This is a genomic window from Pseudomonas sp. LAMO17WK12:I10 (genome assembly GCF_900215185.1).
Lineage (GTDB): Bacteria > Pseudomonadota > Gammaproteobacteria > Pseudomonadales > Pseudomonadaceae > Aquipseudomonas > Aquipseudomonas chlororaphis.
This window is the reverse complement of the sequence record NZ_OBDX01000001.1, coordinates 204,821-261,349: the sequence shown is the minus strand read 5'-3', so window position 1 is coordinate 261,349 and position 56,529 is coordinate 204,821. Positions and strand designations below refer to the sequence as shown.

Here is a 56,529-nt window from a genome sequence, read left to right as displayed (position 1 = left end):
GGCTGCCAGTCCGCCATTTGCGAACGCGCGATGAAGGCCAGCAGGAACAGCAGGAACAGCGAGGTCACCACCACCAGGAACATGCGCAGGCCCACTTTTGCGGCTTTCACCCTGTCCAGGCCTGCCGGTCCCCGAGAGTGCTCGGGGGGCTGGCTCCAACGGCCGCCGGCGCCGGCGCTTTCGGTGTTTTTCAATAGCGGCCCGTTCATGGTCTTTCGCCTGCGATCCTGGCTTCTGCGCTGTGCTGCCTCATCTGCTCCAGCTCCTGGGCAGAAACCGTCTGTGGCACGAAGTCCTGCTCTATCCCGGGCACGCTGTAGTCATAGGCCCAACGGTGCACCACCGGCAGCTCCGGCCCCCAGTTGCCATGGACGGGCGGGGTGTCCGGCGTCTGCCATTCCAGGCTGGCCGCCCCCCATGGGTTCGGGCCCGCCGGCTTGCCTTTGAAGGCACTCCAGGCCAGGTTGAAGAGGAACAGCAGCTGGCATACCCCGACCGTCAGCGCGACAACGGTGATGAACGCATTCAGCTGCTGCGCCGATTGCGGGATGAAGTCGTAGTTCTGCCAGGCGTAATAGCGCCGAGGCATGCCCAGCAGCCCCAGGTAATGCATGGGGAAGTAGATGCAGTAGGTACCGAGGAAAGTTATCCAGAAATGCAGCTTGCCCAGGGTGTCGTTCATCAGGCGCCCGGTGATCTTCGGAAACCAGTGATAGATGGCGCCAAATATCACCAGGATCGGCGCCACCCCCATGACCATATGGAAGTGGGCCACCACGAAGTAGGTGTCCGACAGCGGAATATCCACAATCACGTTGCCGAGAAACAACCCGGTAAGGCCACCGACCAGGAAGGTGACGATAAAGGCCAGGGCGAACAGCATCGGCACCGTCAGGTGGATGTCGCCATGCCACAGGGTCAGCACCCAGTTGTAGACTTTCAGCGCGGTCGGCACGGCGATGATCAAGGTGGTGGCGGCGAAAAAGAAGCCGAAGTACGGGTTCATCCCGCTGACGTACATATGGTGCGCCCAGACCACAAAGCTCAACACGCCGATGGCAATGATGGCCCAGACCATCATGCGGTAACCGAAGATGTTCTTGCGCGCATGGGTGCTGATCAGGTCGGAGACCAGGCCGAACGCCGGCAGGGCGACGATGTAGACCTCCGGATGGCCGAAGAACCAGAACAGGTGCTGGAACAGGATCGGGCTGCCGCCCTGATGCGCGAGCTGCTGCCCCATGGAGATCACCGCCGGCATGAAGAAGCTTGTGCCCAGCAGCCTGTCGAACAGCATCATCACCGCGCTGACGAACAAGGCCGGAAAGGCCAGCAGGGCCAGGATCGAGGCCATGAAGATGCCCCAGACGGACAGCGGCATGCGAAACAGCGTCATGCCGCGCGTACGGGCCTGCAGCACCGTGGTCACGTAGTTCAGCCCGCCCATGGTGGCGGCAACGATGAAGATCGCCAGCGACACCAGCATCAACACGATGCCCCATTCGGTCCCCGGGGTGCCCTGGGTGATCGATTGCGGCGGATAGAGTGTCCAGCCCGCCCCGGTGGGCCCGCCCGGGACGAAGAAGCTGGAAAGCAGCACCAGGACCGAGAGCAGGTAGAACCAGAAGCTCAGCATGTTGACGTAGGGGAAGACCATGTCCCGGGCGCCAATCATCAGCGGAATCAGATAATTGCCGAAGCCGCCCAGGAACAGGGCCGTCAGCAGGTAGATGACCATGATCATGCCGTGCAGGGTCATCGCCTGGTAATAGGTGCTGGCGTCCATGAACTCGAGGCTGCCGGGAAAGCCGATCTGTATGCGCATCAGGCCGGACAGCACCAGGGCGACGAGCCCCACGGAGATCGCCGTCAAGGAATACTGGATGGCGATGACCTTGTGGTCCTGGCTCCAGATATAGCGCGTGAAGAAGCTCTTCGGTTCGTGCAGGACTTCTGTTTCTGCATGCTCGACATAAGCCATCAGGTCATCCTCCGGTAAGTTTCGGAGCATTTCCGGCGAGTTACGGCGACTTGCCCGATTCCACCTTGCCGGCATCCGCGTCGACAGCAGCTTTCGACTTGATGAAGGCGATCAGGGCGTCCAGTTCCTTGTCATTGGGGGTAAAGGTCGGCATCACCGCGGCGTAACCCTTGACGATCGCAGCACCAGGATGGCGCACGGAGTCCTTCAGGTAGCCCTCATCGACCTTGATCTGGGAACCATCGGCCAGGGTTTCCGTCTTGCCGTACAAACCCTGCCAGCCCGGGCCGATACCCTGGCTGCCATCGACACTGTGGCAGGCCAGGCAACCCAGCGATTCGGCCATCCGCTGTCCCTGCGCCGCCAACTCATCCTGTGCGTCTGCAGGGCCTTGCTCGTTCTGCCCCGCGGCACTCAGCGACTTGATGAAAGCCACCACGGCGGCCAGTTCATCCTGACTGAAAGTATAGGCCACCATGACCGGCGGATAGCCCTGGACCAGCCTGGCCTGCGGCTCGAGAATCGACTCCTTGAGGTAGGCTTCGTCGACCTGGACGCGGGTGCCATCGGCCAGCTGCTCCGAGCGGCCGTACAGGTCCTTCCAGCCCGGGCCCAGGCTGGTGCTGCCGTCCTGGCTATGGCAGGCGCGGCAGCCATGGCTTTCCACCAGTTGGCGACCTTTTTCCAGCAGGCTGTCCCGGCTTGGCGTGGCGACATTGGTCAGGGTCTGGGCAAAGGTCGGCTGGCTGGCGAACCATTGGTCGAAAGCGCCCTGCTCCTCGACGACCAGATGGCCGCGCATGTTGTAGTGGCCCAAGCCACAGTACTCGGCGCACAGCACTTCAAACTTGCCGAGCCGGGTCGGGGTGAACCAGAAGTGGGACACCATGCCCGGCACCATATCCATCTTCGCGCGCATCTGCGGAATATAGAAATCGTGCAGTACATCCTTTGCCCGCAGCAGGACTTTTACCGGCCGGTCGATGGGCAGGCGCACTTCATTGTTCATGATCAGCACATCGTCCTGCCCGGCAGGGTCATTGCGATCAAGACCGAAGGGATTGCCGGGATCGATCCATTTGACATCCGCCTTGCCGAGTTTTCCGTCCTGTCCGGGAAAGCGAAACGCCCACTGCCACTGCTGGGCAATCACTTCGAGCTGAGTAGCCTCTTGCGGCACCTGGACAAAATCGTTGTAGACCACAAGGCCAGGCGCGAGCATGCCGATGATGCCCAATGAGGTGAGGATGACCAGCCACCCTTCCAGCTTCCGGCTTTCCGGCTGGTAGTGCGCCCGGGCACCTTCGCGATGACGGAAGCGAATCACGGCGATGGCCATGAACAGCGTGATGGCGATGAAAAAGATGCCGGTGATGACCAGGGTGATCAGCAGCGTGGTGTCTATCGACCCCCAGTTGGAGGCAGCCGGCGTCATGTGCCAGGGAGCAAGCAAGTGAAACAGCACCGAAGCGACAACGACTAGAAGCAGGATGATTGCTATCGCCATTTTCTGGTCTTCCTGTGCCGGTTGTTCTGTGGCCATGCAAACGCAACGTCGCCCAACCGCAGCGCCACACCGATACCTAACCCTCCTCCCAAGCCTGCTGGAACATTGCCTCTATCCCCGGGGCAAATCTTCTGAAAAGTATAGTGCGCCCCGGCGGACGTGCGCCGCCGGGCCACATATAGGACGGGCGGGTCAGGGGCTGTTTTCGACTCAGAAAAAAGCCCTCGCGGCGATGCGAGGGCTTCGTTGTTTCCGGGCCACGCTCTGTCTTGATTTGAATCCTCACCACACCCTTCATGATAAAGCAGCGGGCTGCTGCCTGATCATCAATAGTGGCGCATGCAGCCAAGCTATTTGAGCCACCCCATGTGTTTACCAATCCCCCAAAGAACAAACAGCAGCGTTCCCCCAAAAAGTGCAGCCACGTACGAGAGCGTTATCATTCGACGCAGCGGGCCTGGGAAATTTTTGTAGTCCTCGGCATCCAGATCACCGCCTTTCAGCGAACGCTTGTAGAAGGTCAGCATGCCGCCGACACTGATCAGTATGAAGAAGCGAGTAAAGGGATCTGTCCCCATGACAGAGCGTCGCGACTGGATCCCCCGTGAGTTGCTCAAGCTGCTGAGTATTTCGTTCATCCGGAAATAGGCGAAGTACAGTTGCGTTCCAATGAATAAAAACGCCAATGCAAAACTCGCAATCACAAAGATGAAAAAAACATCTTCAGCATCAAACATCCCTATTCACTCCACTCATACACTTTCTCTCCCGCTCCCTCTCCAAGGCTCTCGCCAACAGCACCTCCGGCAACAGAGCCCAAACCTACCATGACCACGCCACACAGCAAGCCACCAATACCAGTGGCGCTGAGGGCAACACATACAGCACCGCCTATCGGACTACCAACAGCGCCGCCAGCGAGCCTGCCGGAGAATTTCCCACCCTCGATAAACCGAACCTTGCGGCAGTCCTGCTCCCTGCCAATTTGACATGCCTCTCGTACTTTCAGTGCCGAAGCAGATGCCCCAAGCCCAATACCAACCCAGCCCCCGACTTTGATGTATTTGCTGGCCTTGGCTACGCCATTAATGTGGGTCGCATAACCCGGAATATTTCCAGGCACTCCGGCTTTGCTCCAGTGATGGACCAGACTACGACTGGATATCCCTAGGGCATTTTTCAGTTTTGGGTGCTCAGGTATACCTACGCCTTTACGCACAAGCGGGCCCAGGCTGTTATCCAGCTGAGACATCAAACGCTTTCGTTCTGCAAAAAACTCCGGGGTCTGCAACCTGCCGTGTTGCTGGAACGTACGCTGGTGCAACTGCTCCAGTTGCCCCAAGGTGCTTTTCACGTTTTCCAGATGCTTGGAGAACATGACTTCGCCGATGCCGATCGCCCCCGAACCTTCGGTCAAGAATGATTCGATTTCCGCTCGATGACGGACCATAAAGGTCGCCTCATCATCGCTCATCGATCCAAGCACGCTGTTCACCTTATTGGCAGCTTCCATCAGCAATGCTTCTTCTCGGGTGCACTGATGGTTCTTTGGGTCGCTCAAGACAATCAGTTGCCCCGGTTTTGCGTAGCTCGACAGCTGAGGGTTCAAGGTGCGGAACTTGTTAAGCACAGCGGCACTTGGCTGTTCGAACAGGAGCGCTTCAAGCTCTGAGCGAGGGATAACGCTTTGCACAATATGAAACCCAGGCTCGACACCCTGAAGCGTTGTCGGCGCAGCTGACAACGGCTCAGCACTGGTCAACCCGGTCAGTCCTTGACTTGGAATATCCCGAGTGAATTCGCTTTTGTAAGAACCATCGCTGATTGCCTGTGCCCAGGCATGCGTGGCCGCCTGCGCCTTTGCTGCAAACTCAGGAGCGATGGTCACGCTACCTTCCTCGGCAGCTATTACCGTACTTTGAGTGGCGATCAGCCGATTGCTGCCAGGAGGGCATCCGCATTGCACAGCATGGCCATGGGTCGCTACTGCAACACCCTCGACGATAAAAGTCGGATTGCCTTCGGCGATAAACCCCATGCTGTTGCATTGAGGACACCACACCGGATCGCTGATTCTCGCGGCCTTACGGTTCTCCACAACCGTAGTCGTCGACCCTACGAGAACCCGACCTCCCGTCGTGGTCGGGTCTCCCTCCCTGATCACAAAAGTCATGGCTATTTCCTGCAAGCGGAATGAGCCTGAATGCTAACGACCGGGGTATTCAGAAGGATTTAAGGCATTTCTCAAAACACCGGGCGAAATGGCTTCAGCAACCAATCTTTCCTCGGACTCGTAACCCCCCTTTTCCCGAAAGGCCGCCCGCCATGCTCAAATAGCCCCCCCGCTTTTGCCACCTGCCACATCCGATCCGGAGCCGAACATGAAAAACACCTTTGCCCTGACCTTGGCCCTGATGCTCAGCCTGCCGTCGCTCCACGCCCAGGCAGAAGCAGTGGGCGATGCCGAAGCCGGTGGCAAGCTGTTCAAGCGCATCTGCGGCGGCTGCCACAATATCGGGCCTTCGGTGCGCAGCTCTTTCGGGCCGCAGCTCAATGGCATTTTCGGGCGCACCGCGGGGAGCGTGGCGGACTATCACTACTCCGACGCGATGAAGTCCTCCGGCATCGTCTGGACCCGCGACAAGCTGGTGGCTTATCTGGAAGATCCAAAGGCCGTGGTGCCCGGTACGCGGATGATCTTCTGGGGGCTGAGCGATCAGGAGAAGATCGATAATCTGCTGGCTTATCTGCAGAGCTTTCAGGCGCAACAGCCCTGAGTGACCTGACAAATCAAAGCGGCCCCAAATCCTCAACGGGCGCTTCGCGCCCGATCGCAGCCTGGCGGCAGCGGCTACAGGGAACCGCGGTGCTGGACGGGGCAACACCCACAAAAAAGCCCCGAACCAGTCGGGGCTTTTTCTATTGCCGGCCCAGTATCAGGCCGCGATCAGGCGTTTATCAGAACACGTTGATCGGGTAGTCGACGAACACACGCAGTTCGTTACCGCTGTCGTTGTAGCCACTGGATTTCTGCGATACGCGCAGGATCGAGCTACGCACCTTGACGCTCAGGTCCTTGGCCGGGCCGCTCTGGACCACGTACTTGAACTGGTTGAAGATTTCGCGCTCGGTGCCGCCAGTGGTGGTCTGGCCATCGCTGTTGGTGGAGGTGATGTTGTCACCACGTACATAGGCCAGGTTGTAGGTCAGGCCCGGTACGCCGAAGGCGCCGAAGTCCAAGCCGTAGCCCAGCTGCCAGCTGCGTTCGTCTTCGGCGTTGAAGTCAGACCAGTAGGAGTTGGCCAGGTAGATGGTGTTGCCGCCATCGCCCACGCGGTTCTGACCACGCTGATAGCCGCCGTAGGCGTAGCCCAGGTTGCTGTCGCCGGTGCTGCGCTGGTGCGCCAGGGTGAACGAGTGCGGGCCGGTGGCGTAAGTGGCTGCCAGGCTCCAGATCTTGTTGTCCTGGCCGCCCGCGTTGACGTCTTCTGCGTAGGACTTGTCCAGCTTGGTGCGGTAGCCGTTGAAGTCGAAGGTCAGGGACTGATCGGTGGCCAGCGGGAACACGTAGTTCAGGTTCACGTACTGCTTCTTCAGCACGTCTTCGACGTCGGAAGCGTACAGCGAGCCCTTGAACTGTTCGGTGAACTGGTAGCTGCCGCCCAATACGTTGATCGACTTCAGGCCACCGCTGTCACGGCCTTCGGCGCTTTTACGCGATTCGGCAGTGAAACGACCGGCGTTCAGCTCCAGGCCCTTGATCTCTTTGGAGGTGATCAGGGTACCGGTGTAGCTTTCCGGCAGCAGACGACCATTGTCGTAGCTCAGCACCGGCAGGGCCGGCATCTGGTCACCGTAGGTCAGGACGGTGTTGGACAGGCGGAACTTGACCGCGGCGCCGGCCTTGGCCAGGTCGCCAGCCGGAGTTTTGTTGCCGCTTTCGCTGCGTTTGAAGAAGTCGATGCCCTGGCCGCCGCTGTGGCTGCCTTTATCCAGGCGCAGGCCGTACAGGCCGAAGGCATCGACGCCCACGCCCACGGTGCCTTGGGTGAAGCCCGACGAGAAGGTACCGATGGCCGCTTGACCCCACTCGCGCTGGTCATCGTTACCGTTTTTCTTGTCGCGATTGATGTAGGCGTTGCGCAGCAGGATTTTCAGGCTGCTGTCTTCGACAAACCCCTTGGACTCAGCCTGGTCGTTAGCCATAACTTGAGTACTGCTCAGAATCCCCAGTGCGATCAGACCGATCCGCTTGTTCAACATTTTATTTTCCTTATTACGGGTTGATGACGCGCTGTGGTGCTCCTTGGAAACGGCGCTTAAGCGCTCTTTTTTCAGGCCAGAACAAAAAGACCCACCCACGAAAAATCGCGGTGGGCCTTTTATTATTGGAAGGTCATGGCCGTTGGCCACAGGCGTTGGCGCGAATCCTATCCGCGCCCTGAACAGTGTGTCAATTTCAAGAATCGTCTGAAAATAGGCAAAAATCGTCTAAGAACTTAACGATCCTTGATGGCCAGTTGCACGGTATGGCTGTCGACGAACTGTTCGAAGTGCGTGACCTTGCCATCCTTCAACGTCCACAAATGGGCCACACGGGCATTCAGCGGCTTGCCCGTGGCTTTATAGACGCCGCTGTAGTTGCCGTAGGCGAACACCTTGTCGCCCTGGGCCACATAGTTCTCGACGGTGAAGGCAAACCCTTCCCACTCGGTGGCGAGGCGCTTGAAGACATTTTCCAGCACGGCATCGAAACCGACGTAGGTGCCGGCATAGGGAAAACCTGCCGCTTCGGTCCAGCGCGCATCCGCAGCCAGGGCGGCGGCGGTGTTTTTCGCGTTCTCCTGGGAGTTGGCGCCTTCGTAGGTGCTTTTGATCAGTGCCAGGTTATCCATGGGCGACTCCGCAAATTAAGGGGGGGTTCAAAGGGCGCAACCGTTCAGGCCACAGGCCTGCAGGCTAGGTGAAAGCTCGACCTCGGGCGAACCGAAGGCTTCGCTCAGCCAGGCGGCGAACGCCTGCGGCTTGCCCAGCCAGGGGCTGATATCGAGCAGCCTGAACTGACCGTCCTGCTCCAGCACCAAGGTGGGAAAACCCTGGCCACCGACCCGGGCCAACAAGGCACGGCTGGCCTTGATGTGCTCGTTCAGGCTATTCGCCGCGGCGTACTCGAAGGCTTCCTCGAACTCGCCGCGCTCAAAGCCCAGGCCTTCGGCGAGTTCCAACAGAACATCGACATCGGCGATGCGGCGCCCTTCGACGTAGTGAGCCGTCTGCAAGCGCCCGAGCAACTCCAGGCCGCGCCCGGCGAGCGCCTGCGCCGCCAGTACCGCGGCAATCGGCGGGGCCGAATCGAACAGCGCCGAATAGTCGCGCAGCAAACCTTCGAAGTAAGCCTCGCCGAACGGCTGCCCGGTGTATTCGGCAATGCGCCGGTCATGGGGCATGACGTAGTCGCGCAGTTGCGGCGAAACCTGCTGGCAGTTGCGCCCGGTCATCATGCCGCCGCCATGGGCCACCACCGGCAGCACGGCCTGGGCCGCCTGCACCAGCGGTTTGGCGCCGTAGCACCAACCGCACAAAGGATCGTAGATGTAATGAAGGGTCGCTGCCGACATGCAAGGCTCCGGGACAAAGGCCGATAAATTCGATGGCGGCAGACTATGCCTGTGGCCCACGGCGAAAAACGCTGGAATGGCTTTTAGTCTGTTTCGGGAATCGGTCGAATCGGCCGTGTATCCACTGCATTTCAATCAAGACATAAATTGAAACAATCCGCCCGGGGAACTTTTCAAGAATAATTAACGAAAGTAAATAGCAAGCATTACCATTCGCGCCAACTGTTTCCTTTCCCCTTCTGGATGCGTTTTTCCATGCCTGCCCCCTTCCGCCTGACTCCCCTCACCCTTGGCTTTTGCGCCTCGCTGACGGCCGGTTTCACCTGCGCCGCCCCGACCACCCTGCCGGCCACCGCCATCAGCGCAGAAGTCGATGCCGACGACCCACGGGTCAAGGAAGTCAGCACTGCGACCCGCACCGCCACGCCGGTGCGCTACGTGCCGCAAGCCATCGACTCGGTGAAGACCAGCAACGTGCTGGACTACGGCATCAACGACCTGGGCACGGCCTTGAGCGGCATTCCCAACGTCAGCAGCGGCGCCGACACCCGCTTCGACAGCCTGCGCATTCGCGGCTTCGACGCCAGCAACGACTTCTACCTCGACGGCGTCCGTGACGACAGCCAGTACGTGCGCGACCTGCACAACATCGAGCGTATCGAGGTGCTCAAGGGCCCGGCGGCGGTGCTTTACGGCCGTGGCAGCCAGGGCGGGATCGTCAACCGGGTGAGCAAGCTGCCGCAGTTCGGCCGCCACTCCAGCGTCGAAGTCAAAGGCGGCAGCGAAGACCTGCGCAGCCTGTATGCCGACCTCAGCGCCGACCCCAGCGAGAACATCAGCCTGCGCCTGAACATGGGCAACCAGGACAACAACAGCTTCCGCGATGGCGTCAGTGGCAATCGCCAGCTGTTCGCGCCGTCCATGAGCTGGCAACTGACGCCGGACCTGAACTGGCTGGTGCAGTACGAGTACAGCCGCTACAACCGCACGCCGGACCGCGGCATCCCGGGGATCGACGGGCGCCCGGCGGACGTAAGTCGCGACACCACCTACGGCGACCAGCGCGACTACATCGACGACAAGTCCCAGTCGCTGCGCTCCAAGCTCAGCTACGAGCTGAACGACAACTGGCAACTGCGCCATACCCTGAGCCTGTTCAAGCTCAACAGCGATTTCGACAACACCTACCAGACCGGCTACGACAGCCGCACCAAACGGGTGAACCGCCAGCGCTGGCAGCAGGACCTGAACACCCGCAACCTCTACAACAACCTCGAAGTCGAAGGCACCTTCGATACCTTCGGCCTCGAGCACCGGGTGCTGACGGGTGTCGAGCTGGGCAGCCAGCGACGCGATCCGAAGCTCTATACCGCAGCGGCGGTCAGCGCCGGTGGCCAGGCCGTGCCGTCCCTGGACCCGTTCAACCCGGATAAAAACATGCGGCATACCGGGAAAATGGTGGCGTCCAGCTACAACCACAGCGAGGTGGAAAGCCGCGCCGTGTATGTCCAGGACCAGCTGCGCCTGAACGATCAGTGGCAAGTGCTCGCGGGCCTGCGCTACGACAACTTCAACGTCGAGACCCACAACAAACTGCTGGATATCAAGGACGACCGCGACAGCCACAGCACCAGCCCGCGCCTGGGCGTGGTCTGGACTCCGCTGGAGAACCATTCCTTCTACGCCTCCTGGAGCAAAAGCTTCTCCCCCGTCGGCGGTGGCCTGATCGGCATCACCCCCAATGCCAACGGCAACAGCAACGACCTGAGCCCCGAGCGCACCCGGCAGAAGGAAATCGGGGTCAAGAGCGACTGGCTCGACGACCGCTTCAGCACCACGCTCGCGGTCTATGAGCTGGAGCTCTACAACCGTCGCAGCCGCAGTGTGGAAGACCCGAACGTGATCCTGCTGACCGGCCTGCAGCGCTCCCGCGGCGTGGAACTGACCGCCGCCGGCAAGATCGTCGGCAACTGGTCGATCCGCGGCGGCATCGGTCTGCAGGACGCGACGGTGGTCAAGAGCAATAACGGTGACGAAGGCAACCGGGTGAACAACGTGGCCAAGCGCAATGGCAGCCTATTCGTGACCTGGAAGCCGGAAATGGGCTGGTACGCCGAGACCGGCCTAACCCTGGTGGGCGATCGTTATGCCGATAACGCCAACACCGTGATGCTTCCGGGCTACGGCCGCTGGGACGCCCTGGCCGGCTTCCGGCAGAAGGACTGGGACCTGCGGGCCGCGCTGAACAACATCAGCGACCGCACGTATTACTCCTCGGCCACCAGCGCCGGGCAGATCCAGTTCGGCGATCCACGCAGCCTGGTGGTAACCGGCACCTACAGCTTCTAAAAAGCAGCCATGGATATAGCCGCCATCGCCTGAGCGCGGTGGCCGGCCTTGCGTCCGCTGCGCGGCCGATCGCAGCCTTCGGCAGCGGCTACAAAAACCCTCGACCTTGCACCCTGCGCGCTCCCTGTAGCCGCTGGCGCAGCCTGCGATCGACGGCGCAGCCGGCGCAAAACCTGGGTACACCCTTCCTGCTGACGGACCTCGTTGGCAAATTCACGTCCGCTGCGCGGCCGATCGCAGCCTTCGGCAGCGGCTACAAAAACCCTCGACCTTGCGCGCTCCCTGTAGCCGCTGGCGCAGCCTGCGATCGACGGCGCAGCCGGCGCAAAACCCGGCTACACCCTTCCTACTGACGGACCGTGGTGGCAGATTCGCGTCCGCTGCGCGGCCGATCACAGCCTTCGGCAGCGGCTACATTCGCGCAAAAAAAAGCGCTGCCATCCGGGCAGCGCTTTTACCAATCCGTTGTTTGCTTATCCTTCCAACACATCCCACAACGCTTCGAGTTCCGCCTCGCTGAACAAACCAGCAGGGTAACGATCGAGGATCATCCGGCGCGGGTCGGTTTCCCGGACCTGTCGCGTTCCATTGCACTTCAACCATTGCGCCAGAACCTGAAGCGACTCGCTATTTATTGCGGAAGTCCGCTCGCTGACCCTATTCATTTCCAGCGTTCTCTCCCGGTTTGTGAGCGGCTAACTTATCCAAGGTTTATGACAGAACATCGCAGTTCCACCGGCCTCGGATTGACCTCGCGAGAGATACAAGAGCTATGCCAAGACTCCACAATTGCCAGCTTCCGGATCCAAAAAAACCCGCAGTCCATGAGGGCTGCGGGCTTGCCGGGCGACGCCGGATTGGATCCATGTAACCGCCCGTCAATCAGGCGTCATGGGCTGTTACAACAACACTCAAACCTTGTGCGGCGCCGGTTGCTGTTGGGTAAGGCAATGGATATTTCCGCCCCCCAGTAACAACTCGCGACCCGGCACCATCACCACTTCGTGTTGCGGGAACAGGTTCTGCAGGATTTCCTTGGCCTGGGCATCCAGGGGATCGTCGAAACTCGGGGCAATGATGCCGCCGTTGACGATCAGGAAGTTCACATAGGAACCGGCCAGGCGCACCGACGGATTACGCTCCTGGGTGCCATCCACCGGGTCGACGCCCGCGCACTCTTCTTCGGTGGCGTACAGCGGTCCGGGAATCGGCATCTTGTGCACCGTGAACGGGCGCCCCTTGGCGTCGGTGCTGTCTTGCAGCACTTTCAGCGCCGCCTGGCAGCGCGGGTAGTTCGGGTCCTGCGGGTCGTCGGTCCAGGCCAGCAATACTTCGCCCGGGCGCACGTAGCAGCAGAAGTTATCCACATGGCCGTCGGTTTCGTCGTTGTACAGGCCATCCGGCAGCCAGATGACTTTATCCACAGCCAGGTTGGCGCTGAGCACCGCTTCGATCTCGGCACGATTCATGTGCGGGTTGCGATTGCGGTTGAGCAGGCATTCCTCGGTGGTGATCACCGTGCCTTCGCCGTCGACGTGAATCGAGCCGCCTTCGAGCACGAAGCCCTCGGTGCGGTAACGCGGGCTGCGCTCGATCTCGAGGATCTTGCCGCCCACCTGCGAATCACGGTTCCACGGCGCATACAGGCCGCCGTCGAAACCGCCCCAGGCGTTGAAATCCCAGTTCACGCCACGGACTTCGCCCTGGTCGTTGATGACGAAGGTCGGGCCGGTATCGCGGACCCAGGCGTCGTCGCTGGACATCTCCACCAGGCGGATATTCGGCACGTCCAGGCGGGCCCGGGCGTTTTCATACTGGCCCGCGGAGACCGCCACGGTCACCGGTTCGAAGCGGGCGATGGCCTTGGCCACCGCTACGTGCGCGGCTTGTGCCGGCTTGCCGCCCAGGCGCCAGTTGTCCGGGCGCTCGGGCCAGATCATCCAGGTCTGGGTCTGCGTCGCCCACTCGGCTGGCATGTAGAAGCCGTCGGCGCGAGGGGTGCTGTGCAAAGTGGTCATGGGTTCAGGACTCCAGGGAACCGTCGAGGGTTTTGATCGCGCTGTACAGGTTCGGCCGACGGTCGCGGAACGAACCCCAGGCGCTGCGAATGTGTTCCAGCTCGTCGAGGTCGAAACTGTGGACAAGAATACCTTCTTCAGTCTCGTTCAGTTCTTCAACCTTCTCGCCGAACTGGTTGGCGATGAACGACGAGCCATAGAAGGTGATGTCGTAGCCGTCCTGCTCTTCGTTGCCGATGCGGTTGCTGGCGATCAGCGGCATCAGGTTGGCGCCGGCGTGGCCTTGTTGCACGCGCTGCCAATGGTCGCGGGACGAGATGCTCTTGTCGTGGGGCTCGCTGCCGATGGCGGTCGGGTAGAACAGAATCTCTGCGCCTTGCAGGGCCATGCTGCGAGCGCACTCGGGGAACCACTGGTCCCAGCAGATACCCACGCCGATTTTCGCGTAGCGGGTGTTCCACACCTTGAAGCCGGTGTCGCCCGGATTGAAGTAGTACTTCTCGTGATAGCCGGGGCCGTCCGGGATGTGGCTTTTACGATAAATCCCGAGGTTGCTGCCGTCGGCGTCGATGATCGCGATGCTGTTGAAACGCGCCCGCCCGGCCAGTTCATAAAAGCTGATCGGCAGCACCACCTGCAGCTCCTTGGCGACTTTCTGGAAGTGCGCGATGGCCGCATTGCTTTCCACCGGAGTCGCCAGCTGCAGGTAGTCCGGGTTCGGCTTCTGGCAGAAGTACGGGGCCTCGAACAGTTCCTGGATCAGGATGATCTGCGCGCCTTTGGCGGCGGCCTCGCGGACCAGTTTTTCCGCGGTCTCGATATTGGCCTCGAGGTCCCAGGAACAGGCCATCTGGGTTGCGGCGACGGTAACGATACGGCTCATGGATCATCTCCTGGGCAGCACAAAGGACCGAGGGTGGCATCGGTCGATGACAGAAAAAGGGCAAGGCCGAGGCGGTTTGATCATGGCCTGGGCCGAGGCAACTTATATCCGATAAAAATCGACTTTAACAGTGTAAAAAACAAATGATCCAAAAATAAACCTCTATACACATCGATTGTTATCGATATTTATAGAGGTTTAAAGGTGTCAGTACCGACGCTATCGCGAGCAAGCTCGCTCCTGCAGGGCATGCCTTTCTATGTAGGAGCGAGCTTGCTCGCGATCCGGATGCAGGGCATTGGAGTGGGGCCTAGAGCCCCTCGTCCAGCACCTTGGCCAACATGTCGACAAAGAAGTCGACGCTCTGACGCGTGGTGACCATCGGCGGCTTGATCTTGAGAATGTTCAGGTCATCGCCGGTGGGCTGCATGAAGATCCCCAGCTCGCGCAGGCGATCGCACAACAGGGCGGTCTCCTGTGTGGCCGGCTCCAGGGTCTGGCGATCGCGGATCAGCTCCAGGCCCAGGTAGAACCCCGAGCCATGCACCGCGCCCACCAGTGGATAACGCTCGATCAGGGCTTCGAGGCGCTGCTTGAAGTGGCCACCGACCACCTGGGCGTTTTCCCAGAGTTTTTCTTCCTGCATCACGTCCAGCACCGCCATGCCGATCCGGCAACTCACCGGACTGCCGCCGGCCGAGGAGAAGAAATAACCCTCGGCCTCCAGCGCTTCGGCGATCTCCCGGCGGGTGATCACCGCCCCCAGAGGCTGGCCATTGCCCATGCCTTTGGCCATGGTGATGATGTCCGGCACCACGCCCTGCTCTTCGAAGCCCCAGAAGAACTTGCCCATGCGCCCGTAACCGACCTGCACCTCGTCGGCGATGCACACCCCGCCCTGGGCGCGGACCAGCGCATAGACCTGCTTCAGGTAACCCGGCGGCAGGGCGATGCCGCCGGCGTTGCCATACACCGGCTCGCAGATGAAACCGGCCAATTGGCGATTCTGCTCCGCCAGTTTGGCCAGGTTGTGTTCGACGCTGCGCACATAATCCGCGGTGCTGTCCTGGCCGCGGAACTCGCCGCGATAGGTATTGGGCGCGGTCACCGGATGCACCCAGTCCGGGCGACTGCTCAGGGCCTGGGGGTTGTCGGCGATCGAGGTGGACACCGCATCCGCGCCCACCGTCCAGCCGTGATAGGCCTCCAGCACGCTGAGCAGGTCGCGCCCGCCGCTGTAGGCCCAGGCCAGGCGGATCGCCAGATCGTTGGCCTCGCTGCCGCTGTTGACCAGGAACACCCGGTCCATGGAGTCCGGCGCCAGCTCCAGCAAGCGCTCGGAGAACTCGGCAATCGCCGCGTAGTGGAAACGCGAGTTGGTGTTGAGCAGCGACCATTGGCGCGCGGCCTCGGCGGCCATCCGTGGATGTCCGTGGCCGAGCACCGCGACGTTGTTGAGCATGTCCAGGTAGGAACGGCCCTGCATGTCGATCAGGTGGTTGCGCCAGCCGCGCTCGATGCGTGGCGGGTCGACGTAATAGTGCTTCTGCGAACGGGCGAAACTGGCATCGCGGCGCGCCAGCAAAGCGTGCGAGTCGAGCTCCGGCTCGGCGTCGCAGGCCAGGCCCAGCAGCGCCGCCGGCGACGGGCACAGCGCCTGCCATGCCGCGGCCCGCGAGGGTGTGCAGAACAGCGGCGGATCGAGCTGCGCGCCACGGCACAGCTGGACCTTGAGCTCGCCATCCACCGCCCCCAGCACCTGGCCTTTGACCAGCGCCGCGCCGGCATGCACCGAGGGCGTGACGCCCCACAGCCGCACACTCAATTGCGGGCCATCGAGGCGCAACACACCGTCGGCGGCGCGGTGCAGCACCCCGGCAAAAGGCGCTTCGACCGCCGTGCCCGACGGTACTTGCAACTGCACATGCAGCGGGAAGGTGTCCGGCTCGACGGCGCTGTCCGGGCAGGTCCGGGACAGGCGGTACTGCCCATAACGACTGGCCGCCAATCCATGGGCCGCCGCGGCCTGCTGCAACAGCCGGGTATCGATCTCCGGCTGCTCCCAGTTGCCGGCCTCGAAATGCGGGCTGAGCACGCCCAGATCGATCAGGGCGAACTCGCGCCCCACCAGGCCCGGCAGCAAGGGGGCGAAACCTTCGCTGGCGATGGCCGGCAGAGACTGGCCGACCGCCGCGAGGATCGCCGCTTCCATCAACTCGAACGGCACCGAGGTGGCGACACGGAAGATCTCCCATTCGTGGCTCAGGTTGTCACGGCTGTACTGGTTGCCCGGGTCGATGCTCACCTGCTGTTCGCCACTGAGTACCAGCACCGCGGCGCGGGCCACGATCAGCGGCCACAGCGCCAGCAACTCGGCCTGCTGCAGTGGATTGACCGCGTGATAGGCACGGACCGCCGGCAGGATGCAGAACGGATCGCCCTCGGCATGGTGCAGCAGCGCCGCGCAGGTCACCGACAGGTCAGTGATACGCCAGGCGCGGATCAGGTCGCCGAAATCGATCACCCCCTGTACCTGCCAGTGGCGCTGGGCGTCACGCTGCCAGACCACGTTGTCGTCGGTGATGTCCAGGTGGATCGCCTGCACCGGCAACTGCTCGGCCAGGCGCTGCACACGGCGCTCGGCCTGCTCGGCCACTTCGGCGATCAGGCGGCGTTGCTGTTCGTCGGCGATCACCGGCAACAGGTGATTGATCAGGCTATGGGCGTGGCGCGCGTCCCATTGCAGGGTGCGTTCCAGGCCCGGGTGCTGGAAGTCCGCCAGGGCCAGGTCCATCTGCCCGCACAACCGGCCGAAGCCGGCCGCCAGCTCCGGGCCCAGGTGCTTGAGGTGGGTCAGGGGCTGGCCTTCGATGTAGTCGAGCAGGCGCACATGCAGCGCCTGGCCAGCGACCTCCAGGGACAGCAGGTCGGCGCCATTCTTCGCCGGGAGCACCCGGGGTACGTGCAGTTCGGGGTGGCTGCCCAGGTGCTTGAGCGCCGCATGTTGCGCCTGCAGTTCCAGGGCGGCGTAGTCGCCACGGCAGATCTTCAGGACAAAACGCCCCCGGGGACTGTCGAGCCGGTAGTTAAGATCCTGCTGGCTGCCCAACGATTGCAGCGTGCCGCCAAGGCCGTAGTGCACTTCGAGCAGGTCCAGCGCCTGCTGCGGGGTGACTTGCGGACCGGGCAGACTGGCGCGGTGAATCAACGTGGCGAGCAACATGGAACGACCCCTGGAATTATTGTCAGATGCGTATATCGCCACTGCGCCAGGCGTTACGCAACCCCCTGGCCCGGGCAGGCGACAAGGGCTGCACCGCCGCCGGGAAGCTAAACAGGATGCCAATACCCGGGCCAGACATCGGCGGCCCTTGCAGCGGCCGCTGGCTGCCGACAAGCTATGCTCCATTCGCGACTCCATGTCTTAGGGAAGAAGGCCTACCCATATGCGCATTCTCGTTACCGGCGGTGCCGGCTTTATTGGATCGGCGCTGATTCGCCACCTGATCCGCAACACCGAACACGAGGTGCTCAACCTCGACAAGCTGACCTACGCAGGCAACCTGGAGTCGCTTTCGAGTATCGCCGCCGACACCCGCTACGAGTTCGTCCAGGCCGATATCGTCGACCAGGCCAGCGTCAGCGCCGTGCTCGAGCGTTTCCAGCCCCAGGCGATCATGCACCTGGCCGCCGAGTCCCACGTCGACCGCTCCATCGACGGTCCGTCGGACTTCATCCAGACCAACATCGTCGGCACCTACAGCCTGCTGGAAGCCGCCCGCGCCTACTGGCAGGCCCTGCCGCCGACGGAAAAAAGCACCTTCCGTTTCCACCACATTTCCACGGACGAGGTGTACGGCGACCTGCACGGCGTCGACGACCTGTTCACCGAAACCACGCCCTACGCCCCCAGCTCGCCCTACTCCGCCAGCAAGGCCGCGTCCGACCACCTGGTCCGCGCCTGGCAGCGTACCTACGGCCTGCCGGTACTGGTCACCAACTGCTCGAACAACTACGGGCCGTTCCACTTCCCGGAAAAACTCATCCCGCTGGTGATCCTCAACGCCCTGGCCGGAAAACCGCTGCCGGTGTACGGCAACGGCCTGCAAGTGCGCGACTGGCTGTTCGTCGAAGACCACGCCCGCGCCCTGCTCAAGGTGGTGACCGAAGGCGTGGTCGGCGAGACCTACAACATCGGCGGCCACAACGAACAGACAAACATCGACGTGGTGCGCGGCATCTGCCAACTGCTGGAAGAACTGGCGCCACGCAAGCCCGAAGGCGTGCAGCACTACGCCGACCTGATCACCTTCGTCCAGGACCGCCCCGGCCACGACCTGCGCTACGCCATCGACGCCGGCAAGATCGAGCGCGAACTGGGCTGGGTGCCGCAAGAAACCTTCGCCAGCGGCCTGCGCAAGACCGTGCAGTGGTACCTGGACAACCAGGAATGGTGCCAGCACGTGCAGGACGGCAGCTATCAAGGGCAACGCCTCGGCTTCACTGACTTCAAGGATCTGATCGCATGATGAAAGGTATCGTTCTGGCGGGTGGCTCGGGCACCCGCCTGCACCCGATCACCCTGGGTGTGTCCAAGCAACTGCTGCCGGTCTACGACAAACCGATGATCTATTACCCGATCTCGGTGCTGATGCTGGCCGGTATCAAGGACATCCTGCTGATCTCCACCCCCCAGGACCTGCCGCAGTACCGCAACCTGCTGGGCGACGGCAGCCAGTTCGGGGTGCGCTTCAGCTACGCCGAACAACCATCGCCGGACGGCCTGGCGCAGGCGTTCCTGATCGGCGAGGAATTCATTGGCGACGACCCTGTGTGCCTGATCCTCGGCGACAACATCTTCCACGGCCAGCATTTCACCGAGAAGCTGCAGAACGCCGCGGCGAAACCCTCCGGAGCGACGGTCTTCGGCTACTGGGTCAAGGACCCGCAGCGCTTTGGCGTGATCGACTTCGACGCACAGGGCAACGCCCTTTCGATCGAGGAAAAGCCTCTGCACCCCAAGTCCAGCTATGCCGTGACCGGGCTGTATTTCTACGACAACTCAGTGGTCGAGATCGCCAAGGCGGTCAAGCCTTCGGCACGCGGTGAACTGGAAATCACCGACGTCAACAATGCCTACCTGCAACGCGGCGACCTCAGTGTCGAACGTTTCGGCCGCGGCTTCGCCTGGCTCGACACCGGCACCCACGACAGCCTGCTGGAAGCCTCGCAGTACGTGCAGACCATCGAGCACCGCCAGGGCCTGAAAGTCGCCTGCCTCGAGGAAATCGCCTACAACCAGGGCTGGATCGACCGCGAGCATCTGCTCGAACACGCCAAGTATTTCGGCAAGACCGGCTACGGCCAATACCTCTACAGCCTGGCGGGAGAAACCCAATGAAGGTCCTGGCCACCGAACTGCCCGGCGTGCTGATCATCGAACCCAAGGTCTTTGGCGACGAACGCGGTTTTTTCTACGAGAGCTTCAATGCCAAGGCGTTCGAAGAAGCAACCGGCGTGCGCACCCAGTTCGTCCAGGACAACCATTCGCGCTCGCAAAAGGGCGTGCTGCGTGGCCTGCACTACCAGATCGAAAACACCCAGGGAAAACTGGTGCGGGTAGTCGCCGGCGAAGTGCTCGACGTGACGGTGGATATCCGTCGCAGCTCGCCGCACTTCGGTAAGTGGGTCGGGGTGCGGCTGTCCGCGGACAACCATCGCCAGCTGTGGGTACCGGAAGGCTTCGCCCATGGTTTCGTGGTGCTGAGCGAGTACGCCGAGTTCCTCTACAAGACCACCGACTACTACACCCCGGCGTCCGAACGCTGCATTCGCTGGGACGATCCGACCCTGGCCATCGACTGGCAACTCACAGGCCCGGCGCAGCTCTCGGCCAAGGATCAGGCCGGCAAATTGCTCAGCGAAGCCGAGCTGTTCCCATGAGTGGCCGCTTGAAGATCCTGATCAGCGGCCAGCACGGCCAGGTCTCCCAGGCCCTGCAACAGCGCCTGGGAAACCAGCATGAATTGATCGTGCCCGGGCGCGGCCTGCTCGACCTGACAAACCCGGACGCCATTCGCCAGCAAGTGCGCAGCCTGCGCCCGCAGTTGATCATCAACGCGGCCGCCCACACCGCCGTCGATCAGGCCCAGAGCGAGCCGGAGCTGGCCTTTGCGATCAATGCCAGCGCCCCCGGCGTGTTCGCCGAGGAAGCACGGGAACTGGGTATCCCACTGATTCACTACTCCACCGATTACGTCTTCGATGGCAGCAAGCAGGCCCCCTACACCGAAGACGATGAACCCAACCCGCTGAGCGTCTACGGCCAGAGCAAACTCGCCGGCGAACGGGCCATCGGCGCGGCCGGTGGTGAACACCTGATCCTGCGCACCAGTTGGGTGTATTCGAACACCGGCAAGAACTTCCTGCTGACCATGCAACGCCTGCTGCAGGAAAAACCGCACTTGCGCGTGGTCGCCGACCAGATCGGCGCGCCTACCTGGGCCGGCACCATCGCCGCCAGCACTGCCGCCCTGATCGAGCGCTGGCAGGCCGGCCAGCCAGGAGCCTGGGGGACCTACCACCTGACCGCTGCTGGCGAGACCTCCTGGTTCGGCTTCGCCCAAGCCATTGGCGAGCACCTGCTGGCCCAAGGCAAAGCCTGCGCGACCCTGGAGGCGATCCCCTCCAGCGCCTATCCGACACCCGCGCCACGGCCGCTGAACTCGCGCCTCGATTGCCGCCGCCTGGAGCGCGAGTGGGGCGTGCGCCAGCCTGAGTGGCGCAGCGCATTGCACGAGTGTCTTGCCGGGCAGGGCTAGGTTCTGTACGGAAAGTCGCCGAGCGGCGATCAGGCAAGGCAAAAACAGGCGAGGAAGCGGAGTGTAGGGGCCTACATGAGCATTCCGAGCCTGTTTTTAACGCGGCATGATCGTCGCGCAGGCAGTTTACGTATAGAACCTAGGCATAATGCGCCTGTACCCACAGGCGCATCGTCCCCATGACTCCACCTCTCCCCCGACGCCCCCGCTGGCGTAGCCTGGCTTTGCTGGCCCTGTGCCTGGCGCCGCTGCTGTGGCCGCTGGAGCACCTGGCCGAGCGTTATTACCGCAGCGAACTGGCGGGCCAGAACCGCCAGACCCTCGACCTCTACGTCGCCAACCTGCTGGGCACCCTGCACCGCTATGAGGTGCTGCCGCAGATTCTCGGCGAGCTGCCGGCGTTGCGTGCGGTCCTCGGTGCGCCGGATGACGGTGTGACCCAGGGCAACGCCAACCGCCTGCTGAAAAACATCAGCGCCCAGACCGGGGCCGAAGTGATGTACCTGATGGACACCTCCGGCAACACCCTGGCGGCATCCAACTGGGACAAGCACGACAGTTTCGTCGGCCGCAATTTCTCCTTCCGCCCCTATTTCAGCGAAGCCATGGCCGGGCGCCTGGGGCGTTTCTTCGGCCTGGGCACCACCTCGGCCAAGCGCGGTTATTTCTTCGCCGCCGCCGTGCGCAACGGCGAGAAAATCATCGGCGTGCTGGTGGTCAAGGTCGACCTGGACCACACCGAAAGTCTCTGGGGCAAGACCCCCGAGCAACTGGTGGTCACCGATCACAATGGCGTGGTGATCCTCACTTCGCGCGCGGAATGGCGTTTCCGCTCGACCCGCCCGCTGACTGAAGACGAAAGCCAGGCCATCGTCGCCATCCAGCCCTACCCGACCCGTGATCCACGGCCGTTGAACCTCGACTCCAACGCCTGGCTGACCCAGACCCGGCAGATCGACGAAACCGGCTGGAGCGTGAGCATCCTCGCCCCGCGCACCCTGATCGACCGCCCGGTACGCACGGTGGTGGCGGTGGGCGGCGCTACGCTGCTGGTCTTGATGCTGCTGCTCGGCTTGATGATGCAGCGTCGTCGCCACTACCTGGAACGCATCGCCTTCGAAGCCAAGGCCCGGCGCGAACTGGAAATGCGCGTGGCCGAACGCACCAGCGACCTGGAAGGCCTGAACCGCCGCCTCAGGCAGGAAGTGCTGGAGCGCGAACACGCCCAGCAGGAACTGGTGCGCGCCCAGGACGACCTGGTGCAGGCCGGCAAGCTCTCGGCCCTGGGCACCATGTCGGCGAGCATCAGCCATGAGCTCAACCAGCCGCTGGCGGCGATCCGCAGCTACGCGGAAAACGCCGAGGTGCTGCTGGACCACCAGCGCACCGAGGACGCCCGCGGCAACCTCAAGCTGATCAGCGAGCTGACCGGGCGCATGGCCTCGATCATCGCCCACCTGCGCGCCTTTGCCCGCCGCGACCGCCACGCGCCGGAAAGCGTCGCCCTGCAACCGGCGCTGGACGACGCCCTGGCGCTGCTGGCCAAGCGCCGACGGGCGATGGAAGTGGAGCTGATCCGCGACCTGCCGGCGGCCACCCTGTGGGTCGAGGCCGGGGAGACGCGGCTGCGCCAGGTGCTCGGCAACCTGCTGGCCAACGCCCTGGACGCGCTGACCGAAAAAGGCCCGCCGCGCAAACTCTGGCTGAGTGCCGAATCCACCGCCACGGGCGTCAATCTGTACATTCGCGACAACGGCCCGGGCTTCTGCATGGAGGCCCTGGGCCGCGCCGGCGAGCCTTTCTACACCACCAAGACCCGCACCCAGGGCCTTGGCCTGGGCCTGGCGATCTGCGACACCCTGATGCGCGCCTTTGGCGGTGAACTGTCGTTCTCCAACCACCGCGAAGGCGGCGCCCTGATTACCCTGCGGCTGCGCGCCGGCGCGCCGGGAGTGAGCCTGCAACCGTCCGAGGACCGCAGCGTATGAGTACACCGATCACCAGTGACGTGCAGGTGGTGTTGATCGACGACGATCCGCACCTGCGCCAGGCCCTGAGCCAGACCCTGGACCTGGCCGGGCTGAAGATCCTGCCGCTGGGCGAAGCCCAGGGCCTGGCCGCACGCCTGGAGCGCGACTGGCCGGGGGTAGTGGTCAGCGACATCCGCATGCCCGGCATGGACGGCCTCGAACTGCTCGGCGAACTGCACGGCCAGGACCCTGAGCTGCCGGTGCTGCTGATCACCGGCCACGGCGATGTGCCGCTGGCGGTGCAGGCGATGCGCGCCGGGGCCTATGACTTCCTGGAGAAGCCCTTCGCCAGCGATGCCCTGCTCGACAGCGTGCGCCGCGCCCTGGCCCTGCGCCGCCTGGTGCTGGACAACCGCAGCCTGCGCCTGGCCCTGAGCGATCGCCAGGAGCTCAGCGCGCGGCTGGTCGGGCTGTCGGCGCCAATGCTGCGTCTGCGCGAGCAGATCGGCGCCCTGGCGGCGACCAAGGCCGACGTGCTGATCCTCGGCGAGACCGGCGCCGGCAAGGAAGTGGTGGCGCGGGCGCTGCACGACCTGTCGAGCCGGCGCAACGGCCCGTTCGTGGCGATCAACGCCGGCGCCCTGGCCGAATCGGTGGTGGAAAGCGAACTGTTCGGCCACGAGCCGGGGGCCTTTACCGGCGCGCAGAAACGCCGCATCGGCAAGTTCGAATTCGCCAACGGCGGCACGCTGTTCCTCGATGAAATCGAAAGCATGAGCCTGGACGTGCAGGTCAAGCTGCTGCGCATGCTGCAGGAGAGGGTGGTGGAGCGCCTGGGCGGCAATCAACTGATCCCGCTGGACATCCGCATCATCGCCGCGACCAAGGAAGACCTGCGCCAGGCGGCCGACCAGGGGCGCTTTCGCGCCGACCTGTATTACCGCCTGAATGTCGCGCCACTGCGTATTCCTCCGTTGCGCGAGCGTGGCGAAGACGCCCTGCTGCTGTTCCAGCATTTCGCCGACGAGGCCAGCGCCCGCCACGGCCTGCCGCCCCACGAACTGCAACCGGGGCAGCGCGCCCTGCTGCTGCGCCACAGCTGGCCGGGCAACGTGCGCGAACTGCAGAACGCCGCCGAACGTTTCGCCCTCGGCCTGGAGCTGGCCCTGGACAACAGCGCGGCGGATGGCAGCCCACAACCGGCGCCGGCGGTGGTCGAGGGCGGCCTGAGCGAGCAGGTGGAGAACTTCGAAAAGAGCCTGATCGCCGCCGAACTGGCCCGCTCCCACAACTCACTGCGCAGCCTCGCCGAAGCCCTGGGTATTCCACGCAAGACCCTGCATGACAAACTGCGCAAACACGGCCTGAGCTTCGGCGACAGCGGCGCCAGTTCGGGCGGCGACGATAGCGAGTGAGCGATGCCGACTAATCTTGTTAATGCACCATTTCACCACCGAGGCCCTGCATGAACCGCGACAGTCGTCACCTGGAATCCATCCTCCATCACGACATTCCCCTGACGCGGAACATGGGCCTGAAAGTGCTCGACTGGCACGCACATGAGCTGCGCCTGCAACTGCCGCTGGAAGCCAACGTCAATCACAAGAGCACCATGTTCGGCGGCAGCCTGTATTGCGGCGCGGTGCTGGCCGGCTGGGGCTGGCTGCACCTGCGACTGAAAGAAGCGGGGATCGACGACGGGCACATCGTGATTCAGGAAGGGCAGATCAATTACCCGCTACCGGTGACCAGCGACGCCACGGCCATCTGCGCCGCGCCGAGCGAAGAGGTGTGGCACAGGTTCCTGACCATGTATGAGCGCTACGGCCGCGCGCGGCTGATTCTGCACACCCGGGTGGTGAATGCCGACAGCGATGAAGATGCGGTGCGTTTCACCGGGCAGTACGTGTTGCACCGCTGAACCTGTAGCCGCTGGCGCAGCCTGCGATCGGCTGCGCAGCAGTCGTAAACGGCCAGCGCGGTGTGTCAGACGGAATATCGCCAGTCGATCCACAGCCGCTTCGCGCGCAGGCTGCGCCAGCGGCTACAAGGATCAGCCGCGCGCCAGCTCCAGCAAGCGCCCACGCCATGCGGCCTTGGCCGGTAGCGCCAGGAAGAAGCCATTGAGCAGCGACTCCCGCGCCGGGTAGCAGAACGGCGCGCCACTCAAATCCAGCACCTCGCCTCCAGCGCCCTCCAGCACGCCTTGGGCCGCCGCGGTGTCCCACTGCGAGGTCGGCGCCAGTCGCGGATAACAATCCGCCGCGCCTTCGGCCAGCAGGCAGAACTTCAACGAGCTGCCGATGTTCGCCAGCTGCAACTCGCCCAGGGTCGCGCTCAACCCGGCCAGCAGACGCTCCTGCTCGGGGCTGGTATGCCGACGACTGGCGACCACGGTGAAGGCTTCGCCCGCCGTCAGGCTGTCACGCACGTGGATCGCCACCGGCGCCTGGCCCTTGTCCGCGCGCCAGGCCCCAAGGCCGGCGCCGCCGAAATAGCAGCGACCGCTGGTCGGCATCGATACCACGCCGAACACCACCCGGCCGTCCTCGATCAGGGCGATATTGACGGTGAACTCTTCGCTGCCGGAGATGAACTCCTTGGTGCCGTCCAGCGGGTCCACCAGCCACCAGCGCTGCCAGCCGGCACGCACGTCCCGGGGAATGTCGGCGTCTTCTTCGGAGAGCACCGGGATGCTCGGGTCCAGCGCGGTCAGGCCTTGCACGATCAGGTGGTGGGCCGCCAGGTCGGCGGCGGTCACCGGCGACTCGTCGGCCTTGCTGGTGACGGCGACGTTGGCACGCCAGAACGGCAGGATCGCTTCGCCCGCCTGCAAGGCCAGGTCGATCACCGGCGCCAGCAACGGATGGGGAAAATTCATCGATGGTTCACTCATGCTTGGAAGGCGCCGCGCTGGGTCAGCAGGTCGCGGGCCAGATACAGCGCGGCCAGGGCGCGGCCCTCGGTGAATTGCGGGTTCTGCGCCAGGCTCGACAGCTCGCGCAGGTTGATCTTGTCCACGCGCATCGGCTCGGGCTCGTCGCCCTCCAGCCGCTCCTCGTAGAGGTCGGTGGCCAGCACCACCTGGATCTTCTGGCTCATGTAGCCGGGGGACAACGACAGCTCGGTCAGGTGTTCCAGTTGCCGCGCGCCAAAACCGGCCTCCTCCTTGAGCTCACGCTCGGCGGCGGCCAGCACATCCTCGCCAGGCTCGATCAGGCCCTTGGGCAGGGACAGCTCATAGGCATCGGTGCCGCCGCAATATTCCTCGACCAACACCGCGTGATCGGCATCGAGCATCGCCACGATCATCACCGCGCCATAGCCCGCGCCCTTGCCCACCAGGCGCTCGTAGGTGCGCTCCACACCGTTGGAAAAGCGCAACTGCACCGCTTCGACGCAAAACAGACGGCTGGTGGCGACGATCTCGCGGGCGAGTACGGTGGGTTTCTGGCGCATAAAAGGCTCCTTGGCGTGAACGCGCTACTATAACGCGGCTTTCCCGATTGTTTGTGTCGGATATCTTTCTACCGTTCGAGACGTTTTCCATGCCTTCACTGCCCTGGCGCGACATCGATACCGTTCTGCTGGATATGGACGGTACCTTGCTGGACCTGCACTACGACAACCACTTCTGGATGGAGCACCTGCCCCAGCGCTATGCCGAGCTGCATGGCGTCAGCCGCGCCATGGCGGAAATGGAATTGCAGCCGCTGTTCGAGCGTAACGCCGGACAGTTGCAGTGGTATTGCCTGGACTTCTGGAGCGCCGAACTGAAATTGCCGGTGCGCGAACTGAAGCTGGAAACCGCCCACCTGATCGCCCTGCGCCCGGACGCCGATACCTTTCTCGCGGCGATCAGGCAGGCTGGCAAACGCGTGGTGCTGATCACCAATGCGCACCGCGATTCGTTGTCATTGAAGTTGGAAAAAGTCGAGCTGGCGCCCTATTTCGAACGCTTGATCAGCTCTCACGATTACGGCTTCGCCAAGGAGAACCCGCAGTTCTGGGATGCGTTGCAAGCGGATATCGGCTTCGATCCGGCACGTAGCCTGTTTATCGACGACACCCTGCCAATCCTGCGCAGCGCGCGGGATTTCGGCGTGGCTCATCTATTGGCGGTGAGTGAACCGGACAGCCGCAAGGGGCCGAAGGACACGGCGGAGTTTGCCGCGGTGGGGGATTATCGAGCATTGATCGAGGGGTTGTAGAGCAATCCTGTAGCCGCTGCCCCAGGCTGCGATCGACCGTGAAACGGTCGTAGCGATGTTGATCGCCAAAGGTCCTTCGGACCTTATCGCAGCCTTCGGCAGCGGCTACAGACCGAGCATTACTCGGGAATGCGCAGTACCTGGCCCGGATAGATCTTGTCCGGGTGCGACAGCAGCGGCTTGTTGGCCTCGAAGATCTTGTTGTACTTGTTGGCGTCGCCGTACACGGCCTTGGAAATGGCGCTGAGGGTGTCGCCTTTTTTCACGGTGACGAAACGCGCGGCAGCCGCCACAGGACCGGTGACGGTGATCTGATCGTCGACGCTGCCGACACCTTCGATGTTGCCCACGGCCAGCAGAATCTTTTCCTTCTCTTCCTGGCTGGCCACTTCACCGGTCACGATGACCTTGTCGCCTTCCACGGTAGCCTGGACGTTGGGGTTACCCAGGCCAACCTTGGCGATGTGCTCCTTCAGCTGTTCGCTCGCATTGGCGTTACCCGGCGTCAACAAATCAATAAGCTTTTCGCCCGCTTCTTTCACAAAGCTAAAAATACTCATGGTGCACACTCCTTGGGTTTAATAGGTCCAGACGCGAAAGACTAGACCAGCCTTGAGAGACGAGGTTCAAAATCGACCAATGACGCTGTGCACGGCAAGCACGCTAGAATCGCCTCCCCCCGCGCCCAGGAAGCGAAGATGGACATCAAGCAGCTGAAATTCCTCATCGCTCTCGACGAAACCCGCCACTTTGGCCAGGCCGCCGCGCGCTGCCACATCACCCAGCCGACCCTGTCCATGCGCCTGCGCAACCTCGAGGAAGAACTCGAGCTGTCGCTGGTCAACCGCGGCCAGCGTTTCGAGGGCTTCACCGCCCCCGGGGAACGGGTGCTGGCCTGGGCCCGCAGCGTGCTGGCCGCCTACGACGGGTTGCAGGCCGAGGCGGCCGCTTGTCGCGGCAATCTGGTCGGTACCCTGCGCCTGGGGGTGGTGCCGCTGTCGAGCTTCGACCCGCTGCCACTGATGCAGCGCCTGCACCAGGCTCACCCGAATGTGCGCTTCGAGTTGTCGGCGCTCAGTTCCGAGCAGATCCTCGAACAGCTGGCGAGCAATCGCCTGGATATCGGCGTTTCCTACCTGGAGCGCCTGGACAGCGAACGCTTCGAAGCCCTGGCCCTGGGCGAAACCCGCATGGGCCTGCTCTATGACCAACGCTTCTTCAGCTTCGGTGAGCAGCCCCTGAGCTGGGAGGCCGTGATCGAACTGCCGCTGGGCATGCTGACCAGCGGCATGCATTTTCGCCAGTCCATCGACCATAACTTCCACAGTCGTGGCCTCACCCCACAACCGCTGCTGCAGACCGATGCCGTGCATCAATTGCTGCAAGCCGTACATGGCGGCCTGTGCTGCGCGATCATGCCGCTGGACGGCGGCCTGGAAGCCCTCACCGAGCACCTGCGCCTGCAGCCCATAGCAGACGCCAACACCCTGGCGCACCTGGGCCTGATCATGCGCCGCAGCGCACCGCGCTCGGCCCTGGCCGAGGCATGCTTCGCCCTGCAGCAGAAATCACCGAGCGAGTCTTGATCGACGCCATCTATCGGCACATCAGTACTAGCAATTAGACGCGACACTTTGACGCGCTTAGTCTTAGGGCTGGATATTCCGCCGGTGATGCCCCATGAAACCCCAGCGCCCGGCTTGCGCGACGCCTTCTGCGAAAACGCCCGCGCCCGCCGCCAGTCAGAACTACCGCTACAGCAACCTCGACCACACGGAATCGGCCAGCACCGCGCTCGCCGAGGAAGTCGCGCTGGCGATCGCCTATAACGGCATCAGCCAGGCCGTGATGCTGGTCACCCCCAGCGACCTGGAAGACTTCATCGTCGGCTTCAGCCTCGGCAGCGGCATCATCGGCGACGCCTCGGACATCTACGACCTGCAACTGAGCGGCAGCGGTTCGGCCCAGTACGCCCAGGTGCAGATCTCCAGCCGCGCCTTCTGGAACCTCAAGCAGCAACGCCGGCAACTGGCGGGTACCAGCGGGTGCGGCCTGTGCGGCGTGGAAGCCGTGGAACAGGCCCTGCCGGACCTCAAGGTGCTGCCCGGCGCGCCGTTGCCGCCCGCCCAGTGGCTCGATGGCCTGCGCCAGCGCATCAGCGCCTTCCAGCCCCTGGGCCAGCACTCCGGCGCGGTGCATGCGGCGGTGTTCATGAACGCCCAGGGCGAGCTGCTGCTGGGGCGCGAAGATATCGGCCGGCACAACGCCCTGGACAAGCTGATTGGCGCGTTGATCCGCCAGAACATAACCACTGCCGGCGGCGTGGCCATCGTCACCAGCCGGTGCAGCCTGGAACTGATCCAGAAAGTCCTGCGTGCCGGCATCCAGACCCTGGTCAGTCTGTCGGCGCCCACCGGCCTGGCCCTGCAATGGGCACGCCGGCACAACCTCAATCTCATTCACCTGCCGCAAAAAAGTGCGCCACGGGTCTATAGCCCTGCGATGGAGAAACAAGCGTGACCACTCATCACCAAGCCGACCAGACACCTACCCCGCGCTACAAGCCCTACAAAGGCCCGGCCGGCGGCTGGGGCGCGCTCATCAGCGTCGCCCAGGCCTGGCTGACGAGTGACAACGCCCTGAAAAACCTGCGCATGATGCTCAAGACCAACCAGAACGGCGGTTTCGACTGCCCGGGCTGCGCCTGGGGCGACTCGCCGGAAAGCGGCATGGTCAAGTTCTGCGAGAACGGCGCCAAGGCGGTGAACTGGGAGGCCACCAAACGCCGCGTGGACGGCAAGTTCTTCGCCAAGCACAGCGTTAGCTCGCTGCTGGAACAGAGCGACTACTGGCTCGAATACCAGGGCCGCCTGACCGAGCCCCTGAGCTACGACGCCGAAACCGACCGCTACAAGCCCATCAGTTGGGAAGCCGCCTTCGCCCTGATCGGCAAGCACCTGCGGGCACTGCCCAGCCCGGACATGGCCGAGTTCTACACCTCGGGCCGCGCCAGCAACGAAGCGGCGTACCTGTACCAGTTGTTCGTGCGCGCCTATGGCACCAACAACTTCCCCGACTGCTCGAACATGTGCCACGAAGCCAGCGGCGTGGCCCTGGCGCAAAGCGTCGGCGTCGGCAAAGGCACCGTGACCTTCGACGACTTCGAACATGCCGATGCGATTTTCGTCTGGGGCCAGAACCCCGGCACCAACCACCCTCGGATGCTCGAGCCGCTGCGCGAAGCAGTGAAACGCGGGGCCCAGGTGGTGTGCATCAACCCGCTGAAAGAACGCGGCCTGGAACGCTTCCAGCATCCGCAGCACCCGATCGAAATGCTCACCAATGGCAACAAGCCGACCAACACCGCCTACTTCCGCCCGGCCCTGGGCGGCGACATGGCGGTGGTGCGCGGCATGGCCAAGTTCCTCCTGCAATGGGAACGCGACGCCCAGAAGACTGGCGCGCCGGCGGTGTTCGATCACGACTTCCTCAACGAACACACCGCCGCCGTGCTGGATTACCTGAGCGTCATCGACGACACCCCATGGGACGACATCGTCGAGCAGTCCGGCCTGACCCTGGTGGAGATCGAGCGCGCGGCGCGCATGTACGCCAAGGGCAAGAACGTGATCATGTGCTGGGCCATGGGCATCACCCAGCATCGCCACTCGGTGCCGACCATCCAGGAAATCGCCAACCTGATGCTGCTGCGCGGCAACATCGGCCGTCCGGGCGCCGGCCTGTGCCCGGTGCGCGGCCACAGCAACGTGCAGGGCGACCGCACCATGGGCATCAACGAACAGCCGCCGGTGGCCTTCCTCGACGCCCTGGAGCGGCGCTTCCAGTTCAAGGTGCCGCGCGAGAACGGCCATAACGTGGTCGAGGCGATCCACGCCATGCTCGAAGGCCGTTCGACAGTCTTCATCGGCCTGGGCGGCAACTTCGCCCAGGCTACCCCGGACAGCCCGCGGACCTTCCAGGCCCTGCGCAACTGCGATCTGACCGTGCAGATCAGCACCAAGCTCAACCGCAGCCACCTGGCCCATGGCAAGGAAGCGCTGATCCTGCCGTGCCTGGGCCGCACCGACATCGACCTGCAGAGCGAAGGCGCGCAAGCGGTGACCGTGGAAGACTCCTTCAGCATGGTCCACGCCTCCAACGGCCAGTTGCAACCGCTGTCGCCACAGATGCGCTCAGAACCGTCGATCCTCGCCGGCATCGCCGCCGCTACCCTGGGCAGCCACCCGGTGGACTGGAACTGGCTGGTGGCCGACTACAGCCGTATCCGCGACCTGATCGCCGACACCATTCCCGGCTTCAAGGACTTCAACCAGCGGGTAAAAAACCCTGGTGGCTTCTACCTCGGCAACTCGGCCGGCGCGCGGCGCTGGAACACCCCGTCGGGCCGCGCCAATTTCCTCCCGAACCTGCTGCCAAAGGATCTGGTGCACGAACGCACCCGCGCCACCGGGCAGCTGCCGGACCTGATCATGCAGTCGATGCGCTCCCACGATCAGTACAACACCACTATCTACGGCCTGGACGACCGCTACCGTGGCGTGAAGGGCCAGCGCGACGTGCTGTTCGTCAACGAAGCCGACATCATCCGCCTGGGCTTCAAGCCGGGGCAGAAAGCCGACATCGTGTCGTTGTGGGATGACGGCCGCGAGCGTCGGGTCAAGGGTTTCACCCTGCTGGCCTTCGATATTCCGGCTGGGCAGGCCGCGGCCTATTACCCCGAGGTGAACCCGCTGGTGCCGCTGGAAAGTATCGGGGACGGCAGCTACACCCCGACCTCGAAGTTCGTCGCGATCCGCCTGGAAGCGGCCAGCGACAGCGGCTTGATCATGGCCCGGTCGGCCTGATCGACGAAATCGCTGGCCCTGTAGCCGCTGCCGCAGGCTGCGATAAGGCGCGCAGCGCCTTCCAGGGCCCTCAAGAGCAACGTCTCCTACGGAGCCGATCGCAGCCTGCGGCAGCGGCTACAGTCAGGAGGTTCCAGCGGCGGCGAAATCGCAGGCACAAAAAAGGCCGCTTCCATCCAGAAGCGGCCTTTTCCAAGTAGCTACAGACTCGCGAAAACGGGATAAGTTCCCTACTAAAAACAATAAGTTACGAGATTGTGTACAACTCGTGCTATTCGTCGGATTTCGATTGTAAGCGCCTCAACACAGCCTCAGGATCGCGCCGTCATCCCTTTGAGGCTCCTCTATGAAGTTCTCCTCGATTCTCTTGTTGTCCCTTGGCCTGGTCAGCGGCGTCGCCTCTGCCGGCGGCACCACAGAAGCAGGTGTGGGCGGCGCATTGGGCGGGGTTCTAGGCTCGGTCGTCGGTCAGTCGATTGGTGGCAACACCGGTTCCACCATCGGTGCCGCACTGGGCGGCGCGGGCGGCAGTGCCGTGGGTGCCGACAGACGCAGCCGTGGCGAAGCCGCTATCGGTGGCGCGCTAGGCGCAGCCGGCGGTAACGTGGTCGGCCGCAGCGTGGGGGGCACCACTGGCAGCCTGATCGGCGCAGCCGCGGGCGGTGGCGTCGGCGGCGCACTGGGTAACCACATGGGCAACTCCAGCGATCGTGACGATCGCCGTTACCGCGATCGCGACTACGACGACCGTCGCTACTACCGCGACGGCCATCCAGGTCGTGGCCATGCCTACGGGCATCGCAAGCACAAACGTCACTGGCGCGACTAAGACCTGAAACGGTCGCACCCCGCTGACACAAAGACCGCAGCCTGACGGCAGCTCCTGCCAGACAGGGTTCATCACCCCCGGGATGAACCCCAAGGAGCTGCCCGAAGCAGGCTGCGGTCTTTTTTGTGCCTTACACCAGCAAGCGTTCCAGCGCTCCACGCAGCCCGGCGGGAATCCCTACCGGCTGATTCGATGCCCGATCGACGAACACATGCACGAAGCGCCCCGCCGCGCAGGCATCGGTTTCCCCCGCCTTGAACACCGCCAGCTCGTACTGCACCGAACTGTTGCCCAGCTTGCCGACGCGCAGGCCGATCTCGATGCGCTCGGGGAAAGCGATCGAGGCAAAGTAATCGCAGGCCGAACTCACCACGAAGCCCACCACCTCGCCGTCATGGATATCCAGGCCGCCCTCCTCGATCAGGTAGGTGTTCACCGCCGTGTCGAAGAAGCTGTAGTAGGTGACGTTATTCACATGACCGTACACATCGTTGTCGTGCCAGCGCGTGATGATGGGCTGGAAGTGGCGGTAGTCGGTGCGTTGCGGCATACGGTCGGTCATTGGCGGGTTCTCGAAGGCGAGGTGTCTGGAAGGCGACCATGATGTAGTCGATCAGGCGACGCCTATTTCAACCGATGGCCCGGTGATCGGCAAACCCTTTGCCAGCCTGTGCCAGCTCGTCAATCAACCGCGCCGGCTTCCAGTGCGCGCCCGACTCGGCTTGCAGCCGCAGCAGCCCCTGCTGGATGGACACCAGCCCCTGTCGGTCCGCCCAGCTCATCGGCCCGCCCTTGTCTGCCGGGAAGCCATAACCGTTGAGGTACACCAGGTCGATGTCGTGCGCCGAGCCGGCAATGCCTTCCTCGAGAATCTTCGCGCCTTCGTTGACCAGCGCCAGCAGGCAGCGTTCGAGGATTTCCTCGGGGCCGATGTCGCGACGACGGTAGCCCAGGCCTTCGCTGACCTCCTGGACCAGGGCATCGACCTGCACATCGTGCTCGGCCTGGCGACTGCCGGGCTCGTAGTGGTAATAACCCTTGCCACTCTTCTGGCCAAAACGACCCGCCTCGCACAGGCGATTATCCACCTGCACTTCGTGCGCCTCTTGCCCCTTGCCGGCCAACTGCCGGGCGCGCCATTCCAGGTCGATGCCGACCACGTCATACATGCGGAACGGGCCCATGGCAAAACCGAAGCCCTGCAATGCGGCATCCACCTGATAAGGGAAAGCCCCTTCCAGCAACATCTTGCGCGCCTCCAGCACATAGGTGCGCAACATGCGGTTGCCAATGAATCCAGGGCAGTTGCCGGACACCACACTGACCTTGCCCATACGCTCGCCCAGCGCCAGCGCGGCCTCGAGCACCTGCGGCGCAGTCGCGGCGCCCCGCACGATTTCCAGCAGCTTCATGATGTGCGCCGGGCTGAAGAAGTGCAGGCCCAGCACCTGTCTTGAGCGCCGGGTGACCGCGGCGATGGCGTCGATATCCAGCGCCGAGGTATTGCTGGCGAGGATCGCCCGCGGCTGGAGCAGGCCATCGAGTTCGCGGAAGATTTGCTGCTTCAGCTCGAGGTTCTCGTAGATCGCCTCGATCACCAGATCCACATCGCGGATCGCCGGATAATCCGCCGCCGCGCTTATCCGGGCCCGGCGCGCATCGGCCTCTGCCTGATCGATCCGCCCCTGACGCACGTTGTGTGCATAAGTCTCAGTCACCGCTGTCAGCGCCTGTTCGAGCATCTGCGGATTGTTGTCCACCCACTGCACCGCGACCCCGGCATTGGCCAGGCACATCACGATCCCGCGGCCCATGGTCCCGGCACCGATCACCGCGGCGCGCTGAATATCGATCTGGCTCATAGTGGCTCCCTTGTAGGTGGACGCAAACCACCATAATCAGGCCCGGGGCATTTTTGAAATTTATTCCTGTGATGAGCGACATTCAGCAGATGGATCGGGCAGGCATCAATCCTGGAGGTGATGTTCGGCCCAATCGCGCACTTCGGCGTAGGGATAATCCTCGAGCACCGCGAAACCCGGGATCGACCGCGCCTTGAGTTTGGTGAACAGCGGCACGCTGATCCCACACAGGAAACGCGTCAGCCGTTCCGCCCCTGGAACCGTGCCGCTGTATTGGTGGTGCCTGTGGATAAATTCGCCACACAGCGCTTCGAAGTTTTTATCCACAAGCGCGGACAAGGCTGGCGGCTCCGGCAGGCGGGCCACCTGGCCATGGCATACCGAGCAATGCCCGCACCGCCGCGGTGCCTGGTCGTCGCCGAAATACTGCGCCAGGCGATACCCCAGGCACTGCTCGGTGGCGAACAGTGCGAGCATCGCGTGGATCCGCGCGATCTCGCTGCTTTCGTGCTGTTTGAAGTAGGCATGCAGTTGCTGGCTCAGGGTCGCGGCATCGAAGCCCGTCTCCAGCAGGTTGTAGACCTCGGTCATCTGCTTGCTTTCCAGCTCGACCCAGCCCTTTTCCTGGAAGTAGTCCAGGGCCTTCACCACCCGGTTACGCTCGGCCTGATGCTGCTGATACAACGCATCGAAATTCACCGTGGCCCAGGTCCGGGCACGGCTGGAGGTCTCGATGATCGCCGCCACGAACTCCCGGCGCTCCCCCTCGAAACGCGCCAGCAGCGCCTGCGGTTCCTCAAGGAGCTTGAAGCGGTATTCGGCGAAGTAGGCGTAACGCGGCGCGATCAGGCCGCGCAGCTCCAGCTGCACCAGCAAGGTCTTGAGCGGCAGTTGGCGAATGTTGCTCTGGTCCGCCAGCGGCCCCAACAGGAACTCCCACTGCCCGTCAGGAGCCGCGCCCTGCAACTCGTCCAGCACACAACGAATGCCTTCCAGCTCCGGCGTGTCGCCGTAGACGAAGTTTTCCAGCACGTTGAGGCTGTCGCGGTTGGCCAGCACCAGGCAGTCCGAAGGTTGGCCATCACGCCCGGCGCGGCCGATTTCCTGGCTGTAGTTTTCGATGGATTTGGGCAGGTCGAAATGCACCACGTTGCGGATGTCGCTCTTGTCGATGCCCATGCCGAAAGCGATGGTGGCGACGATGCAATTGGAGTGGCCCGCCATGAACTGCCGCTGGATGGCCTCGCGCTGCTCATGGGGCAGACCGGCGTGATAAGCCTGGGCCTGGATGCCGTTGCGACTCAGATGCTCGGCGATGTGCTCGGCGGTTTTCTGCAAGGTGACATAGACGATGCTCGGCTGGCCGGGACGCTCGCTCATCCACTGCACCAGGCGCCGGCGCTTGTCCTGGCCGCGCACCGGTTCCACCAGCAGGTTGAGGTTGGGCCGGTAGAAACCGGTAGTCACCACATCCTGCCCGGCGATGGCGAATTTCGCCTGCATGTCGGCGATCACCTTGGGCGTGGCGGTAGCGGTCAGCAGCAGTGCCTGGGGAATATTGAACTGGCGCTGGTAGTCCGGCAGTTTGAGGTAGTCGGGGCGAAAGTTATGGCCCCATTCGGAGATGCAGTGCGCCTCGTCCACCACCAGCAGGGAGATCCGCACCTGCTGCAGGAAGTTGCGAAAACGCTCGTTCTTCAGGCGCTCCACCGAGATCATCAGGATCTTCAGCTCACCGGAGCGCGCCCGCGCCATGACCTCGTTGGCGTCATCGCGGCTCTGCGCCGAATCGATGCTCGCCGCGGCGATGCCGTGCCGCTGCAGGAACGCCAGCTGGTCCTGCATCAGCGCCAGCAACGGCGAGACCACCAGGGTCAGGTGCGGCAGCAGCAAGGCCGGCAGCTGGTAGCACAGCGACTTGCCGGAGCCCGTGGGAAAGATCGCCGCCGCCGAGCGCCCGGCCAGCACGGCGCTGACCGCTGCCTCCTGGCCGGGACGGAACTGTGGATAACCGAAGACCTGTTCGAGGGTGTTGTGCATGAGCTGTCACTCCTTTGACCGCTGACGTGCCTTGAAGCCTAGCGCGGCCGGTCAGCGGGTCGAGAAAAGGTCGGGAGGAAAAGGATACGGGATGATACAGGGGGACGGAGGACGGCGTTCGGCTGGGGATGACGCGGAGTTTTTCAGGGTGTATCGCAAGCCATCGGGCACCGGTCGATGCGCGATGACTCGCGATAGAAATCGTGCTCTTAGCGCGTCGCGCGGCAATCCACCCACTTCACGCCATTGCTCTTGTTCGCGGCGATCAGCGCCGGCACCGCCAGGGGCGCTTTGTTGTGAATGTCGTGGAACAGAATGATCCCCCGGCGCCACAGCAGCATCAGCGTCTGCACCCGCTGGCTCGCCGCGCTGGCGCTGATGCTCTTGCTCCAGTCCTGGGAGTCGACGCCCCAGAGCATCACCTTGATGCCCTGGGCCTTGAAGAACGCTGGGCTGTCACTCGAACGCTGGCCATAAGGCGGACGGAACAGCGGCTGGTAGTCATCCGGCAAGGTGCCACGCACCAGGGTCGCGGAACGGGTGATGGACTGCTGCCATTCGCTCCAGGCGCTGTGGGACTTGTGCGCCCAGCCATGCAGGGCAACGCACTGACCGCTGTACAACTCGCGCATTTGCGCCGGCGACGACTTGCGCAGACGTGCCTGGAACGGTTCGCCCAGGACGAAGAACAATCCATGCAGGTCGTGGGCCCGCAGCACGTTGGCCAGCGTATCGGTGTGACCGCCCGCGGCTGTCGGGCCGTCGTCGAAGGTCAGCAGAAACTGCCGATCCGCCAATTCGTCGCCCATCAGCTCGGCGCTGTCGAAACGCTCGATCTCACTGCTGATCTTCGGAAACAACGCCGCCAGGCGCAGCTGTTCGTTCAGATACTGCTCATGAAACTGCCGGCTCGCCTGGGCCCAGGCGTCATAGGCCGGGCTGACCGTCCCGGTGAAGCCCTGGGCCAGTTGTCGCAAGTCATCCAGGTTACGCACCGGCGGGCAGAAGGCGGCACCTTCACAGTCCTGGCTGGCGCTGTGGTAACTGCTGAGCAGGCGTATCCAGAAACGATCGCGCACTTGCTCGACCGAATGATGGTCCAGCGCCTTGACGCCCAGGCGCTGCTTGAGACTCGCATCGTCCAGCGCCTCGCTGGCCAGCAGGACCTTGCCGAACATCAGGATTTCCGCACGCGAGGCGGTATCGAAGCCCGCTTGCGTGGCCAGCGAACCCGGCCAGGTGCTGCGGTCGATAGTGGCGAACACCATCGGGCCGGCAGCCTGGGCAACGGCCGTCCATAGGAACAACATCAAAGCAACAACCAGAACCCGCATAACAACCTCCATAAATGCATAACGCGCCGTGGGACGGCGCGTTATGGGGGTCAGATCAACACCCGTGAATCAACGGTTTTGCACACGCTCGATGGCTTTGTCGTACACCGGGTTGGCCTTCTGCTGCTTGGCCAACTGATAGTGACGCAGGGCATCGGCGAACTGGCCGGCCGCTTCGTAGATCCGCGCGATGTTGTAGTAGGAACTGGCGCGCACGGTGGCCGCCGAGTTGCCGCTGGCCAGGGCGATGGCCTTGCGGTTGGCCCAGATCGACTCGGCAGTATTGCCGGCTTTCTGATAGGCCAGGCCGAGGTTGCTGTAGGCCTGACCGTAGCCGTTGTTCAGCTCGATGGCCTGACGGTAGAAGTCGATGGCTTGCGGCAGGTTACCGGCGTGGTAAGCCTCTTCGCCCTTGCGGTTCAGGGTTTTCGCATCGGCTTGCGCGCTGCTGCTGACGGCGACAGCGGCCACTTCCACTTTGTCGTCGAGCAGCGGCGATACTTCGTTCAGCACGTCCTGCGCATCGACGGTCACGCCGCTGAGAGTGTTGATGTCCTGGAAGTCGCCATTGCCGGTCATGCGGAACACGGTCCACAGGTTACCGCTGCGGTCCTGCGGCACGTAGTAGGTACGCACCAGCGACTGGCCCATATACACGAACACCTTGGCCTGGCTGGCAGAGAGCTGGCGGGACGCCGGGCGACTCTGGTTGCTGTAGTCATGCACCGCGTACACATAGCTTTCGCCGTAGTGTTTCTTTTCCAGGGTGATGGTTTCCGGGCCGTAGCTGTCGACATCGTCGACGTCCAGGTGGGCGTCATCGCCTTGCTGGTTGCGGAAGTAGATGTTGTTGCCCGGGAAGATCATGTGCGAATCGAGATCGCTGGGGTTCGCGCCCCAGGTCAGCACCACGCGCAGACCGTCGAGGTTCTGCATCACCGGGCTGATGGCATAGGTCATGCCGCTGCACGGGCACTTGACCACCAGATTGGAATAGCCGGGTTTCTTGATGATCAGCAGGTTGCTGGGGTCATCGGCAAAGTCGGTGGTCAGGGTCACCTGGCCTTGAGCATTGGTACGACCAACCACGCTCTGTGCGCCATTGCGCTGCACCAGCACTTCGGCGTCGGCGATCTTCTGGTCCTTGACCACCGCACTCAGCACCTCGACCGGCAGCTGCTGCGCCGTCACCGAAAACGCCAATGCCCACAACGAAAAAATCGAAGTCACGCGAAACAATCGCATACCTAATTCCCTTTAAGTGTATGAAGTCGGCACCCAAAGGTACCCGGCAGATTTCGCGCGCACGATACACATTTTTCTCGGGATTTGCTTGCTAATCCATTGGGAAAGATGGGGCTGCGGGAACCCCTGAAGTTTGCTGAGGGGCCGGGATGGCAAAACCTTTTCAGACAGATTTGAAACCGGGCAAACCATTAGCCGCTCGCCACTCCTTCACTAGCCGTGTGATGCCTTCGGACGAGTCATCGGCACCATTCTCTGGGTAAAAAATCAGATCGGAGCCTGCTGGGTGTTCGCTCACCTTTTCGAAATGGAATACAAGCGCATTCACTTTTTGGGGCGTCATAGGTGAACGTCCAACAGCTCTCAAGAACCATTACTTCCATCTGATGACGCTAGATAGAGATCCATCCCTTCAGGAAAACTCACTGAACACAATTGCTCAATTTCAACAATCTGAGCAGCCGTTAATCGAAAGTCGGCACCAATACAGTCACTGGCTCCTGTCCATCCCATGACTGGAACCAGTTCGTCAGCAGACGCATTAATAGATACCTCAAACGCCAACTTGTCCTTTCCTGGCTCAAAGCCCAGCACTGAAAACATCATGGCTCTACTCTCCTTCTTTTATCCGCGTCTTTTGTTTGCTTGCCTGTGACGTAATCGAACTCACCTTGATGCCTTCCACGTTTGTTGTATTTCTCAAGAGCGCCATGCTGACGATCCCATTCATAAATATTACCCGCCCTATCAACCCAACGCGGACGTAGTCCACCACCTCCGGTTACAGGCGTCTTGGATCGGCCTCGCACAGCATCAGGGAAAGCCGGGAGCAAACCTTGAGGGGTAGGATGATATTTATGATCAGAAACACTCAACACCACATACAGCGGCTGAACACCTGACCCCAGCGGAAACACCAGAATAAAATCCCGATACTCCGGCGGATAAATCGGGCTCACGATGATCCGCTCCGCCGCTTCCGTCGGCGGAAAAATCCAGATCGGTGGTGTCTGTGGCGCCGCTTCCAGCGGTGGTATCCCTGTGGTGTTCGAAGGGTCCACGGCTGGGATCCAGGTGAGAGTGATGCCATCGCCCAGATCAGCCACTTGGTGCTCATCACGAGCCTCGAATTCAGCCACCGGGATCATTTCCCACTCGCGGCGCCCCTGGGTGTTGAAACCGTAGCCCTTGAGGCTGCCGTCGGCCTGCTGTTCAACCCGCAGGCGCAAGCGGGTGCGGGCTTGCTTGAGGTTGCGTAGTTGCTCTTCGCTGTACAGCGCGCCGTCACCCAAACTCGATGGAGCAAGCAAGGCCACCAGTCCCAGCAATGCACCGGCCGCCACGCCCGAGGAGATCAGCCCCAAGCCACTGCCGGTGGTGCCAGAGCCCACGGAGACACCACCCAGGGTCAAGGCACCGAGATTGGCCGGCAGCGCGCCGCTGATGCGCTTGAGGGGTACGCGCCCACCCGCCTCGACCTCACGGCCACCCAACAGCGTCAACGCGCCGTAATTCGCCACCGAATCAGTGGGTATGAAGCCCGTCGGGGTGACGTAGTCGATGATTGCGTTCGGCAGCTTGCAAGACTTGGCAAATACGCAACCGACGGGCGTTGGTTGCGATTCCACCTGTGTGGTCGGCAGCCGCTCTTCATAGGCCTGCTGACGAGCGAGCATCTGCTCGTAACCCTGCTGCGCCTCATCACGCTCGGCCAATTCGCTCGCAGTCATATCGCGCAGGCGACGATAACCACCGCCGTCAGCGTCGTAGTGCTGCCATACCTGGGGCACATCCTTGTTGCGGGCCATAGTCCTTTGCTCGGTCGCCTGGGAAACCCCGGCCTTCAACCGGGGGATCTCACGTTAACCAGTGCGAGGGGACCTTGGCTGTCAGGCAAATCCGAGCTGGTCGAGCGACTTTTCTTTTTCGTTCATGCCAGGCGATTGGCCCTAAACTGGAGGCCGATTTGGCGCCAACGACAGACCTTGCGGACAACCCCACCATGCACCTCGCCCCCGGCTTCCCCGACGACCCGACCATGCGCCAGCTCATGCAGTTGCTGCACGAAGAGATCGGCCTGCCCGAACGCAAAGGCATCAGCCTGAAAACCGCCATCAACCGCGACCTAGGCTGCGACGGCACAGACGCCGAACAACTGATGCAGGCCCTGGAAGAATTGTTCGTCATCGACTTTATCGACTACGACGCCTACCGCTATTTCCAGCCCGAAGGCTACGACGTATTCCTCAAGCGCCGGGCCAAGGGACGCGGCGACAAGGTCCCGCTGACCATCGGCATGCTGTATCGGGCGATCAAGGCCAAGCGCTGGGACACGCAGGAACTGGAAGGGATTTAAACGCGGCCGCTAGCGGTCTCTGCGAAAAGGAATTGCCTTACAAGCCGCATCGAACTCAGCTCATTGAGCGGTCCAGGAAGGCCATCTAGAGTTCGGACTGTCGCTGACAAAATCAGCGAGCGGGTTTGGTCACCCGACAACAGCTCACATAAATGTCATCATGCGCACCGCCATCTTCATGGCTGTGTAGCGCATTGCTATGGCGGCTGTGTGTGGGACGCCCTAGGGCGTGCCGGTTGCTGTTCCGGTTGACCAACCCGCATACAGTCCGCCACCTATCGTTTGGTCACGACGGTGGTGGTTACTTAACAGCAAAGTGAGTAATCAACATGCCCGCACAAACTCCACGTCGATACATCCTCACTCCTGCACTTACCCACCTTTGTATTTTCAGGCGGTGAACCATGAGCCACTATCTTGCACTCAAAAGTAACTTCACAGATACACCCGTCCTTTTCATCGATAGGCAGGCCAATACACACGATCTCCATCACTGCGCAAGGCAGCGCTTAAAAGCCGCAGCCGATCTCCTTGAAACACTTACCTGCCTGAGCTTCAGTCATGCAGATACCAAGGACACAACACATGTCATCAACGCTCTTTATTTACTGATTCAGGACAGTTGTGACATCTTAGAAGCAGCTCAGTGAATATGAATCGAAACACCGTCCCCAAAGCCCGCTCAGGGACGACCATAGCTGCGTAAAACACTTTCTCAACTCAAACAATCGAGATGCGCACACATTAAAAATATTCGTAGCGGAACAGCAAGCTGTGGATAGCAACCTTAAAGATCGATTGGTAATTTAAGAAGAAGCCGTCCTTGGGACGGCTTTTTTTCGTGTTTAAGACATCAAGGCATAACAACGACAATCACTATCTTCGAAACTTATCGGTTTCCGGAACAGTGTACCCCCCAAATTATCGGATGTCGCAACATGGCAAAATTGCTACATCTTTTGTGTAGATCTGATGAGAAGAGTGGAAGGAACACCCTTATACAGATACTCTGATTTTGCAATAATTCGTAACAATTCACGAGAGCTCTCCGGACGTTCATGAGCTAAAGCCATTCAGCTTTCGTGACTAAAGTCGAACGTAACTAGCAGAAGAATGCTGGCAAAGTGACCATGCTAGGTCTAACCTTGAGAAACTCACTTCTCCGTAAAGTTTCAAAGTACCGCCTAATCGTGGATACCGAATGGCTCAACCAAAAAGCTGTAGACCACTACACTCCATTTCAATTTATGCTGAGAACATAAGCCACCCCCTGCCTCAAAAAATAGCCCATAGACCAATAACATACAAATAGAGATCGCATCATGACCGTTATCGAACCGATAGATGAAGAAATAGTGCTTAGTTCCACATCCACCGTAGAACGTATAATCTTTCATATTGTTGGCCCAAAGCTAAAAGCGCCATTAATCCTTACGGAAGTTGAGGACCCCAGCACACACTCAGACTTCTTTATCGACAGACTAATTGAAACGACTAAAGGAACAGCTTACACCTTCAACGTTGCGTCTGGTGTAAAACAGCAAATCTCTTTAGCCACTACTAGTGAGCATGCATTTGTTGACTGCTCAGAGATCTTAGCTCAACGTTTCCAAGAGTTATACGAGAATGACAAACGATTAATCCCTGGCGTTTTAATGCTATTAAAAATAAAAAGCGAAAACAACACATACGCCGCAATAATAAAATACGACGACATAAAAGTAATCTCCTATAAAACTCAAGCAACACATGATGGAAAAATAAAGCCAATCTTAGATTTAATTCTAAACACCTTCGTACAAGACAAAAAAGCCCTTCAAAAATCCGCATTAATAAACGTACAAAATGATGCAGGACAGCTCATCTGCATTGATCGCAGCGGTAAAAATGGCGATATAACCGACATGTTTAAAAAATACTTGGACTCAAGCAGGAAATTCACTCACGAGACATTAACGGATCGCTTATTGAATGCTCTGATAGAAACTGCAACTTCCAACAAGGAAATAATCCCTGCTGAGATCCTCAGAAAAATAAAGACAGCGGCAAAGGATGCTATTTCATCAATAAGTGCTTTCAATCCTAAGTCCCCAAGCACGCTTCTAAGTGCTCTATTTGGCCCACTACACACCAATGAGAAGATAAAAAACACCTTTGAAAAGGCTTTAAAGAAGCAAAAAATATTAAATGAGACCATAAAAATCCCCGCAGGGTATTTTAAAAGAGCGTTAAAAAAAGTCCGAGAGACTCAAGAGGGCGTACGAGTTATATATACTCAAGAGCACATTGATTCAGGTGCAATTGAATTTACAGAACAAGGTGGGTATAAGACATTTAAAGCAACGACAATCGAATATAGGGTAGACGACGAGTATCATGGAAAAAATTAATTCATTATTCTCAGCTGCCAACTACATCAACGAGCATATGGATCAAGCACTATTTTCTATAGAAAATCTAAATTTAGAAACCTTAAAACTATTGAACAATTTCGCGGGGCGACATTCCGATTTTTTTACAGTCGAAGTAACTACTGAATTCGGAGAACACTCAGTATTACCAAGCACTAGCCCGGAATTGCTGAACCAAAAAATAGAAATATTAATTAAAAAAACAAGCCTAACAAACACAGCATACTTCTTCTCACTTCAAGGTTTTGAAAATGGCATAGCCCTTCAAAAAGTCGAGACAAAAAAAGCCATATACATAAACTATGAATTTGAAGAGTTCAGCTCTAGAACCTGCACATTCAAAAAATGGATACAATACCCCAACACATCTTTTCAAGAAACCGATAATATTGATGCCAGAAAATTCATCAAAGATGCGAGCGCAGGTGAACTATCAAAAAATATAGAATTCTGGATAATAAAAAAAGAGCCAATAATAAAAAATGACGTATATGCTGCATGGATAAAAAACTCCATACCAAAATCCTCTCTACTATTCTGTTCTGAAATATGGAAAGAGGAGACATCACTAAGATTAATCGTCAACGGAAGTCAAAAGCTAGAAACAACACTAGAAAACACCCACTTATCAACTATAAAAACTACAGCCCCAGAGTGTATATATTCTTCAGCAAACTGGTTGCTTGAAATAGATAGAGAAGTTGAAATCAGGCATCAGCTCTTATGTACAAGAATTTCAAGCCAGAAAATAAAAAGCCACGAAGACTGGATAAGCTTCTTACATAGAACTTTACCCAAGAATCTTGAGAATGCTAAAAATGACTACAAAGCTCATCTTCACAGCAAGACATCTGAAACATTAAAAGCAATAGCAGATATAAGAAAAATAATTGCAGAAGAATCTTCAAAAGTTATCGAAAGGACTCACGCACTATCAGCAACCTTATTCAGAGACATTGCAATTGCATTTAGCGCTATCAGCATACGGATAATAAGCATAAGCAACAATTCAAATTTAGACCACGAAAAGACCGTACTTTTAATTCTATCTGCATGCTGGTTAGCAACAAGTCTAAAAATGACAACACGAGCAAACTTTCTTTACATAAAGTCACTTACAAAATCCAGATTTTCCTGGAGTAGAAAGGTCAACACTACAATCCCAATATCTGAATTCAAAGAACTCTCTGAAAAGCCTTTTAAAGATGCCGTCCAAGCTTACAATCAGATAAGAAAGCTTGCAGAAAAAACATATCTAACAGCGATACTTTTATTGATCTTCTTTGCCTTTTACAAACCTATTTTCGAGTTCCTAAGATTAGTTTTTTCTGCGCGTTGCTAATCCTTTAATTAGCCTAACGCTAAAATAGGACACAAAAAAGCCGCCCCGAAGGGCGGCTTCTTGAACCACTTACCCGATGCTTACAGCTTCGGACCGGCAGCCTTGATGGCGTCGCTCACGTCGAACTTCTTGAAGTTCTCGATGAACAGGCCGGCCAGGGCCTTGGCGGCTTCGTCGTAGGCGGCTTTGTCAGCCCAGGTGTTGCGTGGGTTGAGCAGGCCGGTTTCGACGCCTGGAACGGCCAGCGGCACGTCCAGGTTGATGGTGTCCAGGTGTTCGGTCTCGGCACCGACCAGGGCGCCGCTCTGGATGGCGGCGATCACGCCACGGGTAGTCGGGATGTTGAAGCGCTTGCCGACGCCGTAGCCACCGCCGGTCCAGCCGGTGTTGACCAGGTAGACCTTGGAGCCGAAGCCGCGGATGCGCTTGATCAGCAGCTCTGCGTAAACGCCTGCCGGACGCGGGAAGAACGGTGCGCCGAAGCAGGTGGAGAATGTCGACTTAATGCCAGCGCCGGAGCCCATTTCGGTCGAGCCCACCAGAGCGGTGTAGCCGGACAGGAAGTGGTAGGCAGCTTGTTCTTCGCTGAGGATCGAGACTGGCGGCAGTACGCCGGTCAGGTCGCAGGTCAGGAAGATCACGGCGTTCGGCTCACCACCGAGGTTTTTCTCGGAACGCTTCTCGACGTGCTCCAGCGGGTAGGCGGCGCGGCTGTTCTGGGTCAGGCTGCCGTCGGCGTAGTCAGCCTTCTTGGCGTCGTCCAGCACAACGTTTTCCAGCACGGCGCCATGCTTGATGGCTTTCCAGATGACCGGCTCGTTCTTCTCGGACAGGTCGATGCACTTGGCATAGCAACCGCCTTCGATGTTGAACACCACGCCCTCGCCCCAGCCGTGCTCGTCGTCACCGATCAGGTAACGGCTTTCATCGGCGGACAGGGTGGTCTTGCCAGTGCCGGACAGACCGAAGAACAGGGTTACATCGCCTTCTTCGCCAATGTTGGCGGCGCAGTGCATCGGCAGCACGTCGGCGGCCGGCAGCAGGAAGTTCTGTACCGAGAACATGGCTTTCTTCATTTCACCGGCGTAGCGCATACCGGCGATCAGCACTTTTTTCTGAGCGAAGTTGAGGATCACGCAACCGTCGGAGTTGGTGCCGTCACGCTCAGGAACGCATTCGAAGTTGGCAACGTTGAGTACCTGCCACTCGTCACGGCCAGCGGGGTTGTACTGGGCCGGATTGATGAACAGGCAACGACCGAACAGGTTCTGCCAGGCAGTCTGGGTGGTCATCTTCACGGCCAGGTAGTGCTCGTCGGAAGCACCTACATGCACATGGGAAACAAAATGCTCTTGCGCGTTGTTGAACGCCTCGACGCGAGCCCACAGGGCATCGAACTTGTCGGCCGGGAACTTGCGGTTGATCGGGCCCCAGGCGATAGCGTCCTGGGTGCTCGGCTCTTCAACGATGAAACGATCGACTGGCGAACGGCCGGTACGGTGACCGGTACGAACAACCAGCGCGCCGGTATCGGCAAGCTCGCCTTCACCGCGCTTCAGGGCTTCTTTGACCAGATCATCAACACTCAGATCGGTGTACACGGCGTTATTGGCTTGCGTCATGAGGTTCCCCGTCGGCCAGTGGCCGAGTGCTCCAAACGTTTTGTAGTAGAAAGTCGTGCACTACTACCGCGAAAAAAGTGCGCCGGATTATGCCAGAAAAGCCCAAAAAGAGTAGGGCCCTCCCGTCAGAACGGCGTTAATCCGGCGCTTGCCAGGTGATTTACCTGCGCTGAACCGTTTTAGTGACGAGTATCTGACGGCGACTCGACACCCGCTCCGGCGAACAATTGGCTGATATCGGCCGCATCGAACAGGTAGCGCTCGTTGCAGAACTGGCAATCGATCTCGATGCTGCCGCCGTGTTCGACCACCAGCTTCTGCGCATCTTCCAGACCCAGACTGACCAGTGCATTGCCCGAGCGTTCCCGCGAGCAGCTGCAACGGAAGCGCAGCGGCTGCACATCGAACAGGCGCACGGCTTCTTCATGGTAGAGGCGATGGAGCACGGTTTCGTTGTCCAGGCTCAGCAGTTCGTCGGCGGTCAGGGTGCTGCCCAGCGCGGTGATGTGCTGCCAGCTGGCGGCGCGCTCTTCTTCATCCTTGAGGCGGTCGGCCGGCAGTTGCTGCAACAGCAGGCCACGGGCGCGACGACCGTCGGCATGCAACCAGAAACGGGTGCCGACCTGCTGGGACATGACGAAATAGTTGGTGAAGCATTCCGACAGGGTGACGCCATCCAGGTCGACGATGCCCTGGTAGCGCTGACCGTGGGTCGGGTCGACGGTCAGGGCCAGCACGCCATTGGGCATCAGGTCGGCCAGGGTCGCATCCGGGGCAATCTGCTCCGCATCGTAGCGGGCCAGACCACGGATTTCGCGCTCGCTGGAGCACTCGATCATCAGCAATGGCACCGGGCCGTCGGAACGGGCCTGGAGGATCAGCAAGCCATCGAACTTCAGCGTGCCGACCAGCAGCGCGGCCGCCGCCATCAGCTCGCCGAGCAGTTGCGCGACCGGCTCCGGGTAAGCGTGTTTGGCGAGGACTTCGGCATAGCTGCGCTCCAACGCCACCAGCTCGCCGCGGGCGTCGCTGTCATCGAAGATGAAGCGTTGGGTGAAGTCGGTATCCGGCAAATGAGTCATAGGTTTGGGTATCTGAAGTGATGACAAAATGGTTTCAAGATATGAAAATTGCGTTTTTTGCACTGTTACGGTGCGCGATTTTCTGCCATTGGAGGCATTTTATGAACAATCCGGGTTTGTTCCAAGCAAGGTGGAACCTCGGCAAGCTGGCGTTGTGCAATTTGCTCCCTCTGGCGCTGCTGGGTTTCTGGTTATGGCCAAGCGGGCACAGGCTGTGTGTGATGTTCGACGAATGGCTGTTCCACCTGCTGAATGCTCCCCTCGCGAGCAACTCCACCTGGCTGCATATCTGGGCCGTGGCCAGCCTGCGGCCTTTCGACGCGATAGTCGGGCTGATCCTGCTGACCCTTTTGATTCGCGGTGACTGGGTGTTCAAGGCCGTGGACGTGCGCCGGGCCTTTTTCGGCTTCCTGTCGATCCTGGTCTTGATGCTGATTATCCGCTTGTTGTTCTCCAGGCTCGCCGACGCCATGGGCTGGCAGCACGACAGCCCGTCGATGATGCTCCAGGATGCCGTGCACATGAGCGACTATTTCCCGCACTGGGAAAAAACCTGGGAGCTCAAGGACCGTTCCAGCCAGAGCTTCCCCGGTGACCACGCCTCGGTGCTGCTGATCTGGGCGCTGTTCATGAGTGTGTTCAGCCGCGGCGTCGGCCAATTCCTGGTGATCTGGGGCCTGACCCTGCTGTTCATGATGCCGCGCCTGGTGGCCGGCGCGCACTGGGGCCAGGACGACTATATCGGTGGCGTGCTGCTGGCGGTCTGGGCACTCGGCTGGGGCTACTACACCCCGTACGCGGCCAAGGCCTCGGACTTCCTGCTGCGGGCGACCAACCCGCTGTTCAATCTGCTGGGCAAGCTGCCGTTGCTGTCGCGCCTGAGCGTGGTGCGGGCGGCCTGACTCTTCGGATTTGCTGCTTGTCGCGGCTTTGCCGCGGATCGCGAGCAAGCTCGCTCCTACAGGGGGTTGAGCGGTGCGCCGGCTGTGTAGGAGCCAGCTTGCTGACGATTGAACCCGCAGGGTTCAGAAGGCCAAGGGTCTATTCGCTGCTGCGGAATTTGAACAGGTCGCGCCGCTGTTTCTTGGTCGGCTTGCCGTCGGTGCTCACACCCAGGGCGCCGGCCTTGCGCAGGGCCGCGGCGTTTTCCCGCTTGGCGATGCTGGCTTCGGTTTCCGTATAGAGAGCCTGTGCTTGCGGCGCCCCACGACGCACGATCGACAGGGCCTGGACCACCACCGTGCGCTCGTCGAAGCCGGTGCGTATCTCATACTCGTCGCCGATCCTCGGCTCCTTGCCCGGTTTGCAGCGCTCGCCACGGTGGTGCACCTTGCCGCTTTCGATGGCGGCCTTGGCCAGCGCACGGGTCTTGTAGAAGCGCGCCGCCCACAGCCATTTGTCCAGACGGAACTTGTCGTCGTCTTCGGCTTTTTGTGCCATGGCATGTCCTCATTCTGAAATATTTTCGAACTGTACTACCGTTTCTCTCGTGCCATGAATTGCGATGGCTCGGTTTAGAATGCGAGGCTCTGCAGCGGCCCGTCCGGGCGCTGTGGATCCGGGCCTAGATATCTGTCGCCTTTTACCCATTATTCTGCGTGAATACCGCGAATTCGGCCGCTTGACGGTACGAGCGGGTTCCTCAGCGGTTGAGCACATTTGAAGACATTTGACCATTTGACCGTCGTGGGTCTGCGCGAGTGGGTGGCGCTTCCGGATTTGGGAGTCGCCGGCCTGCGCGCCAAGATCGATACCGGCGCCAGCACCTCCAGCCTGCATGCCACCGAGATCGAGCCGTTCGAGCGCGACGGTGAGCAGTGGGTGCGCTTCAACGCGCACCTGGGCAGCGTGGTGCAGTTGCGTCACCGGCGTTGCGAAGCACCGCTGGTGGCGATGAAAACCATTAAAAGCTCCAACGGCCAGGCACAGGTGCGCTACGTGATCAGCACCACCCTGGCGCTCGGCGATCGGGTCTGGCGGGTGGAGTTCACCCTCGCCTGCCGCAAGGCCATGCGCTATCGCCTGTTGCTCGGTTCCAAAGCCCTGATCGATGGCCAGTTGGTGGTCAATCCAGGGATCAAATACGTTCAAGACAAACCGGTGTTCCCGGTGTCCACTACCTCTGCCACAGGTGTTGCATGAAGATCGCTGTGCTGTCGCGTAACCCGCGTCTGTATTCCACTCGTCGCCTGGTCGAAGCCGGCACCGAGCGTGGCCATGAAATGGTGGTGGTCGACACCCTGCGCGCCTATATGAACATTGCCAGTCACAAACCGCAGATCCATTACCGCGGCAAGCCGCTGGAAGGTTTCGATGCGGTGATTCCACGGATCGGCGCCTCGGTGACCTTCTACGGCTGCGCGGTGCTGCGCCAGTTTGAAATGATGGGTGTGTTCCCGCTCAACGAGTCGGTGGCCATCGCCCGCTCGCGGGACAAGCTGCGCTCGTTGCAACTGCTGTCCCGGCGCGGCATCGGCCTGCCGGTGACCGGCTTCGCCCACTCGCCGGACGACATTCCCGACCTGATCGAGATGGTCAACGGCGCCCCCCTGGTGATCAAGGTGCTGGAAGGCACCCAGGGCATAGGCGTGGTGCTGTGCGAAACCGCCACCGCGGCCGAGTCGGTGATCGAGGCCTTCATGGGCCTGAAGCAGAACATCATGGTCCAGGAGTACATCAAGGAAGCCGGCGGCGCCGACATCCGCTGCTTCGTGGTCGGCGACAAGGTGATTGCCGCGATGAAGCGCCAGGCCAAGCCCGGCGAGTTCCGCTCCAACCTGCACCGTGGCGGCAGCGCCAGCCTGATCAAGATCACCCCGGAAGAACGCATGACCGCCCTGCGCGCGGCCAAGGTCATGGGCCTGAGCGTGGCGGGCGTGGATATCCTGCGCTCGAACCACGGGCCGCTGGTGATGGAAGTGAATTCCTCGCCGGGCCTGGAAGGCATCGAGACCACCACGGGCAAGAACGTGGCGGGGATCATCATCGAGCACATCGAGAAAAACGGTGGCCCGAACATGACCCGCACCAAGGGCAAGGGATAAAGGCAGCGGCAAGCTTTTAGCGGCAAGCTGCAAGAGAAAAGCGACTCCTCACTTGCCGCTTATAACTTGTAGCTTGCCGCTTGTAGCTGCCTTCAGACCGCATCCCTGGGCAGCAACAATCCCAACGGCAAGCGCACCCGCGCTTCCAAGCCACCATCGGCGCGGTTGCGCAATTCGACATTGCCGCCGTGCATCGAGGCGATCCGCTTGACGATGGCCAGGCCCAGGCCGGTGCCCTTGCCACCCCGGGCACGGTCGCCGCGGGTGAAGGGGTTGAAGATCGCTTCCAGCTCCGACGGGTCGATGCCCGCGCCACGGTCCATCACACTCAGCACCACATAAGGCGCGCTGGTGTCGCCCGACACATAGGCCGCGACTTCGACTTCCGTCCCAGCATGGTTCAACGCGTTGCCGATCAGGTTGTTCAATAGGCGCTTCATCGACACCCGACGCAGCGGGAACGGCGGGATCGGCTCCAGGCGCAGGCGCACCTTTTCATCGTTCTGGTTGTAGGGCGCCGCCACTTCACGCACCAGGTCGCTGAGATCGACCTCCTCCACCGATTCGTCGCGGCCGTCGCGGATAAAGGCCAGGAACTGGTCGAGAATCGCGTCCATGTCTTCGATGTCGCGGACCATGTCGTCGGTCAGGTCGTTGTGGCTGCCCATCAACTCCAGCGACAGGCGCAGGCGGGTCAGAGGCGTGCGCAGGTCGTGGGACACCCCCGCCAGCATCAGCTCGCGTTCGCGTCCGGCCTGTTCCACGTCCTCGGCCATCTGGTTGAAGGCGCGGTACACCTCGGTCATCTCGCTCGGCGTATCGCTGATCGGCAGGCGCACGCTGCGCCCCTGCCCCAGCTGCCGGGCGGCATAGACCAGGCGCTTGAGCGGCTGGTTGAGCTGGCTGACGAAGATCCACGCCGACGCCGTGGACAACAGGCCGATGGCCAGGAACCAGCCGAGCACGCTCCAGATCTTCTGCCCCCGCAGCGGGTGCGGATACAGCGGCACTTTCAGCCAGCCGTCGCCCAGGCTCGGCGCGCGCACCCAGAGCGCCGGCGGCGCATGCATGCGCAGGCGCACTTCAGTGTCGGCGCCCAGCTCGGCCTGCATCTGCCGCTGATAGATCTCGCTGTAGGGCCAATGCTGCTCGCCCGCCGGCACCCCGCTGCCGACCACCTTGATCAGCCCGGCGGCCTCGGCGATCTGGTCGCGGTTGGATTCGTCGGCGGCCCAATAGGCGCGCAGGGTCAGGGCCACGCCGTGGCTGTACTGGCGGTCCACCAGCACGTCCTCGTTCATCAGCAGATAAACCAGGGTCAGCGCCTTGGAGAACAGCACCACGATCAGCACCAGCCAGAGGGTGCGGGAGAAGAAGCTTTGCGGGAACCACAGCGGGGTTTTCATAAACAGCCATTACACGCTTTGCAGGAGCGAGCCGTGCTCGCAGAGTTGCGGAATGCGAGCGCCCGGGTCGCTTGCCGGCCCGGGCGCTCGCTCCTACAAATCATCGGTCACTTGGTGGTGGTGCCATCCGGCACGAACACATAACCCACGCCCCAGACCGTCTGGATATAACGCGGCTTGGACGGATCGGGTTCGATCATCCGGCGCAGGCGGGAGATCTGCACGTCGATGGAACGCTCCAGGGCATCCCACTCGCGGCCACGGGCCAGGTTCATCAGCTTGTCGCGGGTCAGCGGCTGGCGAGCGTTCATCACCAGGGCCTTGAGCACCGCGAACTCACCGGTGGTGAGCATGTGCACTTCGGCGCCGCGCTTGAGTTCGCGGGTGGCCAGGGACAGTTCGTAGTCGCCGAAGGTGACGTTTTCGTCTTCACTGCCCGGCGCGCCCGGCACAGGAGCCGACTGGCGACGCAGCACGGCCTTGACCCGCGCCATCAGCTCGTCGGGGTTGAACGGCTTGGCCAGGTAGTCGTCGGCGCCCAGTTCCAGGCCCTTGATGCGGCTCAGCTCGTCGCCCTTGGCGGTGAGCATGATGATCGGGATCTGGTTGTTCGCACTGCGCAGGCGGCGGCATGCGGTCAGGCCGTCTTCGCCAGGCAGCATCAGGTCGAGGACGACCAGGTTGAAGACTTCGCGACCCAGCAGACGGTCCATCTGCTCGGTGTTGGGAACCGCGCGGGCACGGTAGCCCTTGCTGACGAAGAAGCGCTCCAGCAGGCTGCTCAGCCCGGGGTCGTCGTCAACGATAAGAATTTTTTCGCCTTCGGCAGTTTGTGCAGTGCTGCTCATCAGATGCTCCTTTTATCTCGGTGCGCATTATGGCGTAGCTGCCGTTATACGCACCGTGTGCATTGTTAGCAGATTTTTCCTCTACCGCCAGAAAACCCGCCGTCGGCCGCCAGTGGGCCGATACCCCCGAAGACTGGAACGCTGGTTATAATGCGCCGCCTTTTGTGTCAGGCAACGTCTGATCGTTACCGCCCGTGGCCACTTTTTATTTTTCCCGGCCAAGCAGTAATTGTTCGATTTCACGGGTCAACAGGCAGCCTTTTGATCCAGGCAGCGGCGCACGCCAGGCCGCTCAACCAGACTCGCCGAGGCCAATTTTCCGTGCCGGCGAGCCTGCTTCACAATTTGTCAGGTGGTTTTATGGACAGCATCAACAGCCGCATTGCCGAGGAACTCGGCGTACGCCCACAACAGGTCGAAGCGGCCGTCGCTCTATTGGATGAAGGCTCCACCGTGCCCTTCATCGCCCGCTACCGTAAGGAAGTGACCGGCAGCCTCGATGACACCCAGTTGCGTCATCTGGAAGAGCGCCTGCGCTACCTGCGAGAACTCGACGAACGGCGCATCAGCATCCTCGCCAGCATCGAGGAGCAAGGCAAACTGACCCCGGAACTTGCCCGCGACATCAAGCTCGCCGACACCAAGACCCGCCTCGAAGACCTCTACCTGCCGTACAAACAGAAGCGCCGTACCAAGGGCCAGATCGCCCTGGAAGCCGGCCTCGGCGAACTGGCGGACGGCTTGTTCAACGACCCGGGCCTGGCCCCGGAAAGCGAAGCCGCGCGCTTCGTCGACGCGGAAAAAGGCGTGGCCGATGTGAAGGCCGCCCTCGAAGGCGCCAAGTACATCCTCATGGAGCGCTTCGCCGAAGACGCCAGCCTGCTGGACAAGCTGCGCAACTACCTCAAGCAGGAAGCCACCCTCAGTGCCCGCGTGATCGCCGGCAAGGAAGAGGAAGGCGCCAAGTTCCGCGATTACTTCGAACACGACGAACCACTCAAGAGCATGCCGTCGCACCGCGCCCTGGCGATTTTCCGTGGCCGCAACGAAGGCATCCTCAGCTCCGCGCTGAAAGTCGGCGACGAACTGCCCGGCACCATGCACCCGTGCGAAGGCATGATCGGCCAGCACGTCGGCATCCAGAACCAGAACCGCCCGGCCGACAAGTGGCTCGGCGAAGTGGTGCGCTGGACCTGGAAGGTCAAGCTCTACACCCACCTGGAAACCGACCTGCTGGGCGAGCTGCGCGACAACGCCGAAACCGAGGCGATCAACGTCTTCGCCCACAACCTGCACGACCTGCTGCTGGCCGCTCCGGCCGGCCCGCGCGCGACCCTGGGCCTCGACCCGGGCCTGCGTACCGGCTGCAAGGTGGCGGTGGTGGACGCCACCGGCAAGCTGCTGGACCACGCCACCGTTTACCCGCACGTACCGCACAACAAGTGGGACCAGACCATCGCCGTGCTGGCCGCGCTGTGCGCCAAGCACTCGGTGGACCTGATCGCCATCGGCAACGGCACCGCCAGCCGGGAAACCGACAAGCTGGCCGCCGAGCTGATCAAGAAATACCCGGCCATGCGCATGACCAAGGTCATGGTCTCCGAGGCGGGCGCTTCGGTGTATTCGGCGTCGGAACTGGCCGCCAAGGAATTCCCCGACCTCGACGTGTCGATCCGTGGCGCGGTGTCCATCGCCCGCCGCCTGCAGGACCCGCTGGCCGAGCTGGTGAAGATCGATCCGAAATCCATCGGCGTCGGCCAGTACCAGCACGACGTGTCGCAGCTGAAGCTGGCCCGTGGCCTGGATGCGGTGGTCGAGGACTGCGTGAACGCCGTCGGCGTGGACGTCAACACCGCGTCCGTGGCCCTGCTGGCGCGGATCTCCGGCCTCAACACCACCCTGGCGCAGAACATCGTCAGCCACCGCGATGAAAACGGTGCGTTCAAGACCCGCGCCGCGCTGAAGAAGGTTGCCCGCCTGGGTGAAAAGACCTTCGAACAGGCCGCCGGCTTCCTCCGTGTGATGAACGGCGACAACCCGCTGGACGCGTCCGCGGTGCACCCGGAAGCCTACCCGCTGGTGCAGCGCATCGCCGCCGAGACCGACCGCGACATCCGCTCGCTGATCGGCGACAGCGGCTTCCTCAAGCGCCTGGATCCGAAGAAGTTCACCGACGAAACCTTCGGCCTGCCGACCGTCACCGACATCCTCCAGGAACTGGACAAGCCGGGCCGCGACCCGCGTCCCGAGTTCAAGACCGCCGAGTTCCAGGAAGGCGTCGAAGACCTCAAGGACCTGCAACTGGGGATGATCCTCGAAGGCGTGGTGACCAACGTCACCAACTTCGGTGCCTTCGTCGACATCGGCGTGCACCAGGACGGCCTGGTGCACATCTCGGCGCTGTCGGAGAAGTTCATCAAGGACCCGCGTGAGGCGGTGAAGGCCGGCGACGTGGTCAAGGTCAAGGTCATGGAAGTCGACATTCCACGCAAACGCGTCGGCCTGTCGATGCGCATGAGCGACACCCCGGGCGAGAAGATCGACGGCGCTCGTGGTTCGCGCCCAGGCTCGGCGCCACGCTCGTCGGGCAACAGCGCCCCGCGCAAGGAAAGCGTGGCCGCGGCCCCGACCAACAACGCCATGGCGTCGCTGTTCGCCAACGCCAAGCAGTTGAAGAAACGCTGATGGAGATCCCGGCCGGCTTGACCGAAAGCGCGTTCAGCCAACTGATCGGCTGCCGTCTGCAGCGTCTGGAAGTCGGTGCAGCCGACGTCGCCCTGACGCTGACGCCGCAGTTGCGCAATCGTGGCCAGAAGCTGCACGGCGGGGCGATCTTCAGCCTGGTCGACATTGCCATGGGGCTGGCCTGTTCCAGCTCCCACGGC

The 56,529-nt window shown here is 61.3% G+C and carries 50 protein-coding genes and 1 pseudogene (2 of these 51 only partly in view); 23 read left to right on the top strand and 28 right to left on the bottom strand.

All coding sequences use genetic code 11. The features are described from left to right. From CRO75_RS01055 to CRO75_RS01035, 5 genes are all read right to left on the bottom strand, one after another. A protein-coding gene (locus tag CRO75_RS01055; protein WP_097134189.1) for a cytochrome c oxidase subunit 3 crosses the window boundary here: on the bottom strand, positions 1 to 209 show its 5' end (the start). 484 nt of this gene lie to the left of the window's left edge; only the first 209 of its 693 coding nucleotides appear in the window; it begins with the start codon at positions 207 to 209; the stop codon falls past the left edge of the window. After that, positions 206 to 1,981 (bottom strand): cytochrome c oxidase subunit I, encoded by a 1,776-nt coding sequence (gene ctaD, locus CRO75_RS01050; RefSeq protein WP_092418949.1) that lies wholly within the window; start codon positions 1,979 to 1,981, stop codon positions 206 to 208. Before ctaD ends, CRO75_RS01055 begins: the two co-directional genes overlap by 4 nt. A 40-nt stretch (positions 1,982 to 2,021) precedes the next feature. Further along, positions 2,022 to 3,488 carry a cytochrome c oxidase subunit II gene (locus CRO75_RS01045; RefSeq protein ID WP_097134188.1) on the bottom strand — a complete coding sequence of 489 codons (1,467 nt, stop codon included), beginning with the start codon at positions 3,486 to 3,488 and terminating at the stop codon, positions 2,022 to 2,024. A gap of 350 nt (positions 3,489 to 3,838) precedes the next feature. After that, entirely contained in the window at positions 3,839 to 4,225 is a 387-nt protein-coding gene (locus tag CRO75_RS01040; RefSeq protein WP_097134187.1) for a hypothetical protein, read from the bottom strand. A 2-nt stretch (positions 4,226 to 4,227) separates the two neighbouring features. Further along, positions 4,228 to 5,661 carry a PAAR domain-containing protein gene (locus CRO75_RS01035; RefSeq protein ID WP_097134186.1) on the bottom strand — a complete coding sequence of 478 codons (1,434 nt, stop codon included), beginning with the start codon at positions 5,659 to 5,661 and terminating at the stop codon, positions 4,228 to 4,230. Positions 5,662 to 5,869: 208 nt separating this feature from the next. Between CRO75_RS01035 and CRO75_RS01030 the strand changes: the two genes are divergently transcribed. Further along, positions 5,870 to 6,265: a cytochrome c family protein gene (locus CRO75_RS01030; RefSeq protein ID WP_062823972.1), complete on the top strand. Its 396-nt coding sequence runs from the start codon at positions 5,870 to 5,872 to the stop codon at positions 6,263 to 6,265. Between the two features lie 181 nt (positions 6,266 to 6,446). Here CRO75_RS01030 and CRO75_RS01025 read toward each other — a convergent pair whose 3' ends face one another. The 3 genes from CRO75_RS01025 to CRO75_RS01015 form a co-directional block, all read right to left on the bottom strand. Beyond that, positions 6,447 to 7,751 (bottom strand): OprD family porin, encoded by a 1,305-nt coding sequence (locus CRO75_RS01025; protein WP_097134185.1) that lies wholly within the window; start codon positions 7,749 to 7,751, stop codon positions 6,447 to 6,449. A 236-nt stretch (positions 7,752 to 7,987) separates the two neighbouring features. Then, entirely contained in the window at positions 7,988 to 8,383 is a 396-nt protein-coding gene (locus CRO75_RS01020; protein ID WP_038582949.1) for a nuclear transport factor 2 family protein, read from the bottom strand. Positions 8,384 to 8,410: 27 nt separating this feature from the next. Next, positions 8,411 to 9,106: a DsbA family protein gene (locus tag CRO75_RS01015; protein WP_053259286.1), complete on the bottom strand. Its 696-nt coding sequence runs from the start codon at positions 9,104 to 9,106 to the stop codon at positions 8,411 to 8,413. 255 nt (positions 9,107 to 9,361) lie between these two features. On the opposite strand from CRO75_RS01015, the gene CRO75_RS01010 reads away from it, so the two are divergent. After that, positions 9,362 to 11,455 (top strand): TonB-dependent siderophore receptor, encoded by a 2,094-nt coding sequence (locus tag CRO75_RS01010; RefSeq protein WP_097134184.1) that lies wholly within the window; start codon positions 9,362 to 9,364, stop codon positions 11,453 to 11,455. 473 nt (positions 11,456 to 11,928) lie between these two features. On the opposite strand, the gene CRO75_RS01005 is transcribed toward CRO75_RS01010, so the two are convergent. The 4 genes from CRO75_RS01005 to CRO75_RS00990 form a co-directional block, all read right to left on the bottom strand. Further along, positions 11,929 to 12,120, bottom strand: a complete 192-nt coding sequence (locus CRO75_RS01005; RefSeq protein WP_009041729.1) for a hypothetical protein — start codon at positions 12,118 to 12,120, stop codon at positions 11,929 to 11,931. Positions 12,121 to 12,366: 246 nt separating this feature from the next. Next, positions 12,367 to 13,473 (bottom strand): agmatine deiminase, encoded by a 1,107-nt coding sequence (aguA, locus tag CRO75_RS01000; protein ID WP_009041728.1) that lies wholly within the window; start codon positions 13,471 to 13,473, stop codon positions 12,367 to 12,369. Between the two features lie 4 nt (positions 13,474 to 13,477). Continuing rightward, positions 13,478 to 14,356, bottom strand: a complete 879-nt coding sequence (gene aguB / locus CRO75_RS00995) for an N-carbamoylputrescine amidase (RefSeq protein ID WP_009041727.1) — start codon at positions 14,354 to 14,356, stop codon at positions 13,478 to 13,480. Between the two features lie 310 nt (positions 14,357 to 14,666). Further along, positions 14,667 to 17,579 (bottom strand): aminotransferase, encoded by a 2,913-nt coding sequence (locus CRO75_RS00990; protein WP_097134183.1) that lies wholly within the window; start codon positions 17,577 to 17,579, stop codon positions 14,667 to 14,669. A gap of 223 nt (positions 17,580 to 17,802) precedes the next feature. Here CRO75_RS00990 and rfbB point away from each other — a divergent pair, with 223 nt between their 5' ends. The 7 genes from rfbB (at position 17,803) to CRO75_RS00955 (ending at position 25,068) form a co-directional block, all read left to right on the top strand. After that, positions 17,803 to 18,885 carry a dTDP-glucose 4,6-dehydratase gene (gene rfbB / locus CRO75_RS00985; RefSeq protein WP_097134182.1) on the top strand — a complete coding sequence of 361 codons (1,083 nt, stop codon included), beginning with the start codon at positions 17,803 to 17,805 and terminating at the stop codon, positions 18,883 to 18,885. Further along, the gene (rfbA, locus tag CRO75_RS00980; protein WP_092418937.1) at positions 18,882 to 19,757 is read left to right on the top strand and encodes a glucose-1-phosphate thymidylyltransferase RfbA; all 876 of its coding nucleotides are present in this window, start codon (positions 18,882 to 18,884) and stop codon (positions 19,755 to 19,757) included. The genes rfbB and rfbA overlap by 4 nt, the downstream gene beginning before the upstream one ends. Beyond that, positions 19,754 to 20,299: a dTDP-4-dehydrorhamnose 3,5-epimerase gene (gene rfbC, locus CRO75_RS00975; protein ID WP_009041723.1), complete on the top strand. Its 546-nt coding sequence runs from the start codon at positions 19,754 to 19,756 to the stop codon at positions 20,297 to 20,299. Before rfbA ends, rfbC begins: the two co-directional genes overlap by 4 nt. Then, a complete protein-coding gene (gene rfbD / locus CRO75_RS00970; protein WP_097134181.1) occupies positions 20,296 to 21,177 on the top strand; it encodes a dTDP-4-dehydrorhamnose reductase in 882 nt (293 codons plus the stop codon). The genes rfbC and rfbD overlap by 4 nt, the downstream gene beginning before the upstream one ends. A 179-nt stretch (positions 21,178 to 21,356) precedes the next feature. Then, entirely contained in the window at positions 21,357 to 23,165 is a 1,809-nt protein-coding gene (locus tag CRO75_RS00965; protein ID WP_009041721.1) for an ATP-binding protein, read from the top strand. Further along, on the top strand, positions 23,162 to 24,562 hold the full coding sequence (locus tag CRO75_RS00960; protein ID WP_097134180.1) for a sigma-54 dependent transcriptional regulator: 1,401 nt from the start codon (positions 23,162 to 23,164) through the stop codon (positions 24,560 to 24,562). Before CRO75_RS00965 ends, CRO75_RS00960 begins: the two co-directional genes overlap by 4 nt. 50 nt (positions 24,563 to 24,612) lie before the next feature. Beyond that, positions 24,613 to 25,068, top strand: coding sequence for a YiiD C-terminal domain-containing protein (locus tag CRO75_RS00955; protein WP_097134179.1), 456 nt, complete (start codon positions 24,613 to 24,615; stop codon positions 25,066 to 25,068). Between the two features lie 132 nt (positions 25,069 to 25,200). Here the strand turns inward: CRO75_RS00955 and cysQ are convergent, their stop codons facing one another. After that, positions 25,201 to 26,028 (bottom strand): 3'(2'),5'-bisphosphate nucleotidase CysQ, encoded by an 828-nt coding sequence (gene cysQ / locus CRO75_RS00950; RefSeq protein ID WP_085533404.1) that lies wholly within the window; start codon positions 26,026 to 26,028, stop codon positions 25,201 to 25,203. A gap of 11 nt (positions 26,029 to 26,039) precedes the next feature. After that, on the bottom strand, positions 26,040 to 26,606 hold the full coding sequence (nudE, locus tag CRO75_RS00945) for an ADP compounds hydrolase NudE (protein ID WP_007931715.1): 567 nt from the start codon (positions 26,604 to 26,606) through the stop codon (positions 26,040 to 26,042). Between the two features lie 89 nt (positions 26,607 to 26,695). Here nudE and yrfG point away from each other — a divergent pair, with 89 nt between their 5' ends. After that, positions 26,696 to 27,358: a GMP/IMP nucleotidase gene (yrfG, locus tag CRO75_RS00940; protein WP_062823985.1), complete on the top strand. Its 663-nt coding sequence runs from the start codon at positions 26,696 to 26,698 to the stop codon at positions 27,356 to 27,358. 119 nt (positions 27,359 to 27,477) lie between these two features. Here the strand turns inward: yrfG and lysM are convergent, their stop codons facing one another. Next, a complete protein-coding gene (gene lysM / locus CRO75_RS00935) occupies positions 27,478 to 27,918 on the bottom strand; it encodes a peptidoglycan-binding protein LysM (RefSeq protein WP_009046477.1) in 441 nt (146 codons plus the stop codon). A gap of 138 nt (positions 27,919 to 28,056) precedes the next feature. Here lysM and CRO75_RS00930 point away from each other — a divergent pair, with 138 nt between their 5' ends. The 4 genes from CRO75_RS00930 (at position 28,057) to CRO75_RS00915 (ending at position 33,052) form a co-directional block, all read left to right on the top strand. Beyond that, positions 28,057 to 28,944 carry a LysR substrate-binding domain-containing protein gene (locus tag CRO75_RS00930; protein WP_062823986.1) on the top strand — a complete coding sequence of 296 codons (888 nt, stop codon included), beginning with the start codon at positions 28,057 to 28,059 and terminating at the stop codon, positions 28,942 to 28,944. Positions 28,945 to 29,038: 94 nt separating this feature from the next. Further along, entirely contained in the window at positions 29,039 to 29,878 is an 840-nt protein-coding gene (fdhD, locus tag CRO75_RS00925) for a formate dehydrogenase accessory sulfurtransferase FdhD (RefSeq protein ID WP_097134178.1), read from the top strand. Beyond that, positions 29,875 to 32,223 carry an FdhF/YdeP family oxidoreductase gene (locus CRO75_RS00920; protein ID WP_097134177.1) on the top strand — a complete coding sequence of 783 codons (2,349 nt, stop codon included), beginning with the start codon at positions 29,875 to 29,877 and terminating at the stop codon, positions 32,221 to 32,223. Before fdhD ends, CRO75_RS00920 begins: the two co-directional genes overlap by 4 nt. A gap of 346 nt (positions 32,224 to 32,569) precedes the next feature. Next, positions 32,570 to 33,052, top strand: a complete 483-nt coding sequence (locus CRO75_RS00915; protein WP_007931726.1) for a glycine zipper domain-containing protein — start codon at positions 32,570 to 32,572, stop codon at positions 33,050 to 33,052. Positions 33,053 to 33,182: 130 nt separating this feature from the next. On the opposite strand, the gene CRO75_RS00910 is transcribed toward CRO75_RS00915, so the two are convergent. From CRO75_RS00910 to CRO75_RS00875, 8 genes and pseudogenes are all read right to left on the bottom strand, one after another. Continuing rightward, positions 33,183 to 33,614, bottom strand: coding sequence for a thioesterase family protein (locus tag CRO75_RS00910; protein WP_007931728.1), 432 nt, complete (start codon positions 33,612 to 33,614; stop codon positions 33,183 to 33,185). Positions 33,615 to 33,681: 67 nt separating this feature from the next. After that, positions 33,682 to 34,914: a 3-hydroxyacyl-CoA dehydrogenase gene (locus CRO75_RS00905; protein WP_097134176.1), complete on the bottom strand. Its 1,233-nt coding sequence runs from the start codon at positions 34,912 to 34,914 to the stop codon at positions 33,682 to 33,684. 105 nt (positions 34,915 to 35,019) lie between these two features. After that, complete coding sequence (locus CRO75_RS00900) at positions 35,020 to 36,954, bottom strand: ATP-dependent DNA helicase RecQ (RefSeq protein WP_097134175.1); 1,935 nt, start codon at positions 36,952 to 36,954, stop codon at positions 35,020 to 35,022. Positions 36,955 to 37,163: 209 nt separating this feature from the next. Then, positions 37,164 to 38,288 (bottom strand): polysaccharide deacetylase family protein, encoded by a 1,125-nt coding sequence (locus CRO75_RS00895; protein ID WP_097134174.1) that lies wholly within the window; start codon positions 38,286 to 38,288, stop codon positions 37,164 to 37,166. A gap of 69 nt (positions 38,289 to 38,357) precedes the next feature. Next, positions 38,358 to 39,533, bottom strand: coding sequence for a tetratricopeptide repeat protein (locus CRO75_RS00890; RefSeq protein ID WP_097134173.1), 1,176 nt, complete (start codon positions 39,531 to 39,533; stop codon positions 38,358 to 38,360). Positions 39,534 to 39,696: 163 nt separating this feature from the next. Continuing rightward, positions 39,697 to 39,864: pseudogene (locus CRO75_RS00885) on the bottom strand (bacteriocin immunity protein); the annotation flags it as partial. A 32-nt stretch (positions 39,865 to 39,896) separates the two neighbouring features. Beyond that, on the bottom strand, positions 39,897 to 40,139 hold the full coding sequence (locus CRO75_RS00880; RefSeq protein WP_097134172.1) for a pyocin S6 family toxin immunity protein: 243 nt from the start codon (positions 40,137 to 40,139) through the stop codon (positions 39,897 to 39,899). Further along, complete coding sequence (locus tag CRO75_RS00875) at positions 40,136 to 41,341, bottom strand: colicin E3/pyocin S6 family cytotoxin (RefSeq protein WP_097134314.1); 1,206 nt, start codon at positions 41,339 to 41,341, stop codon at positions 40,136 to 40,138. Before CRO75_RS00875 ends, CRO75_RS00880 begins: the two co-directional genes overlap by 4 nt. 194 nt (positions 41,342 to 41,535) lie before the next feature. Between CRO75_RS00875 and CRO75_RS00870 the strand changes: the two genes are divergently transcribed. The 4 genes from CRO75_RS00870 (at position 41,536) to CRO75_RS32485 (ending at position 45,642) form a co-directional block, all read left to right on the top strand. Further along, positions 41,536 to 41,889, top strand: a complete 354-nt coding sequence (locus CRO75_RS00870) for a DUF1493 family protein (RefSeq protein WP_097134171.1) — start codon at positions 41,536 to 41,538, stop codon at positions 41,887 to 41,889. Between the two features lie 404 nt (positions 41,890 to 42,293). Beyond that, positions 42,294 to 42,539, top strand: coding sequence for a hypothetical protein (locus tag CRO75_RS00865; RefSeq protein ID WP_097134170.1), 246 nt, complete (start codon positions 42,294 to 42,296; stop codon positions 42,537 to 42,539). Between the two features lie 672 nt (positions 42,540 to 43,211). Beyond that, on the top strand, positions 43,212 to 44,279 hold the full coding sequence (locus CRO75_RS00860; protein WP_097134169.1) for a nucleoid-associated protein: 1,068 nt from the start codon (positions 43,212 to 43,214) through the stop codon (positions 44,277 to 44,279). Next, on the top strand, positions 44,266 to 45,642 hold the full coding sequence (locus tag CRO75_RS32485; RefSeq protein WP_143503877.1) for a hypothetical protein: 1,377 nt from the start codon (positions 44,266 to 44,268) through the stop codon (positions 45,640 to 45,642). The genes CRO75_RS00860 and CRO75_RS32485 overlap by 14 nt, the downstream gene beginning before the upstream one ends. A gap of 80 nt (positions 45,643 to 45,722) precedes the next feature. On the opposite strand, the gene CRO75_RS00855 is transcribed toward CRO75_RS32485, so the two are convergent. Together CRO75_RS00855 and hslO are read right to left on the bottom strand one after the other, a co-directional pair. Continuing rightward, positions 45,723 to 47,264 (bottom strand): phosphoenolpyruvate carboxykinase, encoded by a 1,542-nt coding sequence (locus CRO75_RS00855; RefSeq protein WP_009041703.1) that lies wholly within the window; start codon positions 47,262 to 47,264, stop codon positions 45,723 to 45,725. Between the two features lie 179 nt (positions 47,265 to 47,443). Beyond that, on the bottom strand, positions 47,444 to 48,346 hold the full coding sequence (gene hslO / locus CRO75_RS00850) for an Hsp33 family molecular chaperone HslO (RefSeq protein WP_097134168.1): 903 nt from the start codon (positions 48,344 to 48,346) through the stop codon (positions 47,444 to 47,446). Between the two features lie 101 nt (positions 48,347 to 48,447). Here hslO and CRO75_RS00845 point away from each other — a divergent pair, with 101 nt between their 5' ends. Further along, on the top strand, positions 48,448 to 49,248 hold the full coding sequence (locus tag CRO75_RS00845) for a phosphatase PAP2 family protein (RefSeq protein WP_097134167.1): 801 nt from the start codon (positions 48,448 to 48,450) through the stop codon (positions 49,246 to 49,248). 139 nt (positions 49,249 to 49,387) lie between these two features. Here CRO75_RS00845 and CRO75_RS00840 read toward each other — a convergent pair whose 3' ends face one another. Then, on the bottom strand, positions 49,388 to 49,786 hold the full coding sequence (locus CRO75_RS00840) for a S4 domain-containing protein (RefSeq protein WP_097134166.1): 399 nt from the start codon (positions 49,784 to 49,786) through the stop codon (positions 49,388 to 49,390). A gap of 219 nt (positions 49,787 to 50,005) precedes the next feature. On the opposite strand from CRO75_RS00840, the gene CRO75_RS00835 reads away from it, so the two are divergent. Both CRO75_RS00835 and rimK read left to right on the top strand, forming a co-directional pair. Beyond that, entirely contained in the window at positions 50,006 to 50,488 is a 483-nt protein-coding gene (locus CRO75_RS00835; RefSeq protein ID WP_007931742.1) for an ATP-dependent zinc protease, read from the top strand. Beyond that, positions 50,485 to 51,390, top strand: a complete 906-nt coding sequence (rimK, locus tag CRO75_RS00830) for a 30S ribosomal protein S6--L-glutamate ligase (protein WP_007931744.1) — start codon at positions 50,485 to 50,487, stop codon at positions 51,388 to 51,390. Before CRO75_RS00835 ends, rimK begins: the two co-directional genes overlap by 4 nt. A 92-nt stretch (positions 51,391 to 51,482) precedes the next feature. Here rimK and CRO75_RS00825 read toward each other — a convergent pair whose 3' ends face one another. Continuing rightward, positions 51,483 to 52,796 (bottom strand): ATP-binding protein, encoded by a 1,314-nt coding sequence (locus CRO75_RS00825; RefSeq protein WP_009041700.1) that lies wholly within the window; start codon positions 52,794 to 52,796, stop codon positions 51,483 to 51,485. 107 nt (positions 52,797 to 52,903) lie between these two features. Continuing rightward, the gene (gene ompR / locus CRO75_RS00820; protein WP_007925257.1) at positions 52,904 to 53,644 is read right to left on the bottom strand and encodes a two-component system response regulator OmpR; all 741 of its coding nucleotides are present in this window, start codon (positions 53,642 to 53,644) and stop codon (positions 52,904 to 52,906) included. 360 nt (positions 53,645 to 54,004) lie between these two features. On the opposite strand from ompR, the gene CRO75_RS00815 reads away from it, so the two are divergent. After that, positions 54,005 to 56,329 carry a Tex family protein gene (locus tag CRO75_RS00815; protein ID WP_097134165.1) on the top strand — a complete coding sequence of 775 codons (2,325 nt, stop codon included), beginning with the start codon at positions 54,005 to 54,007 and terminating at the stop codon, positions 56,327 to 56,329. Continuing rightward, positions 56,329 to 56,529: the 5' portion of a PaaI family thioesterase gene (locus tag CRO75_RS00810; RefSeq protein ID WP_097134164.1), read on the top strand. The gene runs 183 nt beyond the window's last position; only the first 201 of its 384 coding nucleotides appear in the window; it begins with the start codon at positions 56,329 to 56,331; the stop codon falls past the right edge of the window. The genes CRO75_RS00815 and CRO75_RS00810 overlap by 1 nt, the downstream gene beginning before the upstream one ends.

Excerpts from the sequence above, each read along its gene's own strand:
- CRO75_RS00875 (WP_097134314.1), bottom strand. The coding sequence starts at position 41,341 with ATGGCCCGCAACAAGGATGTGCCCCAGGTATGGCAGCACTACGACGCT.
- CRO75_RS00930 (WP_062823986.1), top strand. The coding sequence starts at position 28,057 with ATGGACATCAAGCAGCTGAAATTCCTCATCGCTCTCGACGAAACCCGC.
- CRO75_RS01040 (WP_097134187.1), bottom strand. The coding sequence starts at position 4,225 with ATGTTTGATGCTGAAGATGTTTTTTTCATCTTTGTGATTGCGAGTTTT.
- CRO75_RS00900 (WP_097134175.1), bottom strand. The coding sequence starts at position 36,954 with ATGCACAACACCCTCGAACAGGTCTTCGGTTATCCACAGTTCCGTCCC.
- yrfG (WP_062823985.1), top strand. The coding sequence starts at position 26,696 with ATGCCTTCACTGCCCTGGCGCGACATCGATACCGTTCTGCTGGATATG.
- fdhD (WP_097134178.1), top strand. The coding sequence starts at position 29,039 with ATGAAACCCCAGCGCCCGGCTTGCGCGACGCCTTCTGCGAAAACGCCC.
- CRO75_RS01025 (WP_097134185.1), bottom strand. The coding sequence starts at position 7,751 with ATGTTGAACAAGCGGATCGGTCTGATCGCACTGGGGATTCTGAGCAGT.
- rfbA (WP_092418937.1), top strand. The coding sequence starts at position 18,882 with ATGATGAAAGGTATCGTTCTGGCGGGTGGCTCGGGCACCCGCCTGCAC.
- CRO75_RS00880 (WP_097134172.1), bottom strand. The coding sequence starts at position 40,139 with ATGATGTTTTCAGTGCTGGGCTTTGAGCCAGGAAAGGACAAGTTGGCG.
- CRO75_RS00990 (WP_097134183.1), bottom strand. The coding sequence starts at position 17,579 with ATGTTGCTCGCCACGTTGATTCACCGCGCCAGTCTGCCCGGTCCGCAA.
- CRO75_RS01005 (WP_009041729.1), bottom strand. The coding sequence starts at position 12,120 with ATGAATAGGGTCAGCGAGCGGACTTCCGCAATAAATAGCGAGTCGCTT.
- rfbD (WP_097134181.1), top strand. The coding sequence starts at position 20,296 with ATGAGTGGCCGCTTGAAGATCCTGATCAGCGGCCAGCACGGCCAGGTC.
- CRO75_RS00825 (WP_009041700.1), bottom strand. The coding sequence starts at position 52,796 with ATGAAAACCCCGCTGTGGTTCCCGCAAAGCTTCTTCTCCCGCACCCTC.
- CRO75_RS00860 (WP_097134169.1), top strand. The coding sequence starts at position 43,212 with ATGACCGTTATCGAACCGATAGATGAAGAAATAGTGCTTAGTTCCACA.
- CRO75_RS01020 (WP_038582949.1), bottom strand. The coding sequence starts at position 8,383 with ATGGATAACCTGGCACTGATCAAAAGCACCTACGAAGGCGCCAACTCC.
- lysM (WP_009046477.1), bottom strand. The coding sequence starts at position 27,918 with ATGAGTATTTTTAGCTTTGTGAAAGAAGCGGGCGAAAAGCTTATTGAT.
- CRO75_RS32485 (WP_143503877.1), top strand. The coding sequence starts at position 44,266 with ATGGAAAAAATTAATTCATTATTCTCAGCTGCCAACTACATCAACGAG.
- CRO75_RS00910 (WP_007931728.1), bottom strand. The coding sequence starts at position 33,614 with ATGACCGACCGTATGCCGCAACGCACCGACTACCGCCACTTCCAGCCC.
- cysQ (WP_085533404.1), bottom strand. The coding sequence starts at position 26,028 with ATGAATTTTCCCCATCCGTTGCTGGCGCCGGTGATCGACCTGGCCTTG.
- ctaD (WP_092418949.1), bottom strand. The coding sequence starts at position 1,981 with ATGGCTTATGTCGAGCATGCAGAAACAGAAGTCCTGCACGAACCGAAG.
- CRO75_RS00865 (WP_097134170.1), top strand. The coding sequence starts at position 42,294 with ATGAGCCACTATCTTGCACTCAAAAGTAACTTCACAGATACACCCGTC.
- nudE (WP_007931715.1), bottom strand. The coding sequence starts at position 26,606 with ATGCGCCAGAAACCCACCGTACTCGCCCGCGAGATCGTCGCCACCAGC.
- CRO75_RS00965 (WP_009041721.1), top strand. The coding sequence starts at position 21,357 with ATGACTCCACCTCTCCCCCGACGCCCCCGCTGGCGTAGCCTGGCTTTG.
- CRO75_RS00905 (WP_097134176.1), bottom strand. The coding sequence starts at position 34,914 with ATGAGCCAGATCGATATTCAGCGCGCCGCGGTGATCGGTGCCGGGACC.
- rfbB (WP_097134182.1), top strand. The coding sequence starts at position 17,803 with ATGCGCATTCTCGTTACCGGCGGTGCCGGCTTTATTGGATCGGCGCTG.
- CRO75_RS00895 (WP_097134174.1), bottom strand. The coding sequence starts at position 38,288 with ATGCGGGTTCTGGTTGTTGCTTTGATGTTGTTCCTATGGACGGCCGTT.
- ompR (WP_007925257.1), bottom strand. The coding sequence starts at position 53,644 with ATGAGCAGCACTGCACAAACTGCCGAAGGCGAAAAAATTCTTATCGTT.
- CRO75_RS00960 (WP_097134180.1), top strand. The coding sequence starts at position 23,162 with ATGAGTACACCGATCACCAGTGACGTGCAGGTGGTGTTGATCGACGAC.
- CRO75_RS01015 (WP_053259286.1), bottom strand. The coding sequence starts at position 9,106 with ATGTCGGCAGCGACCCTTCATTACATCTACGATCCTTTGTGCGGTTGG.
- CRO75_RS00955 (WP_097134179.1), top strand. The coding sequence starts at position 24,613 with ATGAACCGCGACAGTCGTCACCTGGAATCCATCCTCCATCACGACATT.
- aguA (WP_009041728.1), bottom strand. The coding sequence starts at position 13,473 with ATGACCACTTTGCACAGCACCCCTCGCGCCGACGGCTTCTACATGCCA.
- CRO75_RS00840 (WP_097134166.1), bottom strand. The coding sequence starts at position 49,786 with ATGGCACAAAAAGCCGAAGACGACGACAAGTTCCGTCTGGACAAATGG.
- CRO75_RS01010 (WP_097134184.1), top strand. The coding sequence starts at position 9,362 with ATGCCTGCCCCCTTCCGCCTGACTCCCCTCACCCTTGGCTTTTGCGCC.
- rimK (WP_007931744.1), top strand. The coding sequence starts at position 50,485 with ATGAAGATCGCTGTGCTGTCGCGTAACCCGCGTCTGTATTCCACTCGT.
- CRO75_RS01035 (WP_097134186.1), bottom strand. The coding sequence starts at position 5,661 with ATGACTTTTGTGATCAGGGAGGGAGACCCGACCACGACGGGAGGTCGG.
- CRO75_RS00815 (WP_097134165.1), top strand. The coding sequence starts at position 54,005 with ATGGACAGCATCAACAGCCGCATTGCCGAGGAACTCGGCGTACGCCCA.
- CRO75_RS00915 (WP_007931726.1), top strand. The coding sequence starts at position 32,570 with ATGAAGTTCTCCTCGATTCTCTTGTTGTCCCTTGGCCTGGTCAGCGGC.
- CRO75_RS01030 (WP_062823972.1), top strand. The coding sequence starts at position 5,870 with ATGAAAAACACCTTTGCCCTGACCTTGGCCCTGATGCTCAGCCTGCCG.
- CRO75_RS00845 (WP_097134167.1), top strand. The coding sequence starts at position 48,448 with ATGAACAATCCGGGTTTGTTCCAAGCAAGGTGGAACCTCGGCAAGCTG.
- aguB (WP_009041727.1), bottom strand. The coding sequence starts at position 14,356 with ATGAGCCGTATCGTTACCGTCGCCGCAACCCAGATGGCCTGTTCCTGG.
- CRO75_RS00870 (WP_097134171.1), top strand. The coding sequence starts at position 41,536 with ATGCACCTCGCCCCCGGCTTCCCCGACGACCCGACCATGCGCCAGCTC.
- CRO75_RS00890 (WP_097134173.1), bottom strand. The coding sequence starts at position 39,533 with ATGCGATTGTTTCGCGTGACTTCGATTTTTTCGTTGTGGGCATTGGCG.
- rfbC (WP_009041723.1), top strand. The coding sequence starts at position 19,754 with ATGAAGGTCCTGGCCACCGAACTGCCCGGCGTGCTGATCATCGAACCC.
- CRO75_RS00855 (WP_009041703.1), bottom strand. The coding sequence starts at position 47,264 with ATGACGCAAGCCAATAACGCCGTGTACACCGATCTGAGTGTTGATGAT.
- hslO (WP_097134168.1), bottom strand. The coding sequence starts at position 48,346 with ATGACTCATTTGCCGGATACCGACTTCACCCAACGCTTCATCTTCGAT.
- CRO75_RS01045 (WP_097134188.1), bottom strand. The coding sequence starts at position 3,488 with ATGGCGATAGCAATCATCCTGCTTCTAGTCGTTGTCGCTTCGGTGCTG.